This is a genomic window from Bradyrhizobium sp. AUGA SZCCT0182 (assembly GCF_018130185.1).
Classification (GTDB): domain Bacteria; phylum Pseudomonadota; class Alphaproteobacteria; order Rhizobiales; family Xanthobacteraceae; genus Bradyrhizobium.
Genome location: NZ_JAFCLY010000016.1, coordinates 57,672 through 115,342, shown reverse-complemented (window position 1 = coordinate 115,342; position 57,671 = coordinate 57,672). Strand labels below are relative to the sequence as shown.

Here is a 57,671-nt window from a genome sequence, read left to right as displayed (position 1 = left end):
CGATGGGACTGATGCTCAAGGCGATCCAGAACGAACTGGTCGCCGTCGACGACAGGACCTTCAAGTGGTCGCTGAAGGCGCCTTATCCGAAAATGCTGCTGGCGCTGGGCAAGAACAGCACGCCGATCGCCTTCATCATGCCGGAGCGCATCGCGCAGACCGATCCGTTCAAGCAAATCCCCGACTATATCGGCTCGGGCCCGATGAAATTCGCGAAAAGCGAGTGGGTGCCCGGCGCCAAGGCCGTGTTCGAGAAATTTGCCGATTACACGCCGCGGCAAGAGAAAGCGTCCTGGCTGGCCGGCGGCAAGCAGATGCTGATCGACCGCATCGAATGGGTGGTGATCCCGGATCCCGCTACGGCGGCCGCAGCACTTCAGAACGGCGAGGTCGATTGGTGGGAGAATCCGATCACCGATCTGGTGCCGTCGCTGAAGAAGAACCGCAACATCAACGTCGACATCGCCGATCCACTCGGCAACATCGGCTCGTTCCGGATGAACCATTTGCATCCGCCCTTCAACGACGTGAAGGCGCGGCGCGCCGTGCTCACCGCGCTGAGCCAGGAAGATTACATGCGCGCGTTGGTTGGAGATGACCCCGCGCTCTGGAAGCCGCTGCCGGGCTTCTTCACGCCGGATACGCCGCTCTACAGCGAGGCGGGCGGCGAGGTACTGAAGGGCAAGCGCGACCTCACAGTGGCCAAGAAGCTCTTGGCCGAGAGCGGTTATTCGGGACAGCCGGTCACTTGCCTGGTGGCGCAGGATCAACCGATCACTAAAGCGTTCGGCGATGTCACCGCCGATCTTCTGAAGCAGATGGGGATGAACGTTGATTTCATCGCAACCGACTGGGGCACGGTCGGTTCCCGCCGCGCCCAGAAGACGCCTCCGGGTCAGGGAGGCTGGCAAGTATTTCACACCTGGCACGCCGGCGCGGATTGCGTCAATCCGGCCGTCTACAATGCTGTTCGTGGCACTGGCGACAAGGCGTGGTTTGGCTGGCCCACGAGCGAGGCCGTGGAAAAGGAAGTCACGGCCTGGTTCGGCGCCAAGAATCTCGACGAGGAGAAGGCCGCGGTGGGGCGCCTCAACAAGGCGGCGCTCGAGGACGTCGTCTATGCGCCGACCGGCTTCTTCCTGAGCTATACGGCGTGGCGCAAGAATGTCTCCGGCATCGCGAAGGGGCCGCTACCGTTCTTCTGGGGCGTGTCGAAGACGGCATGATGGGACAGTGAAGCGACATGCTCTCGTATATCCTGCGCCGTATTCTCTCGACGTTGCCCGTAATGGGGATCGTCGCGCTGTTCGTCTTCAGCCTGCTTTACATCGCGCCGGGCGATCCGGCGGCGGTGATTGCAGGTGACCAGGCAAGCCCCGCCGACGTCGAGCGGATACGCCAAAGCCTCGGACTCGACCGGCCGTTTCTGGTCCAGTTCAGCAGCTGGCTATGGGATATCTTGCACGGGAATCTCGGCACCTCGATCTTCACCAATTTGCCGGTCGCCAAGATGATCGCGCAGCGGATCGAGCCGACATTCTCGCTGATGGCGATTACGCTGGTCCTGACTATCCTTGTCGCGGTTCCGCTCGGCGTGGTGGCGGCATGGAAGGCGGGAAGCTGGATCGACCGCACCATCATGGCCTTTGCCGTGTTCGCCTTCTCGCTCCCGGTCTTTGTGGTCGGATACGTGCTTGCCTATGTGTTCGCGCTGCAGTTCGAATGGCTTCCGGTGCAGGGCTATACGCCGCTATCCAATGGCGTCTGGCCATGGTTCCAGAATCTGATTCTGCCGGCACTTGCCCTCGGCTCCGTCTACATCGCGCTGATCGCGCGCATTACCCGGGCCTCGATGCTCGAGGTGTTGCAGCAGGATTATGTCCGCACCGCCCGCGCCAAAGGCCTTGACCAGCGCAGCATCCTGTTCATTCACGCGCTGAAGAACGCGGCCGTTCCCATCGTGACGGTGATCGGTATCGGTATCGCGCTTTTGATCGGCGGCGCTGTGGTGACCGAAAGCGTGTTCGCCATTCCGGGCCTTGGACGGCTCACGATCGACGCGATCCTGCGCCGCGACTATCCCGTCATCCAGGGCATCGTGTTGCTGTTCAGCTTCCTCTATGTGCTGGTCAACCTGATGGTCGACGTCACCTACACCCTGGTTGACCCGAGGATCCGCTATTGACCGTCCTGGAAACCAACACGCTACGGATACCACCGGGTCTTGTGGTCGCGCCGCAATTGCCGGATCTGCTGTCGCCGGTCAAGATTCGTCGCGGCGTCCTCGGTTTCCTGCGCAACCATCCGACGGTGGCGATCGGCGGTGCTTTGCTCGTCTGCCTCGTCCTGGTCGGAATCTTTGCGCCTTATCTCTGGACCGTCGATCCGACCGCGATCGCGCCCGCCAAACGCACGCGCTTGCCTTCCGCGGACTACTGGTTCGGAACTGACTTGCTCGGCCGCGACATCTATTCACGCGTGATCTACGGGGCGCGGGTCTCGCTCACGGTCGGTCTTTCGGTGGCGATACTGGCATCGCTGGCCGGTCTCGCCATCGGTCTTGTTTCCGGGTTCGTGCGATGGGCCGACGGCATCATCATGCGGTTCATGGACGGGCTGATGTCGATCCCGCCGATCCTGCTTGCGGTTGCGCTGATGGCGCTGACGCGCGCCAGCGTCGGCAATGTGATCCTGGCGATCACGGTAGCCGAGATCCCGCGCGTCTCGCGCCTGGTACGCAGCGTCGTGCTGTCGCTGCGTGAACAGCCCTACGTGGACGCCGCGACAGCTTCCGGCACGCGAACGCCGATGATCATCCTGCGCCACATCCTGCCCAACACGCTGGCGCCGATGCTGGTTCAGGCGACCTATATCTGCGCCAGCGCCATGATCGTGGAGTCCATATTGTCCTTCATCGGTGCCGGCACGCCGCCCACCATTCCCTCCTGGGGCAACATCATGGCCGAGGGCAGGGCGCTGTGGCAGGTCAAACCCTACATCGTATTCTTTCCCGCCGCGTTCCTGTCCGTCACCGTGCTTGCCGTCAATCTGCTCGGTGACGGCCTGCGCGATGCGCTCGATCCGCGCATGGCCAAGAGTCTTTGATCTGATGGCATTGCTCGAAGTCGAAAATCTGCAGACCCATTTCCGGACCCCCGAGGGCATCAACCGCGCCGTGGACGGTGTTTCCTTCCATGTCAATGAGGGCGAGACGCTGGCCATCGTCGGCGAATCCGGTTGCGGCAAGTCGGTCACCTCGATGTCGCTGATGCGGCTGATCCCCGAGCCTCCCGGCAAGATCGCGGGCTCGATTCGTTTCCAGGGCAAGGATCTGCTGCAACTCTCCGAGCGCGAAATGCGCGCCATCCGCGGCAACGACATTTCGATGATCTTCCAGGAGCCGATGACGAGCCTCAATCCGGTGCTGACGGTCGGTCGTCAGATCGGAGAAACGCTGCGCATGCATCAGGGGCTCGACAAGCAGGCCGCGGAGGCCCGCGCCGTCGACATGCTGAATCTGGTTGGCATCCCGGAGTCTGTACGGCGCGTGCGCGAATTTCCGCATCAGCTTTCCGGCGGCATGCGCCAGCGCGTGATGATCGCGATGGCGCTGGCCTGCAACCCAAAACTCCTGATCGCCGACGAGCCGACCACGGCGCTCGACGTCACGATCCAGGCGCAGATCCTGCAGTTGATGCTGGACCTCAAGCGCCGGGTCGGTGCGGCGATCATTCTGGTTACCCATGATCTCGGCGTGGTCGCCGAAATCGCCGAGCGCGTCATGGTGATGTATGCCGGCCGCAAGGTCGAGGAGGCGCCGGTGGCCGAACTGTTCCGCTCGCCGCGTCATCCCTATACGCAGGGCCTGCTCGGCGCGGTGCCCAAGCTCGGCTCTTCGTTGACAGGGGCCGCGCGGCGTCTCGCCGAAATCCCGGGCCAGGTGCCCAGCCTCAAAGGACGGATCGAGGGCTGTGTGTTCGCGGGGCGGTGCACACTGGCGACCGATCTCTGCCGGCAGGTCGCGCCAGGTCTTGAAGAGAAGGGCCCCCGCCATATCGCCGCCTGTCATTATGCCGCCAAGGAGGCGGCCGCGGCATGAACGCGCCACTGCTCCAAGTCCCGTTGCTGCAAGTCAACGATCTCAAGAAACATTTTCCGGTCCGCGGCGGTTTGTTCAGCCGCAGGTCCAAATGGGTCTATGCGGTGGACGGCGTGTCCTTTGAGGTCGCGCGTGGCGAGACGCTGTCGCTGGTCGGCGAGTCCGGTTGCGGCAAGTCGACGGTCGGCCGCGCGATCTTGCGCCTGTTCGACATCACGGCAGGCCAGGTGGTGCTCGATGGCCAGCGCATCGACGATGCGTCACCCGCAGCCTTGCGCAGCATGCGCCGCCGCGTGCAGGTGGTGTTCCAGGATCCGTTCTCCAGCCTCAATCCGCGCATGCGGGTGCGCGACATCCTGGCCGAGCCGATCCGTAATTTTGGCCTCGCCAAATCTTCCGCCGAACTCGAGACCAAGGTTGCAGCGCTGATGGACACCGTGCGCCTGCCGCGCGACGCGCTGGGCCGCCGGCCCCACGAATTCTCGGGCGGCCAGCGCCAGCGCATCGGTATCGCCCGGGCACTGGCGGCGGAGCCCGAACTGATCGTCTGCGACGAGGCGGTCTCGGCGCTCGACGTCTCGGTCAAGGCGCAGATCGTCAACCTGCTGCAGGATCTGCAGCGCGAGTTCGGCCTCGCGCTGCTCTTCATCAGCCACGATCTGGCGATCGTCGAGCACATGACGCACCGTGTCGCGGTGATGTATCTCGGCAAGATCGTCGAGATGGCGCCCAGGCAGCAGATCTTCACCGCGCCCAGGCATCCCTATACCAGGGCGTTGCTGTCGGCCGTGCCGGTGCCGGAGCCTGGGGCGATCCGTAACCCGATCATCCTGAAGGGCGACGTGCCGAGCCCGATCAATCCGCCGAGCGGTTGCCGATTCCACACCAGGTGTCCATACGTGTTCGATCGCTGCCGGACCGAGGAGCCGAAACTTCGCTTGGGTGGCGACGACCAGTGGGCCGCGTGTCATCTCGACGCACTGCCGGTCTAATTCCGCGGCGGAGTCCGCGAGGGCTCTAACCATCGAAGTCCGTTTGCCTGCGCTGATTTGACTGTCCCGCGATCCCCGCGCAGACTCGTGAGGCGGAGGCGGCTGGGCCTCGGTCGCATGGGTTATGTTCTCCGAAAGTCTTCATGAATCGTCTGGCAAATTTGAAGCGGTTGGGATTCTTCACGCGCCTTCTCGACGACGTTGGTCCGGCGGAACGATATCGCCTCGCGGCAGCGCAGATCGTCCACGCGGAAACAGCAGGTCTTGATTCCGCATGGATCGCTCAGCACCATTTTCATGAGAGTGAGGGCGGGCTGCCGGCGCCCTTTGCTTTTCTCGGCTTCGTCGCGGCACAGACATCCCGCATTCGTCTCGGCACCGGCATCGTTACCCTGCCGCTGGAAAATCCCGTACGGGTGGCGGAGGACGCCGCGGTCCTCGACCTGTTATCAAACGGCCGTTTTGAGCTTGGTGTCGGCACCGGCGGAAACCCGTCAGCCTTTGCAGCCTTTGGGCTGGACAGTGTGCAACGCGCGGAGATTTTCGCTGATAACCTCGACATCGTCCGTAACGCACTGGCCGGCGCGCCGCTGGCCGGCGGCGATACGCTCTATCCACCGAGGCCGCAACTGTGCGACCGGATCTGGCAGGCGACCTTTTCCGTCAGCGGCGGGACGAGGGCCGGCAAAGCGGGCGACGGCCTGCTGTTGTCGCGAACGCAGCCACGATCAAGGGAAGCTCCCCATGCGTCGCTTGCCGAGATTCAGCATCCCATCATCGATGCCTACCTCGACGCACTGCCGCCGGGGCGCGAGCCCCGGATCATGGCGTCACGCAGTGTCTTTGCCGCGGACGAACGTGAGGAGGCGCTGCGACTAGCCGACATCGGATTGCGGCGTGCGCGCGCGAGTTTCATCGCAGGCGGTCATGCCCCGCCGGGAGAGGCGTTGAGCGACATGATTACCGCATTCGATACCCATGTCGGGACGCCTGACGATGTCATCGCCTCGCTGCGCGCCGACAGCATTTTGGAGCGGGTGACCGATCTTGTCTTTCAGGTGCATTCGATCGATCCGCCGCATCCGTTCATTCTGCGATCGATCGAGTTGATCGCCGAAGCGGTCGCGCCGGCATTGGGATGGACGAAAGGGCCTGCTGCTGCGGGTCCAAACACAAAACTACGAAAACAACCCCATGCAAAGTAGAATGGGTCACGGTTCGCGGTACTCGGATACTTAGGTCCGAGGCATGAAATCAGCAAGGCAGCGCGCGTCCGTCAGGCATCAACCGCCACCTTCAATGCCTCGGCGCGGATCTCTTCCACCAGCCTTTCCTTCAGCTGGACGAATTCGGGCGCGGTCTTGATCTTGTAGGATCGTGGGTGGGGCAGATCGACCGCGATCTCGGCCTTGATGCGGCCGGGGCGGGCGCTCATGACGATGACGCGGCTGCCGAGGAAGATGGCCTCCTCGATGTCGTGGGTGACGAACAGCACGGTTTTCTGGTCGCGCTCCCAGATGCCGAGCAGCATTTCCTGCATCAGCACGCGGGTCTGATTATCGAGTGCGCCGAACGGCTCGTCGAGCAGCAGGATCTTGGGATCGTTGGCAAGCGCACGCGCGATCGCCGTGCGTTGCTGCATGCCGCCGGAGAGTTGCTTCGGCCAGTGATTTTCAAAGCCAGACAAGCCAACCCGTTGAATAAATCCATCGGCGATCTTGCCGCGTTCGGCCTCGGAAATTCCGCGCTCGCGCAGCCCGAACGCGATGTTTTCGCGCACCGTCAGCCACGGGAATAGCGTGTAGGATTGAAACACCATGCCGCGATCCGCGCCGGGGCCCGTTACCTCCTGCCCGTCGAGAATGACGCTGCCACTGGTCGGCCGGTCGAGCCCGGCGATGATACGTAGCAGCGTGGATTTTCCGCAGCCCGAGGGGCCAAGGATGGTGACGAAATCATTGTTGCCGACATCAAGATTGGTCGGTTCCAGCGCCCGTGTCGGCGCATTGCCCTGGCGCGCAGGGAAGGTCCGTGAGACCTGATCGATCTTCAGCGTGGTCACGCTAGTCTCCACGGAAACAGCCAGGCGTTGAAGGCCTTGAACAGGAAATCCGAGACGAGGCCGATCAGCCCGATGACGATGATGCCGAAGATGATCTGGCCGGTGTTGAGCAGCGCCTGGCTGTCGGTGATCATGTGGCCGATGCCTGACGATGAGCCGATCAGTTCGGCGACGATGACATAGGTCCATGCCCAACCCAAAACGAGCCGGAGAATTTCCGCGATCTCGGGAGCGGACGAAGGCAGCAGGACGCGGCGGATGATGCCGCTGTCGCCAGCACCAAGCGTGTAGGCGGCTTCAACGAGATCGCGCCTCGTGTTGCCGACGTTCACGGCGATCATCAGGATGATCTGGAACACCGAGCCGATAAAAATCACCAGCAGCTTTTGCAGTTCGCCGATACCGGCCCACAGAATCAACAGCGGGATGAAGGCCGAGGCGGGCAGATAACGGGCGAACGAAACGAACGGCTCGAGAAAAGCCTCGATCGGTTTGTAAGCGCCCATCAGAACGCCGAGCGGCACCGCGATGATGGCCGCCAGCACGAAGCCGCCGATCACCCGCCATATCGTCATGCCGATATCGTACAGGAAGCCGTGCTTCGTCAGCAGTTCCCAGCCTTCCTGCAGCATGGTCAGCGGGTTGGCGAGAAATGTTTTCGAAACATAGCCGCCAAACGTGGCCCATGCCCACAGGGCAACGAACAGGACGAAGAACGCGAAGCCATAGGCCACGCGCTGCTTCGACGTCACGGGATCCAGGGGTCGTATCACAGGACAAATTCCTCAAAGCGGTGCGCCGATAGCGGCAAGTCCCGCTTCCACAGAAGCGGGACCGGCGCGTCGCCGACCGGGAGTCTACTTGATGAAGCTCGCGTCAAAGAGGTCGTCGGTTTTCGGGATCGATTTGATGATACCGATCTCGAGCAGCAGTTCTCCAGCCTCCTTGGTGAAAGCCTGGAACTCGCCCGCGAAGAATTTCTGGTTCGCAGCCTTGTCCTGCCAGCGCAGATATTTTGCCGAATTGCCGAACTGCTCGCCGGACTGCTTCACGTCCGATCCCATGATCTCGTACGACTTGGCCTGGTCCTTTTCGATCAGTGCCACGGCCTCGAAATAGCTGTCAGCCAGTGCTTGCGCGGCCTTCGGATTGTCGGTCAGGAATTTCGGCGTGCAACCGAACGTGTCCATGATCATCGGATAGTCGAGCGTGGTGGCGATGATCTTGCCCTTGTCCGGGGCAGCACGCACCGTCGAGAGGTAAGGCTCATACGTCATGGCCGCATCGTTCTGGCCGGCCACGAACGCCTGGGCGGCGGCGGCGGGCTCCAGGTTCACCACGGTCACGTCCTTGACCGTGAGGCCGTTCTTCTTGAGCATCCAGGCCAGGGTGAAATAGGGAGCGGTGCCGGGCGCGGACGCTGCGACCGTCTTGCCCTTCAGGTCCTTGATCGCGGCGACGTCGTTTCGCGTGGCCATGCCATCGGCGCCGTAGCTCTTGTCGAGCTGGAAGATCTGCTTGGTCGCGACGCCATTGGCATTCCAGGAAATCCAGGTTTCCACCGTGGTTGCCGCGCACTGGATGTCACCTGACGCAATGGCCAGGTGCCGGTCCTTCTGCGGGATCTTCTTGATCGTCACGTCGAGGCCGTTCTTCTTGAAGATGCCGGCCTGGTTTGCGAGCGTGAGCGGTGCAAAGCCGGTCCACCCCGAGATGCCGATGCCGACCTTCACGTCCTGTGCGACGGCTGGTGCGGACACCAGGAGAGCTGCGGTTGCGGCAAGCACTCTAAAACTAAAACTAAGCATGGCTGTATCCCTTTTCTGGTTCATGGATTGCGTCTTGCTCGTCTGTGCAGCGTTGCTGCTTTGTAAGTTGCTGCTTTGTTTATTGCTGTTGCATAAATTGTGCCGGATCTTATGCGCATTGATATCCCTCTCAGCCGCCCTTGAAGCGGGCGACCAGTTTGTGGGAATCGCCTGGATAGAGCAGGCGCACTGCCGTCAGTGTCCGTGCACTGCGCCAGGTGTGCCGCTCTATCACGAGGCAGGGCGCACCGATCGCAATATCCAGTGCGGCTGCGGCTTTGTCGTCGGCCACGATAGCGCTGATCGAATGCTCTGCTTCCGTCCATGGGACATGGTGAAGCAACCACGTGCCGGGCGGTTCGATCGCAAAATTGGCCGTGGCGGCTTCGGGTACCGCGTCGAGATCGATCAGCCTGTCCTCGATCGCGAACGGCACGCCGTCGGCGCTGTGGCGACAGGCAATCGCGATCACCTTGCCGGTCTTTCGTACCCCAAGACGCGCGCGGTCGGCGGCGTTGGCGGCACGGCGCGAACACTGGATCAGCTGATAGAAGTAGCTGCGGCCGAGCGCGGTGATTTCCGCGCGGATATCAGGAATCGTCAGGACTGCTGACAGAAATTTGGGGCGGCGTACAAAGGTGCCGGCCCGCCGCCGCCGCTCGATGAGATCGGCTTGGGCCAGTTCCGACAACGCCTTGCTCACGGTCATCCGCGCGCAGCCATAGTGCGCCATGAGTTCGTGTTCGAACGGGATGCGGTGACCCGGCGGCCATTCACCGGTCAGGATGCGGCGTTCGATGTCGAGGCGTATCTGCTTGTACAGCGTCGGCTTGTCGGTTGCATGGGCCTTGTCGCGATCGATCGAGAGGCTCATGCGACGAGCCTTCGAACGGCGGCGTTGAAGGTCTCGCGCGCCTTCTGGCGAAGCCGGTGACGCCCGCCTTCAACGACCTTGCTGCCGCCTGCCCAGACACAGTCGATAGCCCCCGCATTGGCGGCGAAAATCCAGCCGTCGAGGACCGCATCCCGATGGCGCCCGGCGAGCGAGGGATGTGCGGTGTCGAGGGTGACGATATCGGCGCGCGCGCCTGCCTGGATTCCTGTGGTCGGCTGCGCGAGCGCCTGGGCGCCGCCGGCCAGCGCGGTGTCGAACAATGCGCGTCCGGTCGAGATGCCGGGACCGCCGGACAACACATTGCGTTCCCGGTGTTTGAGCCGCTGGCCATATTCGAGCTGGCGCAGTTCGTCGGCGACGCCGACGAGGACATTGGAATCGGTGCCGACGCCGAACCGGCCGCCTGCATCAAGGAATTCGCGCGCCGGAAAAATACCATCGCCGAGGCTTGCTTCGGTGATCGGGCAGAGGCCTGCGACGGCGCCGCTTTTGGCAAGCGCAGCGATCTCAGTCGCGGTGGTGTGCGTCGCATGGATCAGGCTCCAGCGCTGATCGATTGGGGCATGCTCGAGCAGCCACTCGACTGGCCGCCGGCCCGACCAGGCGATGCATTCCTCGACTTCCCTGGTCTGTTCGGCGGCGTGGATATGGACCGGCCCGCCTTCGGCCAACGGCACGATTGCCGCCAGTTCATCTGGCGTCACGGCGCGCAGGCTGTGCGGGGCGATGCCGACATTGGCCCCGAGCAATTCGCGGAGGGCCCACTTTGTAGCGTCAATCAGTTTGGCAAACTGGTCGACCGAACAGATGAAGCGGCGCTGGCCGGCATGGGGCGCGGCGCCACCAAAGGAGCCGTGCGCGTAGAAGCTCGGCAGCAGCGTTAGCCCGATGCCGGTGGCCTCGGCGGCTTGCGCAATTCGCGTCGCCATCTCGGCCGGATTGGCGTAGGGCGTGCCATCGTGGTCGTGATGGAGATAGTGGAATTCCCCGACGCGCGTAAAACCTTGCTCCAGCATCTCGACATAGAGCAGTGTCGCGACGGCTTTGGCATCGTCGGGGGTCATGCTCAGCGCGAAGCGATACATCGTCTCGCGCCATGTCCAGAAGGTATCAGCGGTATTACCGCGTGTTTCGGCAAGACCCGCCATGCCACGCTGGAACGCGTGACTATGCAGGCTGGCTATTCCCGGGATGGCCAGCTGATGTCGTTCATCTTCGGCTTCCGGCGCCGTGCCGACGATAACCTTGGTGATGAGCGCATTGGTCACAACCACTTGCACGTCATCGGCCCACCCGGACGGGAGCAGCGCTGACGCGAAATGCAGAGTGGACATGTTTTCCAAACCGGCTGGACAGAACACCGGCACGATAATATGTATAGACATATCGTCCCGTCAAGCTTCTGCCGTTGAGGGAATGCTGCATGGCCGAGCGCTTTGATCGAATTTGGCATAATGCCCGGCTCGCCACCGTTCGGGAGGATCTGCCCGATCTCGGCGTGATCGAGCAGGGCGTGATTGCCGCGCGGGATGGCCGCATCGTCTTTGCCGGCAGCGGTTCCGACTTTCCATCTGACGCCGATGCGGTCGAACGGATCGATTGCGCGGGGCGGTGGATCACGCCGGGACTGATCGATTGTCATACCCATCTGGTGTTCGGCGGAAACCGCGCCCACGAGTTCGAGCTGCGCCTGCAGGGCGCAAGCTACGAAGAGATCGCACGGGCGGGTGGCGGTATTGTCTCGACGGTCGCGGCGACGCGGGCCTCCAGCGAGGCCGACCTGGTTGCCGGTGCGCTGCCGAGGTTAGATGCGCTGATCGGCGAGGGCGTGACGACGGTCGAGATCAAATCCGGCTACGGGCTCAACACCGAAACCGAGATGCGACAGCTGTCAGCCGCACGTGCGCTGGGCCGCAGCCGGCCGGTCAGCATCCGAACCACGTTTCTTGGCGCGCACGCACTGCCGTCGGAAGCCAGTGGCGACAAGGATCGATACATCGAGCTTGTTTGCCGCGAGATGCTGCCGGCGGTGGCGCAGGCCAGGCTTGCCGACGCCGTCGACGCCTTCATGGAAGGTATCGCTTTCTCGGGCGATCAAACGGCGCGGGTGTTCCGTGCGGCAAGGGCGCTGGGACTGCCGGTCAAACTGCATGCGGATCAGTTGTCGAACCTCGGCGGAGCGGCCCTTGCTGCGGAATTTTCCGCTCTGTCCGCCGATCATCTGGAGCACACGGATGAAGCCGGCGCCGCGGCGATGGCGCAAGCGGGCACGGTGGCTGTCCTTCTGCCGGGCGCGTTCTATTTCATTCGCGAGACGACCAAGCCGCCGGTCGAACTGTTCCGTGCCCACAGCGTCAACATGGCGCTCGCGACCGACTGTAATCCCGGCAGTTCGCCGCTGACGTCGCTGCTGCTGGCCATGAATATGGGCGCGACGCTGTTCCGGATGAATGTTGCTGAATGCCTGGCCGGTGTGACGCGCGAAGGAGCTCGCGCGCTCGGCGTTCTCGGGGAGACCGGCACGCTCGAAGCCGGCAAATGGTGCGATCTCGCGATCTGGGATATCGAGCGGCCCGCCGAACTCGTCTACCGGATGGGCTTCAACCCGTTGCACGCAAGGGTGTGGAGGGGACAATGAGCGACCGCAACGCATCCATTGTCGTTTCGCCCGGACGGGTCAGCCTCGACGAGCTTGCGCAAGTGCTTGCGGGCGCGGCCGTCGCGCTCGATCCATCCTTCTTGCCGCGCGTCGAGGCGGCTTCGGCCATTGTTGCCAAGGCCGCGGACGCGGACATTCCGGCTTACGGCATCAATACCGGCTTTGGAAAACTGGCGTCGAAGCGAATCCCGCCCGGCCAGACCACTCTGCTGCAGCGAAATTTGATCGTGTCGCATTGCTGCGGGGTAGGGCTGCCAACGCCCGAACCGATCGTGCGTCTGATGATGGCGCTGAAGATCGTCTCGCTGGGGCGGGGCGCCTCGGGCGTTCGACGCGAAATCATCGAGCAATTGCAGGCGATGCTGGCGCGCGACGTTTTTCCGCTGGTGCCACAGCAGGGCTCAGTGGGCGCGTCCGGCGATCTGGCGCCGCTGGCGCATATGACGGCCGTCATGATCGGCGAAGGGCAGGCGCTCGTCGATGGCAAAATCGTGCCGGGCCTTGATGCGCTTGCCGCCGCCGGTCTCGCGCCGGTGACGCTCGGGCCGAAAGAAGGCCTCGCTTTGATCAACGGCACGCAGTTTTCGACCGCCTACGCCATTTCCGGACTGTTGCGTGCCTATAACCTGCTCTGCGCAACGCTGGTGACGGGCGCCTTGTCGGTCGATGCGGCGATGGCTTCGACGGCGCCGTTTCGCGCCGAGATCCAGCAGTTGCGAGGGCATGCCGGGCAAATCGCAGCTGGCGCAGCCTTGACCGCGTTGCTGGATGGCAGCGATATCCGCAACTCGCATCTGGAAGGCGACGAGCGCGTGCAGGATCCTTATTGCCTGCGCTGCCAGCCGCAAGTGGCCGGCGCCGTACTTGACCTGCTGACGCAAGCCGCCCGCACACTGACGATCGAGGCCAACGCGGTCACCGACAATCCGCTGGTGCTGGTAGAGACCGGAGAGATCGTCTCGGGTGGAAATTTTCACGCCGAGCCGGTCGCGTTCGCCGCTGACCAGATTGCGCTGGCCTTGTCGGAGATTGGCGCGATCAGTGAACGGCGCATCGCTACGCTGGTCGATCCTGCGCTGAACTTTGGTCTGCCGCCATTCCTCACCCCGGAGCCCGGCATCAATTCCGGCTTCATGATTGCCGAAGTGACGGCGGCCGCACTTTATGCCGAGAACAAGCAACGTGCCGCGGCCTGCTCGATCGATTCGACACCGACCAGCGCCAACCAGGAAGATCATGTGTCGATGGCCGCGCACGCCGCCCGCCGGTTGTCTGACATGGCGGATAATCTTGCGACCATTCTCGGCATCGAGCTGCTGGTGGCGGCGCAGGGCATCGGGCTGCGCGCGCCGCATACGACCAGCCCCGCACTTGCTGCGGTGATTGCTACGCTGCGCGAGCAAGTACCGGCGCTCGGTGGCGATCGCTATATGGCCGACGACATTGCGAAAGCAACGGCGCTGGTCGCAGCCGGCACATTGCCATCAGTTGCGATTTCGGTGCTCGAGAACAATCCGTTTCCAAACCTTGCCGAGAAAGGTCATTCGTCATGAACCGCCGACTGGACAACGACCGCATCATCCGATCGCCGCACGGGTCCGAGATCAGCGCCAAGAGCTGGCTCACCGAAGCGCCGCTCCGAATGCTGATGAACAATCTCGATCCTATGGTTGCCGAACGGCCGAGCGAACTCGTCGTCTATGGCGGCATTGGCCGTGCAGCCCGCGACTGGGACAGCTTTGATCGAATCGTTGCGTCACTGCGCAAGCTTGAAGGCGACCAGACGCTGGTCGTTCAATCGGGTAAGCCGGTTGGAATTTTCCGCACCCATGCCGATGCGCCGCGCGTACTGATCGCGAATTCGAACCTGGTACCGCACTGGGCGACGCTCGATCATTTCAACGAACTCGACAAGCAGGGCTTGATGATGTTCGGCCAGATGACGGCGGGATCGTGGATCTACATCGGTAGCCAGGGCATCGTGCAGGGCACGTACGAGACCTTCGTCGAGGTCGGGCGTCGGCACTATGGCGGTAGCCTCGCGGGCAAGTGGATCCTCACGGCGGGTCTTGGCGGCATGGGCGGCGCCCAACCGCTTGCCGCCACGATGGCCGGTGCGTCGATGCTCGCGGTTGAATGCCAGCCGAGCCGCATCGAGATGCGGTTGCGCACGGGTTACCTCGACAGGCAGGCAAGCACGCTCGATGAGGCGCTCGCGATCATGGCGGAGGCGGCGCAAAGCGGGAAACCGGTCTCGGTCGGCCTGCTCGGCAATGCCGCCGATATTTTTCCCGAACTGGTGCGCCGTGGTGTCAGGCCCGACATCGTCACCGACCAGACCAGCGCGCATGATCCGATCAACGGCTATCTGCCGAAGGGATGGACGCTTGCCGAGTGGGCGTCCAGGCGCGAGGCCGATCCGAAAGCGGTTGAGGCGGCGGCGAAGACTTCCATGGTCGGCCACGTCCAGGCCATGCTGGATTTCCATGCGCAGGGCATTCCCACGCTCGACTATGGCAACAACATCCGCCAGATGGCGAAGGACATGGGATTGAAGAACGCGTTCGATTTCCCAGGCTTCGTTCCGGCCTATATCCGCCCGCTGTTCTGCCGAGGCGTCGGGCCATTCCGGTGGGCGGCGCTATCGGGGGATCCCGAAGACATCTTCCGCACCGATGCCAAGGTCAAGGAGTTGATGCCTGACGATAAGCATCTGCACAACTGGCTCGATATGGCCCGAGCGCGGATCAAGTTCCAGGGACTGCCGGCGCGGATCTGCTGGGTCGGCCTTGGCGACCGCCACCGGCTGGGCCTGGCGTTCAATGAAATGGTGGCGCGGGGCGAGTTGAAGGCACCGATCGTGATCGGTCGCGATCATCTCGACAGCGGCTCGGTGGCCAGCCCGAACCGCGAAACCGAAGCGATGCGCGACGGCTCGGACGCAGTATCCGACTGGCCGCTGCTCAATGCGCTGCTCAATTGTGCCAGCGGGGCCACGTGGGTCTCGCTGCATCACGGCGGCGGCGTTGGTATCGGCTATTCGCAGCACGCCGGCATGGTGATCGTCGCAGACGGAACGCCGGAGGCCGCGCGCCGCCTCGAGCGGGTGCTTTGGAATGACCCCGCAACGGGGGTCATGCGGCATGCCGATGCGGGTTATGAGACCGCGATCGAGTGTGCCCGAGCCAACGGTCTCGATCTGCCCGGCTTGTCGTCGTAGCCGAAACCGTCAGCCTCACTGAGGCACGATGCCCGCTTCCTTGGTGAGTGTTGCCCATCGCTCGATATCGGTGGCGACGTGTTCGGCGAATGGCTTCGGCGGGAGCCACTGCGCTTCGAAGCCGATTTCGGCGAGGCGCTGGCGGACCGCGGGTTCAGCCAGGATTTCGCGCAGCGACTCCGCCAGCTTTTCGACCACCTCCGGCGGCGTGCCCTTGGGCGCGAACACCCCGGTCCATGCGGAGAGATTGCCGAAATCAAGTCCCTGCTCCTGGATGGTGGGCAATTCGGATAGCAGCGTCGTGCGGTCCTTCGTGATGGTCACAAGTGCGCGAAGTTGACCCGACCGCGCCAGGGGCAGGGTAGAAGTTACATCGTTGAACATCAGGGAAACGCGACCGGCGATGACGTCCGTTATGGCTTCCGGGCTGCTCTTGTACGGCACGGCCTGGATATCGATACCGGCGCGCCGTTTGAACATTTCACCGGCAAGCTGGCCCAGCGCATTTGAATAAGCAAACGACATCGAGCCGGGCTTCTGCTTTGCAAGCGCGATCAGTTCGCCGACGTTTTTGGCCTCGATCCCGGGATTGACGACGAGGATGTAGGGGAACAGGCCGACACGGGAGACGGGCGCGAAGTCGTCCTTGGGAGAATACTGGATGGACTTAAGCAGGCTGGGGTTGGCGGCATGCGTGGATGATCCGCCGAACATCAGCGTATAGCCGTCCGGCGCGGAACGCGCGGTCGCGACCGCACCGATCGCGCCGCTCGCGCCGGGGCGGTTCTCCACCACGATGGTCGTCTTGAGCATTTCGGAGAGCCGTTGGGTGACAATTCGGGCCACGCCATCCGTGCCGCTGCCCGCGCCGAACGGCACGATCACAGTGATCCGACGTGAGGGGTATGTTTCCGCCGTTGCGACGCCACACACGGCAAGAAGCGTTGCGAACGCCAGCACGGTACGGCGCATGGATCTGCTCCAAATGTCCACTGTCGATTCCCTCGGGCGATGAAAGCCGGTTGGCCGTGAAAAAATGCAACGGCGCGCAGTGTTTTGGCTGAAGACGTCGGTTGCGCCAGGTGTCCGGCGCGGCGCTCGAAACGCTTTTTTCGACCGACGATGCGGTTGCCCGCAGGTCGCCGTTCATACCGGTTCGCTGACGTAGTGTCTACAGTTGCCAGTTCATATCCACGATATGGAAACTGTTGACATGCTGTGGCGCCAACTGCGCAGCCCCTTGAGCACAGCCGCGACGAGGGGGCCGAAGGACACAAAATGGTCGACCGAAAGAAAGTCATACTAATATGACAATATGCTATACAAGGCTTGAGGGTTGTGGCATGGGAGATCGCGCCAGATTTGAGCTTGCCCGAAGAGGCAGGACGGTCCGCAACGATCAGGGAGCGAAACCAGCCATGACTCTGAAAGACCCGCCATGAGGTCCGACCGGGTCGTGATTGCGCCGGGCCGCGGTCATTTCAGCCAGGTGGAAGTGACCCGGACGATCGGGATCGACATCATTGTCGGCCGCTATCCGGAAGGCGCCAGTCTGCCGCGCGATGCGGAGCTGACTGCCATGTTCGACGTTTCGCGCACCGTATTGCGTGAAAGCGTCAAGACGTTGTCCGCCAAGGGATTGCTGACTTCCAAGGCGGGCGTCGGCACGCGGGTCAGGGAACGTTCGGCCTGGAACATGTTCGATTCCGATGTGCTCGGCTGGCACCTCGAAGCCGGGATCGACAAGCGGTTTCTTCGCGATCTCGCCGACATTCGCCTCGCCGTCGAGCCGCATGCCGCAGCTCTCGCCGCCGAGCGACGGGCGGATGATGCGATCGCTCACCTGCGCGACAGCATCGCCAGGATGCGCAGCTTCGCTTCTGATTCAATTGAATTTGCTGACGCCGATCTTCGGCTGCACCTCGACATCGCGACCAGTTCGGCCAACCCGTTCATGCGATCGATCGGCGCCGTGATCGAGGCGGCATTGCGCGCGTCGTTTCGGCTGAGCGCGCCGACCGAAGAGCAAGAGCGCGAAATCACCATCGCAGCCCACGAACGAATTGTCGACGCAATCGCCGAGCGGAATGCCGAGGCGGCTTCCGCGGCGATGAAGGAAGTCATCTTCAACGGCCTGCGCCGCCACGGCGCGGCTGGTTAAGGCGAACGCGGAGAATGGTCATGGCAGGTTCCACCGTCGCGCGGCCTTATAAAGGCGTATTTCCGGTCGTCCCCACGGTGTTCGACGGCGACGGCCGGCTCGATCTCGACGGCCAGAAACGTGCCGTCGATTGCATAATCGATGCCGGCTCGCAGGGACTGTGCATCCTCGCCAACTTCTCCGAGCAGTTCGTGCTGACCGATGCCGAGCGCGACACGGTGCTCGATGCCGTGTTGAAGCACGTCGCGGGACGCGTCCCCGTCATCGTCACGACCACGCATTTTGCTTCGCACATCTGTGCTGAACGTTCGCGGCGGGCCCAGCAGGCCGGCGCCGCGATGGTGATGGTGATGCCGCCTTATCATGGCGCGACCATCCGGGTCGGGGAAAACGCCATCTATGAGTTTTTCCGCACTGTTTCGGATGCGATCTCGATTCCGATCATGATCCAGGATGCGCCGGTCGCCGGTACGGCGCTGTCGGCGGCCTTTCTCGCCCGCATGGCGCGGGAGCTCGAGAACATCGCCTATTTCAAGATCGAGACGCCTCAGGCCGCCGCCAAGCTGCGCGAGTTGATCGCGCTCGGCGGCACGGCGATCGAGGGTCCCTGGGACGGCGAGGAGGCGATCACGCTGATGGCCGACCTCGATGCCGGTGCGACTGGCGCCATGACCGGTGGAGGTTATCCCGACGGCATTCGCCAGATCACTGATCCGTATTTCGCCGGCCGACGCGCCGAAGCGGTTGCGGCCTATGAACGCTGGCTGCCGCTGATCAACTATGAAAACCGCCAGTGCGGCCTGATCGCCTGCAAGGCGCTGATGAAGGAAGGCGGCGTCATCCGGCACGAAACCGTCCGGCTTCCGCTGCAGCCGCTGCATCCGGCCGTTCGGGCTGGGCTGATCGAAATCGCGCGCCCGCTGAATCCGCTAGTGCTGCGCTGGGGCAAGTGAGCCGCTGACATCGTTCCTCGAACGTCGAGAAGAATTGACGTGACCACCATTCGCATTGCCATCGTCGGCCTCGGCAAGATCGCTAGGGATCAGCATATCCCGGCGATATCAGACACCGACGGCATCGAACTTGCCGCGATCGCCAGCCGCAATGCTTCGATCGACGGGATCGTGCATTTTGCGACGCTTGACGAACTACTCGACGCCAGACTCGACATCGATGCCGTTGCGCTCTGCACGCCGCCCCAGGTGCGCCACGCGCAGGCGGCGGCTGCGCTGAAGGCCGGCAAGCATGTGCTGCTCGAGAAGCCGCCGGGCGCCACCGTCAGTGAACTCGATCCGCTGGTCGCTGCGGCCAGGAAAACCGGGCGAACGCTGTTTGCAACCTGGCATTCGCGTTTTGCGCCGGCCGTCGAACCCGGGCGCGCCTTCCTCGCCGGCCGCCAGATCAAATCGGTGGTCGTCGAATGGAAGGAGGATGTCAGGGTCTGGCATCCCGGTCAGGCCTGGATCTGGCAGCCGGGCGGACTTGGCGTGTTCGATCCCGGCATCAACGCGCTCTCGATCCTGACCCGCATCCTGCCGCGGCCGTTCTTTCTGACCGAGGCCGAGTTGTCCTTCCCGCGCAATCGCGCGGCGCCGATCGCGGCCGATCTCGTCTTTTCGGACGAGACGGGGATTCCGATCAGGGCGGAATTCGACTGGCGCCAGACCGGCCCCCAGACCTGGGACATCCGGGTCGAGACCGACGCCGGGCGGTTGACGCTCTCTTCCGGCGGCAGCCATCTCTCGCATGATGGCCATATCCTGGTTGACGAAAAGCAGGCGGAATATCGCGGCATCTATCGGCGCTTCGTCGAACTGATCGCAAGCGGTGTGTCCGATGTCGATCTGTCGCCGTTGATCCATGTCGCCGATGCCTTCATGCTCGGCCGGCGCCGCGACGTCGAACCATTCATCGAGGTGTGACGTGACGCAGTCAGGCCCATCACAGACGGCGAAGGTTGCTCGCGAGATATTCGGGCATCTTCCGGACGGCACCGCGATCGAAATGGTGCGGCTGCGCGGTGACAATGGTTTTGAGGTGCGTCTCATCACCTATGGCGCGGCGCTGCAGTCGATCTTCGCGCCTGACCGGGCCGGGTGCCTTGCCGATGTGGTCCTCGGCCGCGATGATCTTGCAGGCTATCTCGCGGTTCGGCGGTTCCTCGGCGCCACCGTCGGGCGCTATGCCAACCGGATCGCGGGCGGCACGTTCGAACTCGATGGCGAACGCTTTCAGCTGCCCACCAATGACGGAGCCAACGCGCTGCATGGCGGGTTATCAGGCTTCGATCGCAAACCATGGACCATCACGGCAATGGGTGAAGACCCGGCGCCGTTCGTCACGCTGTCCTATGTCAGTCCGGATGGCGAGGAAGGCTATCCCGGCACGCTGAAAACCGAGATCACCTATCGCATTTCCGGTGGCAGCGAGCTCGCGCTTGAATTCTCAGGGGTGACCGACAAGCCGACCATCGTCAATCTGACCAACCACAGTTTTTTCAATCTGGCGGGCGTCGATTCCAATGGCGGCGTGCTCGATCATCATCTGACGATCGCGGCGGACGCATATCTGCCGATCAGCGCCGTCGGGATTCCGTTGGGCGCGCCCGGCAAGGTCGATGCAACGCCGTTTGATTTTCGGAAATCCTGTCCTGTCGGCGCTCGCCTGCGCGATGCGGCCGAGCAGGTTCAGATCCGGCAAGGCTACGACCACAATTTCTGTCTTCCCGGCGGCGCGACCACGGAGCCGCGCTTTGCCGCCCGCGTGGAAGAGCCAAAGTCGGGCCGGGTTCTCGAACTATGGACCAACCAGCCGGGCGTCCAGTTCTATTCCGGCAATTTTCTCGACGGGTCCGTGACCGGCAAGTATGGCCGCGTTCACCGGCAGTATGACGCGCTCTGCCTCGAACCGCAGGTCTATCCCGACACGCCAAACCGTCCCGATTTTCCATCGGCGCGGCTCGATCCCGGGCAGACCTATCGTCATACGTCGCTGTATCGATTTTCCGTCAATCAAGTCGTTGAGGACTAGGGGAGCTCGCGTGGAAGAAGTCGGCACCAGCATCCTGAGCGATTGGCATTGCCATCTCGGCGAGGGCTGCACCTATGATGCGGCGACCGACACCGCATGGTGGTTCGATATCATCGAACGCAAATTGTTTCAGGCCGACCTTGCATCCGGCGCGGTCATTTCGCATGCGCTTCCGCTGATGGCCAGTGTGCTGGCATTCATCGATGACCAGCGCCAATTGCTTGCGACAGAACATGGTCTCTATGTCCGCGACATCGCGGATGGCCGCCTCACGCTTCATATGCCGCTCGAAGCGGACAATGCGGCAACCCGCTCCAACGATGGACGCGTTCATCCCTGCGGCGCGCTCTGGATCGGGACCATGGGCCGCACCGCAGAGAAGGGAGCCGGCGCGATCTATCGTTTTTACCGCGGCGAGCTGCGTCAGCTCTATGCCGGCATTACCATCCCGAACGCCATCTGCTTTTCGCCCGATGGCGCCACGGCCTATTTCACCGATACCAGCAAGGGCGTCCTTTACCGTGTCGCCGTCGATCCGGCGAATGCGCTGCCGACCGGAAATCCCGAGACACTCTATGATGCCAGCGGCGGGGTAGGCAGCCTGGATGGCGCCGTGGTCGATGCTGAAGGGTTGATCTGGAATGCGCGCTGGGGCGGATCCTGCATCGATGTCTACACCCCGGCAGGCGATCGGGTCCGCACCATCAGGATTCCGGCGAAGCAGCCGAGTTGCCCGGTCTTTGTCGGCCGGAATTTCGCTTCGCTGCTGGTCACCACGGCCTGGGAGGGCATGGACGAGCATGCCAGGGCTGCCGACCCGCACCACGGCCAAACCTTCGTTCTCGACGTCGGCGCACGGGGGCGACCGGAACCTCGCATCAGGCTCGGTTCGACATGACGGGTCGCTTAACAATACGGCGCATGAGCGCTGCATGTACTTGCGGAACCACAAGGTGTGACCGATCATCCGTTCACGTCTCTGCCGGCCTGACGTTCCCCAATGATGCGCCGATACGTTACCGGCGCCAAAAGCAAACCGCTGATAACGCGGCGATTAACGTTCAACACCTGGGAGTGAAACATGAAACTACTCAAATCTGCTCTATCGGCCATCCTGCTCGGCGCGGTCGCCCTTGCGGAACCCGCGCTCGCGCAAACCAAGCCCACTGTCGGCATCGCCATGCCCACCAAGGCTTCGGCGCGCTGGATCGATGACGGCAACAATATCGTCAAGGTGTTGAAGGAGCGCGGTTACAATACCGACCTGCAATACGCCGAAGACGATATTCCGAACCAGCTCTCCCAGATCGAGAACATGGTGACCAAGGGCGCCAAGGTACTGGTGATCGCTTCGATCGACGGCACCACCCTGTCCGATGTGCTCAAGCAGGCCAAGGACAAGGGCATCACCGTGATCGCCTATGACCGGCTGATCCGCGACACGCCCAACGTCGACTATTACGCGACGTTCGACAATTTCCAGGTCGGCGTGCAGCAGGCGCAGTCGATCGAGGGAGGGCTGAAGCTGAAGGAAGGCAAGGGCCCGTTCAACATCGAGCTGTTCGGCGGCTCACCCGACGACAACAACGCCTATTTCTTCTACAACGGCGCGATGTCTGTGCTGCAGCCCTATATCGACAGCGGCAAGCTCGTGGTCGTGAGCAAGCAGATGGGAATGGACAAGGTTTCGACGCTGCGCTGGGACGGCGCCACGGCGCAGGCCCGGATGGATAATCTGCTCAGCGCGTTCTACACCACCAAGCGGGTCGACGCGGTGCTTTCGCCCTATGACGGCCTTTCGATCGGCATCCTGTCGTCGCTCAAGGGCGTCGGCTACGGTAGCGGCAATATGCCGATGCCGATCGTGAGCGGTCAGGACGCCGAAGTGCCTTCCATCAAATCGATGCTGCGCGGCGAGCAATACTCCACGATCTTCAAGGATACCCGTGACCTTGCCAAGGTCACCGCCGACATGGTGGACGCGGCGTTGAGCGGCAAGACCGTAACTGTCAACGACACCACCACCTACAAGAATGGCGTCAAGGTCGTGCCGTCCTTCCTGCTCAAGCCTGTCGTCGTCGACAAGACCAATTGGGAAAAAATCCTGATCGACGGCGGTTATTACAAGAAGGCGCAAATCAACTGAGGCGAGCTGTAATGAAGCGGATGGCCGGGGAACATATGCCCCGGCCATCCATGCCTTCCCGCATCTTCCAGGGAACTTGAATGGCCACATTGCTTGAAATGCGCGGTATCAGCAAAGCCTTTGCCGGCGTGAAGGCGCTCGACGACGTCAATTTCACGGTAAGGCAGGGCGAGATACACGCGCTGGTGGGCGAGAACGGCGCCGGCAAGTCGACCTTGATGAAGGTGCTGAGCGGCGTCTATCCCCATGGCAGCTATGACGGCAGCATCGTCTATGACGGCGAGGAGCGCCACTTCCGCGACATCAACGATTCCGAGGCGCTCGGCATCATCATCATTCATCAGGAGCTTGCGTTGATCCCGCTGCTCTCGATCGCGGAGAATATCTTCATTGCCAGCCCGCCGTCGCGGTTCGGCGTGATCGATCGCGACGCGGTCTACCGCCGGTCGCAGCAGCTGCTGGCGAAAGTGGGGCTCAATGAGGCGCCGGACACGCTGGTCACCGACATCGGCGTCGGCAAGCAGCAACTGGTTGAGATCGCCAAGGCGCTGTCCAAGGAAGTGCGCCTTCTGATTCTCGACGAGCCGACCGCCAGCCTCAACGAAAGCGACAGCGCGGCGCTGCTGGACCTTCTGCTCGAGTTCCGCTCCCATGGCATGTCCGCGGTCCTGATCTCGCACAAGCTCAACGAGGTGGCTCGCGTCGCGGACCGCATTACGGTGCTGCGCGATGGCCGTACAGTCGATACGCTGGATTGTGAGCTAGGTGCGGTCGAGGAAGATCGTATCATCCGCAAGATGGTGGACCGAGATCTGGAGCATCGTTTCCCCAAGCGGGAGCCTGCGATAGGCGAGGTGGTGTTCAAGGTCGAGAACTGGTCGGTCTATCATCCCCAGCATGCCGATCGGCAGGTCATCAAGAATGTGGACTTCCAGGTTCGTCGTGGCGAGATCGTCGGCATCGCCGGTTTGATGGGCGCAGGCCGCACCGAATTCGCCATGAGCCTGTTCGGCCGCTCCTGGGGCCGCAACATCACGGGCCGCGCCTTGCTGCATGGTCGCGAGATCGACCTCTCGACCGTGAGCCGCGCCATCGACGCCGGTCTGGCCTACGTCACCGAGGACCGCAAGCAGCTCGGCCTGCTGCTCGCTGAAGACGTGCGCAAGAACATCACGCTTGCCAATCTCGATAGTGTCGCAGCCCGCCGCGTCATCGACGACATCAAGGAGTTGCAGGTGGCGAGCGAGTATCGCAACCGCATGCGCATCCGCTGTTCCGATGTCTATCAAACGTCCGGCAACCTGTCCGGCGGCAACCAGCAAAAGGTGGTGCTGTCGAAATGGTTGTTCACCGACCCGGAAATTCTGATCCTGGACGAGCCGACCCGAGGTATCGACATCGGCGCCAAATACGAGATCTATTGCATCATCAATGAGCTGGCCGATGCCGGCAAGGCGGTCATCGTGATCTCGTCGGAAATGCCGGAACTGCTCGGGATCTGTGACCGCATCTGCGTCATGAACGGTGGGGCCTTTGTCGGCGAGTTCGATCGCGCCGAGGCGACACAGGAAAAAATCATGCGGGTCATCGTGCGCAAGGGCGAACAACTGGTCGACAGAGACCTGGAACGAAAACTGGAAGAGAAGCTATTGGGAGAGGCGCATCCATGAGCGATAACACCGTGATGCTTCCCGAGGCGCGCAAGCATGCGGGCTTTCTCAAGGCCAATTTGCGCGAATACGGCATGTTGCTGTCGCTGTTCGCGATCATGCTGTTCTTCGAGGTCGTCACCGACGGCACGCTGCTGCGCCCGCTCAACCTCACCAATCTGGTGCTGCAGAACAGCTATATCGTGATCATGGCGCTCGGCATGCTGCTGGTCATCGTCACCGGGCACATCGATCTGTCGGTCGGATCGGTCGCGGGCTTCATCGGCGCGATCGCCGCGGTGCTGATGGTACGTTACGGCATGCATTTCATTCCAGCCGCGATCATTTGCCTCGCGCTCGGTGGGCTAATCGGCGCGGCGCAGGGCTATTGGGTAGCCTATTTCAAGATTCCGTCCTTCATCGTCACGCTGGCCGGCATGCTGGTGTTCAAGGGGCTGGCGCTGGCGGTGTTACAAGGTCAATCGGTTGGCCCGTTTTCACCGACCTTCCAGAAACTCTCCTCCGGCTTCATTCCTGAACTGTTTCCCGGCGCCGGCTCGCTCAACCCCACCTCACTCCTGATCGGCGCCGTGCTGGCGCTTGGCCTGGTATATGTCGGCGTCACCACCCGCGCCCGGCGCGCAAGCCACGGTGTCGAGGTCGAGCCGACCGGCTTCTTCGTGTTCAAGAACATCGTTCTGTTCGGCGTGATCGTCTATTTCACCTATCTGATCGCCTCGCATCGCGGACTGCCCAACGTGCTCGTGATCATGATCGCCCTGATCGCGCTCTACGGCTTCATCACCGCGCGCACCACGATCGGGCGGCAGATCTATGCGGTAGGGGGCAATGAGAAGGCCGCAAAACTATCAGGCATCAAGACCGAGCGGCTGACCTTCCTCACCTTCGTCAACATGGGTGTGCTGGCCGCGCTCGCCGGCCTGGTGTTCGCCGCAAGGCTCAACACCGCGACACCAAAGGCCGGGGTCGGCTTCGAGCTCGACGTGATCGCCGCCTGCTTCATCGGCGGGGCCTCGGCCTATGGCGGTGTCGGGCGAGTCGCCGGCGCCGTGATCGGCGCGCTGATCATGGGGGTGATGAACAATGGCATGTCGATCCTCGGCATCGGGATCGACTACCAGCAGGTGATCAAGGGCCTCGTGTTGCTGGGCGCGGTATGTCTTGACGTTTATAACCAGCGACGCTGAGGCGCGAAGCAATCCAATTCCTCAATCAGCCGGCGATCCGGCATGCGCGCGCGGCCGTAGTTGCGGCGCGGATACGTCTGCGATCGCTTCATTCTCGAAGGCGACGTGCCGGGACCAACGTCACAACCGGTGCTCCGAGGCCTCGGCAAATGCACGGCAGGTAGTCGTTGCGACATGAGCAGCGCGCCCCACACGGCACGGACATTGCTTGATTAAGCACCTGCTTGCGGGGGTGCGTTTCTCGGCTTCCGAAGCCTCGCAGACTCTCCTCACGAACCCAAAAAAAGGCATCCATGTTCAAATTGAAGGCTTTCATCGCTGCCACGTTTTCGCTCGCGCTCGGCGCGGCTCCGGCGATTACGCCGTCCTATGCTGGCGGCAATCTTGTCGCGGTGCTGGAAGCGGAAATCGCCACGCTCGATCCGCATTTTACGCCGGCCTATATCTCGCGGACCTTCGGGTTCATGGTGTTCGACACCCTGTTCGCAAAGGACACCAAGGGTGAGATCAAGCCGCAGATGGTGCAGGACTGGAAGGTTTCGCCTGATGGCCTAGTTTACACCTTCACGCTGCGTGACGGCCTGAAATGGCATGACGGCCAGCCAGTCACGGCAGCGGATTGCGTCGCATCGCTGCGCCGCTGGGGACAGCGCAACGCGCTTGGCCGGCGAATCTTCGCCATCGCCGCGTCGCTCGAGCCAAGTGATGCCAGGACTTTTGTGCTGACGCTGAAAGAGCCCTCCGGCCTCGTGATCGACGCGCTCGGCAATCCCGTCAGCCCTGTTGCCTTCATGATGCCGGAGCGGGTGGCCAAGACGCCGGCCGATCAACGCATCACCGAAATCGTCGGTTCCGGGCCGTTCGTCTACAGCAAGGCCGATCATCGCAGCGGCGACCGCATGATCTTGAAGAAGTTCGCCGATTATGTGCCGCGTTCCGAACCTGCCGACTTCCTGGCCGGCGGCAAGCGCGTCAACATCGACACGCTGGAAATTCGCGTCATTCCGGACGGATCCACCGCGGCGTCGGCGCTGCAGACCGGCGAAGTTGATTACATGCAATACGCGCCGTTCGACCTGCTGCCGGTTCTGGAAAAGAACGCCCGCGTGAAGGTCGTCAACTTCACCGGCGGCAACATGTTTGCCGGCGCCTATCGCCTGAACGCCACGCAGAAGCCGTTCGACGATCCGGCGATCCGGCGCGTACTGTGGAAGCTGGTCGATCAGCGCGAGGTGATGGACGGGTTGGGGCTCGATGCCAAATACGCCACACCTTGCGCAACATTCTTTACTTGCGGCACCACCTATGACAGCAAGGCCGGAACCGAAGCAGCCGCGAATCCTTCCGTCGAGGCGGCGCGCGCGGCGCTCAAGGCGACGAAATATGCCGGCGAGCCTGTGATCGTGATGCAGGCCAGCGACCTCGAGGCGCCGCGCATTTCGGCGCAGGTCCTTGCAGAGAAGTTGAAGCAGGCCGGCTTCAATGTCGATCTGCAGGTGATGGATTGGGCCTCGGTGCTTGCCCGTCGCACCAAGAAGGAAGGTTGGAGCGTTTATGGCGTTCACGCCGGCGGCTTCGATCTGGCGTCACCTTTGACCAACGTCATGGTGGCGTTCAACTGCGCCGACTTCACGGGCTGGCAGTGCGATCCGCGCATCACTCCGCTGCTGGACGCCTTTGCCAAGGCTCCCGCCGAGGAGGATCGCAAGAAGATTGCTTCCGAGATCCAGACCGTGATGTATGATCAGGCACCCGGCATTCCGTGGGGACAGTTCGCTCAGCCGGCCGCCTATCGCGCCAATCTGCGCGGTTTGATACCGTCCGCCATTCCGATCTTCTGGAGCATCGAGAAGTAACGCCATGTATGACGTCATTGTAGTCGGCGGCGGTTCTGCCGGCGCCGCGGTTGCCGCCCGGCTCTCCGAGGATGGCACCAGGCGCGTGCTGCTGCTGGAAGCTGGCCTCGACTGGCGCGCCGATGAGGCGCCCTGGGAGGTCCGGACGCCAAATCCGATTCCAATCATTCATATGCGCGAATATCAGGAGAAATGGCAGTGGCCTAACCTGCTGACGCGCCGGGTGGCGGGGCAGGAAGCGCGCTTCTATTGGCGCGGCAAGGGCCTCGGCGGCAGTTCGATGATGAACGGCCAGATCGCCATCCGCGGTGTGGCTGACGCGTTCGACGAATGGGCGGCTGGTGGCTGCACCGGCTGGTCCGCAAAAGAGGTCATGCCGCTGTTTTCGGTCATCGAGGATGATTTCGAGTTCGGCGACCGCGCAGGTCATGGCCGCGGCGGACCGTTGCCCGTCTATCGCGCGCCGCCGGAGAAATGGGGGCCGATCGATCGCGGGCTGCGCGACGCCGCGCTGGCATCGGGATATCCGTGGTGCGCCGATCTCAACGGACCGGATGGCGAGGGCGTCGCCTGCTATCCGATCAACAGCCGCGACAGCCGCCGTATCACCACCAATGAAGCCTATCTGGAGCCGGCGCGCGGGCGCGCCAATCTGGAAATCCGCGGGCATGCGCTGGTCGATCGGCTCCTGATCACGGACGGCCAGGCCACCGGCGTGCTGGTTCACATCGAAGGGCAGGGCAGCTCCGAGATCAAGGCGCGCGAGATCGTGCTGTGCGCCGGCGCCATCCATAGCCCGGCGATATTGCTACGTTCGGGCATCGGCCCGGCCGACGAACTGAAGGCGATGGGCATCGCGGTCGAGCGCGACCTGCCGGTCGGCAGGCACTTCTTCGACCATCCGCTGTTTCGTGCTACCATCAAGCTGCGTGACGAATTCCAGCCGACGGACCCTGATACGCGTCATACCAATTGCTGTGTGACGTATTCGTCCGGGCTGGCGGATGGCGGCAAGCGCGACATGATCTTGATCGCTTTCAACCATCGCGGCATCGGCAACCCCGGTGCGATCGGTGCGGGGCTGTTCAACGCCTATTCGCGCGGCAATCTGAAGCTGGCTTCGACCGACCCGTCGATCGATCCGATCGTCGAAGAAAACATGCTAGCCGATGACCGCGACCTGCTGCGCATGGTCGATGCGGTGAAGCGATTGGCCGTGCTCACCACCCGGCCGGCGCTGGCTGACATCGCCGAGTGGATCCGGCTGATTGATACCGACCTGACGCTGCCGCAGGCCGCGGCGTTGCCGAACGGGGAACTCGAAGCGCTGCTCCGCCGCGACACCGGCGACATCCAGCATGCGGCCGGTTCCTGCCGCATGGCTGGCTTCAACGACGCCAACGGCGTCGTGAATCCGGATGGCGCCGTGAAGGGCATCGCCGCACTGCGCGTGGCGGACGCCTCGATCATGCCGTCCGATTGCCGCGCCAACACCCATTTCACCACGGTGGTGATTGGCGAGGCGATTGCCCGCATGATGATGAAGACGGGCGTGTCGAACAACGCCGCCGCCATGGCGCTATAAGAATTGGCGCTATAAGAATTGACATTGTAAGAAGCGAGAGCCGCTCCTCTTCCAAATGGGAGGCGGATGCAGCTCGATAGATTGCCACGAAGGAAATGCCATGCCGGCCAGCACCGAAGCGCAGATCACCGAATGGATCGCGTCGCAAAAGCAAACCATGATCGATCTGCTGCGCGACGTCGTGAATATCGATTCCGGCTCTTATGACAAAGCGGGCGTCGATGCGGTGGGCGCACGATTCGAGCAGCATTTTGCGGCACACGGTATCGAGGCGTGGCGCGAACCTCATGACGTGTTCGGCGATGCCGTCCATGCGCTGGTGACGAAGCCGGGCAGCAACGAAAAGCCTGTCTTGTTGATGGGCCATCGCGACACGGTGTTTCCCAAGGGCGAGGTGGCGCGCCGGCCGTTCACCATCGACGGCGGCCGGGCGTATGGGCCGGGGGTCGCCGACATGAAGGCCGGTCTGGTGATCAACGCCTTTGTCGCCGCGGCATTCCACAAATTCGGCGGCGCGCCGTGCCCGATCAAGCTGCTGCTCACCGCCGACGAGGAGATCGCCTCACCATCGTCGCGTCCGGTGATCGAACGTGAAGGCCGAGCGGCGCGTGCGGTGTATAATTCCGAGCCCGGCCGGCCGACCGGCAACGTCGTCACCAGCCGCAAGGGCGGCGTGTTCATGCGCTTCGAGATATCAGGCAAGGCGGCGCATTCCGGCGGCAATTTTGCCGAAGGCATCAGCGCGATCGGCGAGCTCGCGCACAAGATCGTGCAGATCCACGCTTTGACCGACCTTGCAAAAGGCATCACCCTCAATGTCGGGTTGGTCGCCGGCGGCCAGTCGGTCAACACCACTGCGCCGTATGCCGAGGGCCAGATCGACATGCGCTACATCGATCCCGCCGATCGCGCCACGACGCTGGCGGCGATCGAGGCCATTATCGCCACGTCGACGGTGCCGGGCACGACGGCGAAGCTGCACATCAACGGCGAATTCCTGCCGGTGGTGCAGAGTGAGACGTCGAAAATCCTGTTTGATGGCTACCGCGCGGCGGCGAAGGATGCAGGCCTGCCCAACCTCGACGGCGAATTCGCCGGCGGTTGCGCCGATTCCGGCTTCACCGCCAGCGTCGGCACCCCGACGATTTGCGGTGTCGGCCCGGTTGGCGGCAAAGCCCATACCGCGCAGGAGTATCTCGAGCTCGACAGCATCGTTCCGCGCGCCCAGGCGCTCGCGCTGGCGATTATCAGGACCGGCGTCGATTAATCTGCCGCTTCCTTGGGCCGCGACCGCCATTGCACCGTGAGCGTCCATGAAGGTTCAACTCAGTTTCTGACGACGGTAGCAATCCTGAATTTCGACATCCTGGTTGGACCGTCAACGTCGCAAGCGACGATATGAGATGTCGAAACGACGGCGGCAGCCTCCGTGATCTGCTCATCGGCCGTCCACCGTTCTCCAAAGTAAAGGTCAAATTATAGATCGGCTTGCTGCCACATTGAGCAGGCGGCGATCTACATTAGTCGTCCTTATACGTGGAATTTTAACTTCCGATTTTACAATCGGATTTCTCCCTCGCTACGGTTGATCATCAACACGGTCGCGCAAACGAACGAGCCGGTTGGGGTGCAGGCTGGTCCACCAAACGCGAACGGAGAGAACGATGTTTGATGACGACAAGGACGTTGCGAAGGCCGGTTCGTCCAAACTTCCGGTAAAGAAGAAAGGTCTTTCGAGGCGGGCGCTTCTCAAAGCTGGTGCGGCTGTGGCGGGCGCAGCTGTCGGCTCCGACGCGTTTCGCGGCTTCCCGACGATCTGGGCGCAGGAGATCAAGGACATCGAGCCCCGGCATGTCGGCGTCTCCTACTCGGTGGTCAAGGCGATCGGCGATCAGGCGGCAAAGGACCTCGGTTTCAAGGTCACGATGCAGAACCTGGATACATCGGCTTCGATCAACCGCTTCATCAGCCAGCCGGACTCGGTGGATATCGCGGACCTCGAGGGATGGCAGGCCAAGCTCGCCGCCAAGCGCGGCGTGATCCAGGGCATCGAAGTCAAGAAGATCAAGGAGTTCGACAACATCCTGCCGATCTTCACCAAGGGCGAGATCGACGGCCACAAGATTCCGCGGCAGGGCATTTCCCCCTATGAGGCGATGTATATCGCCAAGCCGAATTCCACCGAATTGAACGACGGCGTGACGGAATGGGCGACCTTCCTGCCGCAGGTCTATAATGCGGACTCGATCGGCTATCGTCCCGATCTCGTTGGCCGTGAAATTACCGAGTGGAGGGACCTGATCGACCCGAAGTTCAAGGGCAAGGCCGCCATCCTCGACGTTCCCGCCATCGGCATCATGGACGCCGCCCTTTGTTTCGAGAGCGCCGGCCTGATCAAGTACGGCAACAAGGGCAACATGACCAAGGAGGAGATCGACTTTACCTGCAACAAGCTGATTGAACTGAAGAAGGCCGGGCAGTTCCGTGCGACCTGGACCACCTTCGACCAGTCGGTGCAGTTGATGGCGGCAGGTGAGGTGGTGATCCAGTCGATGTGGTCGCCGGCGGTCGCCGCCGTGCGCGTCAAGGAGATTCCCTGCGTTTATGCGCCGGTCAACGTCAAGAACGGCAAGGAAGGTTATCGCGGCTGGTGCAACGGCATGGGCCTGATGAAGCATCTGTCGGGCAAGAAGCTCGGCGCCGCCTACGACTATCTCAACTGGTATCTCTCGGGCTGGCAGGGTGGGTTTGTCGGACGCTACGGCTATTACAGCCCGGTGCCATCGACGGCCAAGAAGTTCCTGACCGCGGCCGAATGGGACTTCTGGTACGACGGCAAGCCCGCGCCCTCCGTCATCAACGATCCCTACGGCGTGCCGATGGAGAAGGCCGGCACCAAGCGGGACGGCGGTTCATTCCTCGACCGAGTCAAGAACATCTCCTGCTGGAATACGCTGATGGATGAGGCGGCCTACATGAACAAGCGCTGGAACGATTTCAAGGTCGCTTGAGGTGAACGGTCCTGCCGGCGCAGCCCGAGCGCCGGCAAACCTCAAATTGCCGTCCCGAAAGATCCGAAATGAAGTCCAGTCAGGCCAGGTGATGCGGCAACCAAATTTGAGCGCATGGCTTTACGTGACACCGCTGATGCTGGTGCTGGTGCCGTTTTTCCTGCTGCCGACGCTTGTCGTGCTGGTCGCGAGCTTCTTCGAGACCGACGGTTTTGGCGGGTTGTTGCCGACGTTCACGCTGGCAAACTACGCTGACGTACTCACATCGGCGCAGACCTTCCATCTCTATGTCGCGACGCTGAAGTTCGCGGTCCTGACCTGGCTGTTCACGCTGATCATCGGGTTCCTTGTCGCCTATTTCCTGGTCTTTCACGTCAAGAACCAGCTGCTCGCGATCGGCCTGTTTCTGATCTGCACGATTCCGTTCTGGACTTCGAATATCATCCGGATGATTTCCTGGATACCGTTGCTCGGAAAGGAAGGACTCGTCAATTCGGCGTTGCTTGGCGTCGGCCTGATCCGCGAACCGCTGGAAGTGCTGCTCTATTCCGGTCTCGCGGTCGTCATCGCCTATGTCCACCAGCTGACGATCTTCATGGTGGTGCCGATCTTCAATTCGCTGGCGCGCATCGACAAGCGGGTGGTGGAGGCGGCGCTCGACGCCGGCGCCAGCCGCCTCGACGTGATGCGCTACATCATCATCCCGATGTCGAAGAGCGGCATCGCGCTGGGATCGACCTTCGTGATTTCGATCGTGATGGGCGACTTCTTTGTGGTCAAGGTGATGTCCGGCGGCGGGTCGGCTTCCGTCGTCAGCGCATTCTACGAGAATGTCGGCGTGCTGCAGTATCCGATCGCCGCTGCCAGCGCGGTGCTGCTGACCGTGGTTCTGATTGCCGTCATCGCCCTGATCCTGCGCGTCGTCGATATTCGCCGGGAGATCACGCAATGACGGTCGCTCTCGGCGAGGCTGATATGGCAATGGTCAGAACCCGGCGTGTCGCCGGCGTCGCGCGCGGCGATCGCCGCCCGTGGACGTTCTACGCGCTCGCGGCTGTTTTCGCGCTTTATGTGGCTGCGCTCTACGGGCCGATGATCTGCATCTACATCCTGTCGTTCCAGGATATCCGCGGCGGGCTGGTGTTTCCGATGAAGGGCCATTCGCTGCATTGGTTCGTCGACCTGTTCACGCAGGTGCGCACCGGCGACGTCAAGGGATCGTTCGACCGTTCGATCAAGCTTGCCGCGCTGGTCACGGTGATTACGCTGGTCGTGTCGTTGATGGCCGGGCTGGCGTTCCGCCGCCGTTTCTTCGGCGACACCTTCGTGTTCTATTTGATGATCGGCAGTCTGGTGGCGCCCGGGCTGGTGCTCGGGCTCGGCATCGGTCTGTTGTTTCAGTGGCTCGGCATCAACGCGAGCTGGTACACCTCCGCGCTGGGTGCGCAGCTGTCGTGGACGCTGCCGTTCGGCGTGCTGGTGATGTTCGCCGTGATGTCCCGCTTCAACAGCGTGTGGGAGGAGGCGGCCCGCGATCTCGGCGCCACCCGCTGGCAGACCATCCGCCTGGTGGTGATCCCGGTGCTGGCGCCCGGCCTGGTTGCGGTCGCGTTGTTCGGCTTCACGCTGTCCTATGACGAGTTCGCCCGCACGCTGCAGACCGCGGGCTCGCTCAACACCCTGCCGCTCGAAATCTGGAGCATGACGCTCAACGTGACCTCGCCGTCGCTCTATGCGCTCGGCACCGTTACCACAATCGTGTCCTTTGCGATCATCGGCGGCTGCATCGCCGCCATTGTTTTCATCAACAAGCGCCGCGGCGTGCGCGCGGCAACGCACTGAGGAATTGGGAATGCGCGCAGGCGCCGGCGATATCGAATTGGCAGGTCTCTGCAAGAGTTACGATGGCGCGACCAACGTGGTCGATGGCGTCAACCTCAAAATTCCCGACGGCGCCTATTGCTGCTTTCTCGGGCCCTCCGGCTGCGGCAAGACCACGATCCTGCGGATGATTGCGGGTCACGAGGATCCGACCGCGGGCGAGATCGTGATCGGCGGCGAGAATGTCGCCGGAATGGCGCCGGTCGAGCGACGCACTGCGATGATGTTCCAGTCCTACGCGTTGTTTCCGCATCTGAACGTACGCGATAACATCGCCTTCGCGCTGCGGGTGCGCGGCCAATCCAGGGCCGAGCGCTACAAGGCTGCGGATCTGATGATGGAAAAGGTGCGGCTGACCGAACTGGCGGACCGGTTGCCGGCCAATCTGTCTGGTGGACAACAGCAGCGCGTCGCACTGGCGCGCGCGGCGATCACCGAACCGCGGGTGCTGTTGCTTGACGAGCCGTTGTCGGCGCTGGACGAGCAGCTTCGGGTGCAGATGCGCCAGGAACTGCGCCGGATGCAGCGCGAACTCGGCATCACCTTCATTCACGTTACCCATACCCAGCTCGAGGCGATCGCACTCGCTGACATCGTCGTGGTGATGGAGAAGGGCAAGATCAAGCAATCGGGGCCGGCGCGCGACGTCTACGCCTATCCGCGGGACCGCTACGTCGCGGAATTCCTGGGCGGCCAGAATGTGCTGTCCGGCAAGGTCGAGAAGATCGGCGATGGCCACGTCGTGCTGTCGCAGCCGAACCGCAGCGGGATCCAGGTCGGGCTGTGCGCCGATGCGCGGCTTTCCGTCGGCGACCGGATCGATCTGGCGGTGCGGCGCGACGATATCGAACTGATGCGGGTCGACGCCGGCGGTCTCGGCGATGGCGCGACGGCGCTGCCGAGCCGCGTCGTCGCCATCGAGTACCAGGGATCGTTCGTCAAGGTCATGCTCGACACGTTGCCTGACGAGGATTTTGTCGCCTACATCCCGGAGCGGACGTTCTTCCGCGATCCCTTCGATGTCGGCGATATGCTGCTTGCGACCTGGTCGGCGGGCCGCGCCCGCGTTCTTGCCTGATGTCAGCCCCAGCCCCCGGAGATGCCAGATGAAAATCAGTTTTGCGCTTAACGGCCGGCCCCGGACGGTCGATGTCGAGCCTGCGACGCTGGTCGCCGAATTGCTGCGCGAGAACCTCAACCTGACAGGGACCCATGTCGGATGCGACACCAGCCAGTGCGGCGCCTGCGTCGTGCTGTTCAACGGCGAGGCGGTGAAGAGCTGCACTCTGCTTGCACCGATGCTCGACGGCGGCACGCTGACGACGATCGAGGGATTGTCGGGGCCGGGCGGTTCGAACGCCCTGCATCCGATGCAGCAGGCGTTTCATGAAAATCACGGCCTGCAATGCGGCTTCTGCACGCCGGGCATGGTGATGACGGCGGTGGCGCTGACCGCGAAGAACCCGGCGCCGACGGAGGCTGAAGTCCGCCACGGCCTCGAAGGCAATATCTGCCGCTGCACTGGTTATCAGAACATCGTGGCATCGGTGCTGGCCGGTGCCGCCGCCATGAACGCACCTGCGATCGGAGAATAGCCATGTCCAACATTATCGGAATTGGCGCCGCGCCCCGTCGCAAGGAAGATTTCCGGTTTCTGACCGGCCGCGGCAACTACGTGGCCGACGTCAAGCGCGCTGACATGACGTTCGGCGTGTTCATTCGCTCCCAGCACGGCCACGCTGTCATCCGTGGCATCGACAGGACGGCGGCGCTGGCAATGCCGGGTGTCGAGGCCGTGCTCACCGGCGACGACGTCGCCGCCGACGGGCTCGGTTCGCTGCCGTGCGGCTGGGGCATTCACGGCTCGGACGGCCTGCCGATGAAGGAGCCGGCGTTTCCGATGCTGGCGCAGGGCAAGGTGCGCTTCGTCGGCGACATGGTCGCCTTCGTGATCGCCGATACGCTGGAACTCGCGCGCGCGGCGGCGGAAGCGGTGGTGATCGACTATGACGTGCTGCCGGCGGTCGTCGGCGTGCTCGAAGCCGTTCGCCCTGGCGCGCCGCAACTGTTCGACGACGTGCCGAACAATCTCTGCTGCGATTGGGAACTCGGCGACAAGGCCGCGGTTGCAACCGCGTTCAGGAAGGCCGCGCATGTCGCGCGCCTCAGCCTCGTCAACAATCGGCTGATCGGCAACCCGATGGAGCCGCGCGCGGCGATTGCCGAGTATAATGGCGGAACGGGCCACTACACGCTGTGGACGACCAGCCAGTTTCCGCACGTGGTGCGGTTCCTGATGAGCGCGCTGGTGCTCAAGATTCCCGAGCAGAAAATGCGCGTGGTGGCGCCTGATGTCGGCGGCGGGTTTGGCGTCAAGCAATTCCATTACGGCGAGGAGGCCGTGATCACCTGGGCGGCCAAACGCGTCGGCCATCCCGTCAAATGGGTAGCGGACCGTTCGGAAGGGTTTGTCTCGGACCGGCACGGAAGGGATCACGTCACCGAGGCTGAACTCGCGCTCGACGAGAACGGAAAATTCCTGGCGCTGAAGGTGGTCACGCTGGCCAATATGGGCGGCTATCTCTCCACCTTCGGCCCCAACATCCCGACCAACCTTTATGGTCCATTGCTCGGCGGCGTTTACACCACGCCCGCGATCTATTGCAACGTGAAGGTGGTCTTCACCAACACGGTGCCGGTCGACGCCTATCGCGGCGCCGGGCGTCCGGAAGCCACCTTCGTGGTCGAGCGTCTGGTGGATGTCGCGGCCAAGGAAATGGGCATCGATCGCGTCGAATTGCGCCGCCGCAACATCATCCCAAAGGAAGCCTATCCGTACCAGACGCCGGTTCTGGTCGAGTATGATTCCGGCGATCCGATGGGCTGCCTCGAAGGCGCTCTCGTGGCGGCGGATGTCGCCGGCTTTGCGGAACGCAAGACGGCGTCGGAACGCGACGGTAAGTTCCGCGGGCTGGGTTATTCGACCTATGTCGAAGCCTGTGGCCTTGCACCGTCACGCTTTGCCGGCCGGCTCGGCGCCCGCGGCGGTCTTTACGAAAGCGCCACCGTGCGTGTGCATCCGACCGGGCAGGTGACCGTGCTGATCGGGACCCACAATCACGGGCAGGGGCACGAGACCACCTTCGCGCAGATCGTGTCGGAAAAGCTCGGGGTCGCCTTCGACAATGTCGACATCGTGTTCGGCGATACCGACCGTGTGCAATTCGGCATGGGCACCTATGGCTCGCGTTCGCTGGTAGTCGGCGGCGCCGCGCTCTCGAAGGCCAGCGACAAGGTGGTCGTTAAGGGCAAGAAGATCGCCGCGCACCTGCTCGAGGCCAGTGAGCAGGATATCCAGTTCGAGGCGGGTGTCTTCTCGGTCGCCGGTACCGACCGCAGCAAGACTTTTCAGGAAATCGCGGGCGCCGCCTATGTGCCGCACGATTATCCGCTCGAAATCCTCGAACCCGGGCTGGAGGAGCAGGCCTATTACGATCCCGTCAATTTCACCTATCCCGGCGGCTGTCACATCGCCGAGGTCGAAATCGATCCCGAGACCGGCATCGTGACGCTGGAGAAATATACCGCGGTCGACGACGTCGGCACCGTCATCAACCCGATGATCGTCGAGGGCCAGCTGCATGGCGGCATCGTTCAAGGCGTTGGCCAGGCGCTCTATGAGAACGCCGTCTATGACGACGTCTCGGGGCAGCTGCTGTCAGGATCGTTCATGGACTACACCATGCCGCGCGCCGATCATCTGCCGAACATGACGATCAAGACCCATTCCACGCTGTGTACGCACACCCCGATGGGTGTGAAGGGCTGCGGCGAGGTCGGCACCATCGGGTCGCCCGCGGCCGTCATCAACTCCGTCGTCGATGCCTTGTCGCATCTTGGCGTGATGCATGTCGATATGCCGGCGACGCCGAACCGGATCTGGCGCGTCATTCAGAATGCCGCGATGCCGCAGGCCGCAGAGTAGGAGAAGTCGAAATGAGATCATTTGCATTTCACAGGCCGAGCACGCTTTACGAGATGTCGGCGCTGCTTGGCGGTGTGGCAGACAGCATGCCACTGGCCGGCGGGATGACATTGCTGCCGACCATCAAGCAGCGGCTGGCGGCGCCGGCCGCGCTGATCGACCTGTCGAAGATCCCGCAAATGTCGGGGATTTCGTTCAAGGACGATGTCCTGACGATCGGCGCGATGACCAGGCATGTCGATGTCGCGGAATCAGAACTGGTGCGCGGCAAGATCCCACTGTTGGCCAGTCTCGCCGCCGGTATCGGCGATCCCGCGGTTCGCAACCGCGGCACGATCGGCGGTTCGGTCGCCAACAACGATCCCTCGGCCGACTATCCGGCCGCGGTGCTCGCGCTGGATGCGATTGTGGTGACCGATCGCCGGGAGATCGCCGCCGACGCGTTCTTTCGCGGGCTGTTTGAAACGGCGCTCGAACCGGGAGAGATCATCACCGCGTTGCGCTTCCCGGTGCCGTCGGCCGGCGGCTATGCCAAGTTCAAATCCCCGGCGTCGCGCTATGCGGTCGTCGGCGTCTGCGCGGCGAAGAAGGCCGGAAAGGTCCGGGTCGCAGTGACCGGGGCGGGGCCTGGCGTGTTTCGCGTCGGAGCGATGGAAGCTGCGCTCGAAGGCTCGTTCACGCCGGGTGCAGTCGCCGCCATCAAGGTGAGTTCGGAAAACCTCAGCTCCGATATCCACGCGGATGCGGAATACCGCGCCCATCTCGTGACTGTGATGGCAAAGAAGGCCATAGCGGCCGCTCTCCAGACGTTGTGAGGTTGCCGTGAAAGCAGGAAAGGCCCGCGCCGACGGCGCCACTGAAGCCAATGCGTTGGCCAGGCTGTCAGCCGTCGAATTACTGGAGGGCTATCGCACCAGGCGGTTCACGCCGCGCGACGTCATCGAGGATGTGATTGCCGCACTGGAACTGACCAATGCATCCTGCAACGTGGTCGTGACCGCGACCTATGATCAGGCGCGCAAGGCGGCTGACGTGGCGACAGCTGCCTGGTCCGCGGGGCAGCCGGCAGGAAAACTGACCGGCGTGCCGGTCAGCATCAAGGACCTTGTCTATGTCGCCGGCGTGCGCGCGCTCGGAGGCGCGCCCGCCAACAGGGATCTGGTGCCGACCGTCGATGGCGCGGCCGTTGCGGCCTTGAAGGCGGCAGGTGCAATCGTGACTTGCAAGACCACGACTTGCGAATCCGGTTACAAGCTGACGGCCGACAGCCCGGTGTCCGGTATCACGCGCAACCCCTGGAACACGAAACGGACCAGTGGCGGATCGAGTGGCGGGGCCGCGGCCTCGGTCGCTGCCGGATGCGGGCCGCTCGCGATCGGCACCGACGGAGTCGGATCGATACGCGTGCCATCCTCCTTCTGCGGCGTGGTCGGCATCAAGCCGACCTTTGGGCTGGTTCCGAGGTCGCCGGGCTTCTCGCCGCCGTCATGGGCGTCGCTCGCACATACCGGACCGATTGCGCGTACGGTCGCCGACGCGGCCCTGCTTCTCGAAGTGATCGCCGCCCACGATCTGCGTGATGCCGCCAGCCTGCCGGTGCCGACGCGCAGCTTTGACGCCACAGCGGTAAAGCTCGACGGGATCAGGATCGGAAGCAGTGTCGACTTCGGCTATGCGGCGGTGGCGCCCGACATTCGCAAGGCCTTTCAGTCGGCGGTTGAGACGCTCGATTCGCTTGGAGCCAGCATCGTTCCGGATTGCGTTCATTTCGAACCTGATATGCTCGAACGAATATTGAAGCCGATCGCTTACACCGAGCAGGCCGCAGCCGTCGCGGCCAGCGACGCCAGCGCGCTCGCAGGCTCGGATGGCGACTACCGTGACGTCGTGGCGAAGGGCGCAGTGTATAGCGGCGTCCAATATGTCGAGGCCAGCTATCGCCGCAACAGCCTGCGCGGTTCGTTTTTGGAAATGTTTGGCAAGGTCGATGCGATCGTCACGCCGACGGTGGCCGTGACGGCATTTCCGGCCGGTGCACTTGGGGTCGATGAAGTCGACGGCGTTGCCGTCGACCGCCACCTAGGTTGGTCGCCGTTCTCTTGGCCGATAAATCTGACCGGGCTGCCGGCCGCCACGATTCCTTGCGGTTTCGACAGCGACGGGCTTCCGATTGGACTTCAGATTATCGCGCCGTGGCTCGAGGAGGGGCTCATCATCCGCATCGCCGCCGCCTTCGAGCGGGCGCGGCCCTGGGCCGAGTTTCGGCCCCAGATGAGCTGATCGGCTGGCGCTGCTGTCGCTTTCGGATAGCGGAAGCTCCTTGCCCAGCAGGAGCTCGTCTTCGAGATTGAGATAGTGTGCGAGATAGTCGTGCAGGGCGCTCGCGGCCTTTGATGTCGCGGTCGGGGACTTGTACAGCAGGAGATCGACTTTCGGTAGCGGCGGCAGCCCTTCCTTGTCGCCGATCTCGCGCATGTTGCGCACCAGTGCGGAGCGGCCGAGGACGGTGACCGCCATGCCGGCGAAAGCGGCGGCCTGCAAACCGCCGACGCTGGGACTGACGCAGGCAATGCGCCATCGGAGTCTTGATGCTTCCAGCCGTTCGATCGCATGGTCGCGAAAGATATTGCCCGGCGGCAGCAGCGCCAGGGGGATCGGCTTTTCGTTATGCGCCGTGGATTGCTCCCCGGTCATCCAGACTAACTGCTCCTGCCGCACCACCAGTCCGCCGGTGAAATCGTTCATGCGGGTCACCAGCGCGATATCGACTTCGCCGCGCTTCACGCATCCGACGAGTGGTGTCGAAAGAGAGCAGTTCAGCTCCAGCTGAACGCGCGGAAAGGCTTTGCGGAAAATCCTCAGGATCGAGGGGAGCATGAAGGCGGCATAGAGGTCCGGGGTGCCGAGCACCACGTGACCCTCGATGTCCGGAGAGGCGAGTTGCGACAACATTTCGTCGTGAAATCCGACGATCGATCGTGCGTAACTCAGGACCGTCTCGCCTTCCGCCGTCAAAAACAGCCGGCGGCCCTCGTGAATGAAAATCGCCTTTCCGGTGAGCTCCTCCAGCCGCTGTAGCTGAAGGGTAATCGCGGGTTGGGTACGACCAAGCCGCCGCGCCGTCTCGGTGATGCTGCCGGTTTCGACGACCGACATCAGCGAACGCAGCATGCGGATGTCCAGATTGATAAGGTTCATGGCGTTGCTCGCTGTGCAGGCAGGGCCGTTCTATGCAATTTTCGTGCTTGGGTGGGAAAATAAGGAGTCCTGGGCCGGTGCTGATAAAGAGCGGGGTGTGCTTACGACTGGCGCGGAGCGCCGCGTCCTGTTCTCGAAAGATTCGCGCGCCAGCGATCACGGATTAAGCAGCAAGCCAAAAAAGATAGCAGTCAGTGCGATTTAAGCTGGACGTCGGCAGGAAACGACCGGATTAAGGCTTGTCAACACGCGCGCCGAGTAGGGGACCGTGGGCTTCCTGTCGTCGCTGCCTGACGAACGAAGCTATTTCTTTCTGGCGGCATCTGTCAAAGCCGTTTGCTGCGGGGCGCGGCTAAGTTCGTTGCCGGCGGCGATGGCCTTGCGCAAGAGCCGCATGAGTGTCGCGGCCTCGGCATTGGACAGGCCAGCCAACAAGATCCGCTGTGCAGCCTCGACTGCCGGCTCTATCCCGTCGAGCGTCCGATGTCCTTCATCGGTGACCTGCAACGCGTGGGCGCGCCTGTCGGTGCGGCTAGCCAGCCGAACCAGCAAGCCTTTCTGCACCAGCCGATCCACAACGCCGGTGATGGTCGTCCTGTCATAGGCGATCAACCCGGCAAGCGTCGCCTGATCGATTCCCGGTTGCGTCCCGATGGTGGTGAGCGCTGCGTATTGAACTGGGGTGAGGTCATAGCCGGCTTCCTCGACCGCGGCATGGAAGACCGCCACCGCAATCTGTTGGAACCGGCGCGCCAGGTGCCCCGGCTTGTCGTCGTTCTCGGTCACCAAAACCCTCCAGGTTGCTCGCTTGACAAGTATACTGATAATAAGCATACTGATTAAATTCGGCAACGACTTTTTGGAGCCCCAGCAAGCTGACGGCCCGGAAGTCGCGTCAGGCGCGGGGAGGGTTTCGTGCAATTTCATCTGAACGGATTCGAACCCGGCGACCCCGAGATTCAAGACCCTGCACAACGGGTTGTTGCGTCAGGATCTGCCGGCGCCATTCCGGCGGAGGTCGACATCCTCATCGTCGGCTGCGGTCCGGCCGGGCTGACGCTGGCGGCTCAACTGTCCGCCTTTCCCGATATCAAGACCTGCATCGTTGAACAGAAGCCGGGCCCTTTGCTCCGCGGCCAGGCTGATGGCGTTGCCTGCCGCACGATGGAGATGTTCGAAGCCTACGGCTTCAGCGAGCGTGTGCTGAAGGAAGCCTGCTGGATCAACGAGACGACCTTTTGGAAGCCCGACGCTGCGCAGCCCGACAACATCGTCCGCAGCGGACGGGTGCAGGACACCGAAGACGGGCTGTCGGAGTTTCCGCATGTGGTCCTGAACCAGGCGCGGGTGCATGATTTCTACCTCGACGTCATGCGCAAATCGCCGTCGCGGCTCGAGCCGTATTATGCGCGGCGCCTGCTCGATCTTCAGATCGACCCTGCTGCCACCTCCGGCGACGATGCCGGTCCCCATCAGGTGACCGCGAGATTCGAACGGCTCGATTCCGCGCACGAAGGACAGATCGAGACCATCAAGGCGCGCTATGTGGTGGGCTGCGACGGCGCGCGCAGCACGGTGCGCGCGAGCATCGGGCGCACGCTGCGCGGCGACTCCGCCAACCATGCCTGGGGCGTCATGGACGTGCTGGCCGTCACCGACTTTCCGGACGTCCGCTTCAAGTCATTGATACAGTCCGCCAACCACGGCAGCATCATCATCATTCCGCGCGAAGGCGGTTATCTTTTCAGGCTGTACATCGAACTCGACAAGCTCGATGCCGGCGAGAGGATTTCCAATCGTAACATCACGGCCGACGACCTGATCGCGGCGGCGCGGCGCATTTTCAAGCCCTATTCGCTCGACGTGAAAGAGGTTCCGTGGTGGTCGGTCTATGAGATCGGCCAGCGCCTGTGCGACAAGTTCGATGACGTGCCGGAAGCGGACGTCGCGAAACGTCTGCCGCGTGTGTTCATCGCCGGCGACGCCTGCCACACCCACAGCCCGAAAGCGGGCCAGGGCATGAACGTATCCATGCAGGACGGTTTCAATCTCGGATGGAAGCTGGCGGCTGTCTTGCGGAAGCGATGCGCGCCCAGCCTCCTGCACAGCTATTCGGCCGAACGCCAGGCGATCGCCAAGGAACTGATTGATTTCGACCGCGAATGGGCCGCCTTGCTCGCGTCGAGCGAGGGGTTCGATCCGGCCGAGACGCAGGGATACTTTGTGAGTCACGGGCGCTACACCGCCGGAACCGCGGCCCGTTACCGGCCCTCGATCCTGACCGGCGAGCCAACCCATCAGCATCTGGCCAAGGGGCTGACGATCGGCATGCGCTTTCATTCCGCGCCGGTCATCCGTGTGGCCGACGCCAAGCCGGTTCACCTCGGCCACGCGGTCAGGGCGGACGGACGCTGGCGCATTTTTGCCTTTACCGGCGCGGAGGATCCTGCGGCGCCCAACTCCGGCATCCGGGCCCTGTGCGACTTCCTCGGCGAGGCGCAGGACTCTCCTGTGCGGAAATACACCCCTGATGGTGAGGACATCGACTCGGTGATCGATGTTCGCGCGGTTTTCCAGCAGCATCATCATGCGCTCGCTATCGAGGCGATGCCGTCCTTCCTGCTGCCGGGGAAGGGACGATATGGACTTCGCGACTACGAGAAAATGTTCTGCGCCGGCCTGACAGGCGGCAACGATATCTTCACGATGCGTGGCATCGATCGCGAACGGGGATGCATGGTGGTTGTGCGGCCAGACCAGTACGTGGCGCACGTTCTGCCGCTCGATGGCTATGGGCCGCTCACGACATTCTTCGATGGCTTCATGACCCAACCGGACTGAACGCAGCCAACGCCCGAATTGAAGTTTTGAGGACGTCTTCGTTGTGCATCTCGAGCTGTGTCTAGTCTAGCGGCGGCTGTTGAGCACGCTGCTTTTCTTATCTCGTCCTGAAACTGGTGCTTGCTCACCTGCCAAGGGGGACGCCTGGCAGCAAAGCTGCGATCGCAGTCTTCGTTCAATTCTATCCGGTAGTACCGTGCGGGCGTACCAGATTATCCATCCAGTCTTCGGCAATGTGGGGCAGCGAGAGGTCTGGCTTCTGGTCGAGGAGCAGTTCGAGCACGCGCGGTGGCGTGAGTGGCAGCTCCTGGACGCGCTTACCCGTTGCGTTAGCAACCGCGCATGCGATGGCCGCGCCGACATTGAGGATGGGCACTTCGCCGGCACCCTTGGTACCGAGCGGTCCGATTGACGGCGCACCCTCGTAGAGGCTGATTTCGACCGGCACGACATCGAGCGCCAGCGGCACGCGGTAGGTTTCGAATCCGTTCTGGTTGACGCGGCCGTTGGTGCCGATCGTGACCTCTTCGTGCAAGGAATAGCCCAGTCCCTGCACGACGCCGCCCTGGATCTGGCCCTGGATCGCGCGCGGGTTCAGTGCGCGGCCGACATCCTGGACGACGCGATAGCTGAGCACTTCGACATGCCCGGTCTCTCCGTCGACGGCGACCTCGCAATCATGGACAGCGAATACGGGGATGTCGATCGCGTCGATGAAGTGGCCGGCGACGCATCCCGGCATCGCCGGCACGCCGGCTCCGGTGAAGGCGCCGGTGCCGGAGACCGGTCCGATCTGGGCCTGGGCGCGGGTCGCGACCTCGGCGACCGTGCGGCCCGAACCGGGCGCGCCCGCGATCTCGATTCGTCCCTGCCGCATCACGAGGTCTTCCGGTGCCGCCTCGATCATGTCAGAGGCGACCTTGAGCAGCTTTGTGCGTACTTCCTGCGCGGCCGAAAGACTGGCTGCGCCGAGCGCGACCGTGGTGCGGCCGCCGCCGACGCCGACATCGTAGCCAGCCGCATCGGTGTCGGCGGCGCGCACGATCACGTTTTCTGGGTCAATGCCGAGCGTACTGGCGACGATCTGCGGAAGGCTCTGCATCATCGAGCCGGAGCCGATCTCGACGCCTGACGTCACGAGCGTGGCCGTGCCATCGGCATTCATGTTCACGGTTGCCGCCGAAGGACCGACAAAGACGAACCAGGTTCCAACCGTGGTGGCGCGGCCAAACAGCCGACCGTCGGCAAGCTTGCGGGGCGGGGCGGCCGCGTCGCGTAGCGTGTCCATCCGCGCGAGCATCGGGCCGAGCACGTCGCCCTCGAACACCTGCCCGGTGGCGCCGAGATCGCCATCGCCGAGCACGTTGCGGCGGCGGAAGGCGAGGGGATCCATGCCGATCCGGGCGGCGATCTCGTCGGTGTGCCGCTCCAACGCGAAGGTGTTGTAGACGCCGTTGCAGCAGCGGAACGCTCCGTTCGGAGCGGTGTTGGTGTAGACCGCACGCGAGACCAGCCTCACCGCGCCGAGCCGGTAGTTGCCGCCGAGCGTGTGCGCGGTCATGGTGGTCAGGAAGATCTGTTCTCCGCCATACGCCCCGCAGTCCATCAGGACGACGGCTTCGCGCCCGACGATCTCGCCTTCGCGTGTCACCGCCGAGCGAATGCGGATCTCGGCATTCTCGCGGAACAGGCAGGTCAGCATCTCCTCCTCCCGCGAGTTGACCAACCGGACCGGCCGGCCGCTGGCGCGGGCGAGCAGCGCGGCGAAGGGTTCGACGGCAAGATCGAATTTGAGGCCAAAGCCGCCGCCGACCGGTGGCACCGTGACGCGCACCTGCGATGCGGCGACACCGAGGAGCCGTGCGGTTGCGTTGCGGATGCCCCAGGGAACCTGGGTCGAGGTCTCGATATGGAAGCGTCCGTCTTCGTAGCTTGCGACCACCGCGCGCGGCTCGAAGGCGACATGGTTTTGGCGGCCGACGCGGAAGGCGCTCTCGATGATCTCAACGTCAGTCCGTGCGAAGGCGCCATCAACATCGCCGCGGACCACGGTCGCTTCCCAGGCGACGTTACCTTCGCGTGCCCCGCCTTCGAACAGGACTTCGTACGCGCGCCAGTCGGGATGAACGAGGGGCGCTTCAGGCGCAAGCGCCTCTGCCATGGTGAGCACGGCCGTCACGGGCGCGATCTCGACCTCGATCGCCGCGAGGGCCGCCTGGGCCTGGGCAAACGTGTCGGCGGCGATGGCGGCCAGCGGTTCGCCGTCGTAGCGGACCACGTCGCGAGCAAACAGCGGATGATCGGCGATGCCGATTCCGATCGTGCCGGGTGCGTCGGCGGCTGTCACCACCGCGCGCACGCCGGGCATGCGCGCGGCTTTGGCGGTGTCGAGGCGGACGATGCGTCCCGAGGGGACGTTGGCGCGTAGCACCGCGGCGTGCAACATGCCCGGTAGATAGCGATCGACGGTGTAGCGCGTGTGGCCGCGCAGCTTGTCGCCGGCATCGCGGCGTCGGAAATCCATGGTTGCGGAAACGTCGGCCATCGCTGGGCCTCCCATCATGTCGCGGTGAGCGCCCGCACGGCCGCTTCGACGATGCTCTCATATCCGGTGCACCGGCAGATGTTGCCGGTCAGCGCGGAGCGGACGTCGTCGCGCGTTGCGCCGGGCGTCGCCTTCATCAGATGCGTCAGGGTCACCACCATGCCGGGAAAACACATGCCGCATTGCACGGCGTCGCAAGCCTCGAGCGCCTGCTGAATCGGGTTCAATGTGCCATTTGCGGCGAGGCCTTCGACGGTGCGGACCTCGCAACCCTGCGCGAGCGCCGCGGGCATCAGACACGACAAAGTGGGCCTGTCGTCGACCAGCACCATACAGGCGCCGCAAAAGCCCTCGCGGCAGACCGGCTTGACGCCGGTCAGGTGAAACTCCTCGCGCAGGACGTCGACCAGCGGCGTGACGGGATCGGCGGTGAAGCCGCGACGATCGCCGTTGACGTTCAAGCTCAGGGCCATGTTCACCTCCATCATCATCGGCGCTCAGCTGCCAAGCGCGGCGACGGCAGCGCGACGCACAAGGCTTGGCAACACGCTCACGCGGTACCAAGCCGGCACCTCGACGCTGTCGCGGCCGGTGAATTCATCGGCCAGTTCGGCCGCGACCTTGGTAGCCTGTACCGGATCCAGCACGTGGCCGAGCAGCGCCGCTTCGAGGCGGACCCAGCGGCGCGCAGCCGGTTCGACCGAACCGACGGCGATCCGAACGGCCTGCACACGGTTTGCCGGATCGATCGCCACCGCGAGGCTGACGATGGCGACCGGGTAGTCGCCCGACTGGCGCAGTGGCAGGCGCGCATGCGCGGTCTTGCGCGCGTTCCGCGGCACGACGATCCGCGTGAGCAGCCGGCCGGGTGCGAGTGTCGATCGCATCCTGAGGAACTGTTCCAGATTGATCCGCTCACGATCGTTTCGGCTGGCAATTTCGACCTCGGCGTTGAGGCAGAGCAGCGCCGGCACACAATCCGCCGCGGCGAACGCCGTTGCCGAGAGGTTGCCCCCGATCGTCGCCATCGCGCGGATCGCCGGATTGGCGGCGCGGCCGGCCGCCGCTGTGAGCACGCCGAACTCGGGGAGACGGGCCAAAGCCAGAGCCAACGCCGCGTGTGTCACCGCGGCGCCAATCTCGATCGTGTCGGTGCCGATCTTGACCGCGCTCAGTTCGGGGATTTTCCCGATCGCGACATAGTGCGCCTTGAGCTGCTCGTGCCGGATCGGAGACCGCATGATCCAGGTGCCACCGGCAAAGGGAGCGCCAGCGGTGCCGTAGTCGCTCAGCGCATCGAGTGCTGCCGGCAGCGAGGGCGCGACGTAGAACGATCCCGCCGGACCGCTTTGCAGGAGGGGATTAGTCGTCATTGGCGCCGCTCCAGTCGCAGGCGATCGAGCAGCACGCCGATGATGACGATCGCGCCCAGCACGACCATCTGGACGTACCCGTCGATGCGGGTGAGATTCATGCCGTTGGAGAGGATTGTGACGAACAAGGCGCCGAGCACGGCGGTGCCGACCCCGCCGCGTCCGCCGGCGAGGCTCGTTCCGCCGACCACGGCGCCTGCAATCGCCTGCAGCGACAGCGAGCCGCCGAGATTAGGTTCGCCCGAGCCGGTGCGCGCCGTCATCATGATGGCGCCGAGGGCGGCGAGGGCCGAGCACAGCACATAGGTGAGAACCAGGATGCGCTTCACCGGCAAGCCCGCCACCGCTGCGGCGCGCGGGTTGGTGCCGATGATGTAGAGCGAGCGACCGAAGACGGTACGCGCCAGCATCAGTTGCAGCACGATGCCGATCGCGACGGTGATTGCGATGGCGGCGGGGACACCGAATATGTTGCCGCCGTAAAAGATCTGCGAGAAGGTGCTAGGTACGCCCTGCACGGGCCGTCCGGCCGACAGCGTCGTCGCGACGCCGATCGCGATATTGTAGCTGCCGAGGGTTGCGACAAAGGGGTTCACGCCGAGCAGCGCGATCACCACGCCATTGAACAGGCCGCACGCGATGCCAAGGCCGAAGCCGGCGCCAAGTCCGGCGAGCAGGACGGTGGTCGTGTCGTGGCCCGATGCCGTAGCGCCGGCCATCGCCAGCGCGGTGCCGACGCTGACCATCGATACTGTCGGACCAAGGGCAAGATCGAAGCCGCGTGTCAGGATGACCACGGTCTGCGCCATCGCGAAGAGTGCGAGATAGCTGGTCTGCTGGGCGATGTTGAGCAGATTGGCCGGGGAGAGCACCCGGCTGTCGACCGCGGCAAAGCCGAGCAGCAGCACGACTAGCGCGATCGGCAGCATCGCGCTCCAGAGCCATTCGGCCGGAAGCCATCTCGTTTGACCGGTGTCCTTGGCGGCGACCGACAATTCGAGGTCAGACACGGGACTTCCTCCGTCGGCTGAGTTCGTCCAGCGCCACCGCCGCTACCATGATGACGCCGAGGAATACCGGCTGCAGGCGGGAGTCGATGTGCAGGAGGTTGAGCGCGTTGCCGAGGATGGTCAGAAACAGCGCGCTGATAGCGACGATCTCGACCCGCCCGACGCCGCCGCGCAGGCTGACCCCGCCGATCACGGCGGCGGCGATCGACTGCAGCATCATGCGGTCGCCGCCAAAGCTGGCCTGGCCGGAGCCGACCTGCGCGGTCAGCAATATGCCGGCGAGGGCGGCGAGCACGCTGGAGAGGACATAGGTTCCGACGATATGGCGCTGGATCGACACACCGGACACCACGGCCGCATCGACGTTGCCACCGATCGCATAGACGTAGCGGCCGAACAAGGTTCGCCGCTGCGCGAACATCGTCACGAGAATGACGGCGAGTGCGAGGTAGACAGCGGTCGGCAGGCCGAGCACCTGGGCGCGCCCAAAACCTTTTACGAAAGCCTCGGGCATGCCGTAGACCGGGATGCCGCTGGTGATCATGAGGCCGACGCCGGCGGTCGCCGACATCGTGCCGAGCGTCACCACGAAGCCCGAGACCTTGAGCTTCGCCACGCAGAAGCCGTTGACGAGCCCGACCAGCAGTCCGCAGCCGAGCCCGGCCGCGACGCCGCTTGCGATGATGAGGGCGTTGTTGCCGGGAAACGCGACTGCCGCGGCCGCCATGGTCTTTGCGGTCACCACGCTGGCGAGCGCGACGACGGCGCCGACCGAGAGGTCAAAACCGCCCGCGATGATCACGAGCGCCTGGCCGCAAGCGACGATCGCGAGAAACGACGCGTTGCGCAGGATGTTGAGGATGTTGATGATGCCGTAGAACTGGGGATCGATCGCCGACATGCCGGCGACGAGCGCGACCAGCAGCGCTGGCAGCAATCCGATCCGTCCGGCGATCGATCGGCCAGAGCCGATGGAAGTCCGAGGTTGGGTGGCGGTGAGGGCCGTGCTCATGCCACCTCCGCCGCAAGATGATCGCGGAAGAAACTCGCAAGCACGTTTTGCTCGGTCTTCTCGGCGCCCTTCAGCTCGGCAGCGACCCGGCCATGGTGCATGACGTAGAGCCGGTTCGACAGCGCCAGCACCTCCGGCAATTCGGACGACACCACGATGACCGCAGCGCCGGCCTCGACGAGGCGCTTCATGAATTCGTAGACCTCGAGCTTGGCACCGACGTCGATACCGACGCTCGGCTCGTCGAACAGGAAGACGGTCAGCTCGCGCGTCAGCGCGCGCCCGAGCATCACCTTCTGGCGGTTGCCGCCGGACAGCGCGCCTGCGGCCCGCTCGATGTTGGGCGGCCTGAGCTGCAACTGCTCCATGATGCCGGCGATCGCGATGCGCTCCGCAGCCTGTCGCAGCACGCCGAAGCGGGCGAACGCGGGCAGGTCTAGTCCGGTCATCGAGGCGTTCTCGCGGATCGGGCGCGACAGCGCGAGCCCTTCGGCGATCCGGTTGGCGGGGAAGTAAGCGATGCCATGCTTCAGGCTGCGCCGCGGCGTGGGGAATTCGTAGCGCAAGCCATCGATCCGGACTACGCCCGAAGCCATCGGCTCCAGCCCGTAGATGGCGCGGATCAGCTCCGATTTGCCGCAGCCGACGAGGCCTGCAATGCCGGTGATCTCGCCCGCCCGGGCGTAGAAGTTCACGTCGCGAACGCTGCCGTCGGTCAAGGTGAGGTTTTCGACGTCGACCATGACCTTGTCCGGCTTGTGCGCGATCGTCGGAAACAGCAGGTCGATCTTGCGGCCGGTCATCAGTTCGACCAGTTCGCCGTCGGTCGACGTGGCGGCATCGAGGGTGCGGATATGGCGGCCGTCGCGCAGCACGGTGACGCGGTCGGCAAGCGCACGGATCTCGCGCATGCGGTGTGAAACATAGATCAGCCCGACATTCTGGCTCTTCAGCCGGGCAATCAGCTCGAACAGCCGTCCGGTCTCGCGCTCCGTCAGCGAGGCGGTCGGCTCGTCGAGGATGAGCAGACGCACCCGGCCGAGCAGCGCCTTGGCGATCTCCGTCATCTGCTGGTGCGCGCGCGAGAGATCGTCGACGCGCTGCGATGGATCAAGGTCGAAGCCGAGTTCGTCGATCAGCGCCCGGGCCCGCTTGCGCATCTCGCGCGCCCGCAACACGCCGCTGCTCGAGACTTCGCGGCCGAGGAACAGGTTCTCTTCCACCGTGAGGCTTGGAACCAGCGAGAATTCCTGGAACACCGGGCTGATGCCGATCGCGCGCGCCCGCTGCGGCGTGAGGTGGCGGATTTCCTCGCCGCCGAAATGGAATGTGCCTTCGTCGGGCGGAAACGTCCCTGACACCACATTGATCAGGGTCGATTTGCCGGCGCCGTTCTCGCCGAACAGCACATGCAGTTCGCCGGCACGGACATCGAGATCGACCCGGTCGAGGGCGCGGACGCCGGTGAATCGTTTTGAGATCCCCCGCAATGCGAGCAGGGGCCCGGTCTGCTTCAAGTCGATGTCGACATCCATCCCCGTCTCCGCAGGCGGCCGGTAAGCAGGCGGGAGCGCTTGTCTCCCGCCGGTGTGTTGCCGGAGCTTACTTGAGGCTTTACTTGGCCTTGACCGAGTAGACCGGCTTCCAGCTTCCGGGCGCCAGCACGAGGCCCATCTGCAGCTTCGGCACGGTGGTCTTGTCGACGGCCGAGGCCAACGGCTGAGCCAGACTCATCACGGGTTTCTTCTCGATCAAACGCACCGCCTGATCGACCGAGACGGCGCCTTCGCCGACCGGGTACTGGGTCGCAAAGGCGAGGACGTCGCCGCGGTTCAGTGCATCGAGCATGGCCTGGTTCTCGTAGGAGGACATGATCTTCATGTCGCTGCGGCCGGCTTCCGCGACCGCGCCGATCGCCGCTTCAGCGGTGGGTGCGGTGCCCCAGATCACGTTCATGCCCGGGTAGGCCTGCAGCGCGTCCTGAATCAACTGGAGTTGGACCGCAACGCCGGAGTCGCCGAACTTCTCGGCAAGGACCTTGGCGTTCGGATTCTTCGCCACCGCCTTCTTGAAACCTTCGTTGAAGGATTCCGCCCAGCCCGAGCCGGCGGGGCCCGGGAATGTCACGATGTTGAGCTTGGCGTCGGGCTTGGCCTGCGCCAGCAGGCCTTCGCCGGTCACCCCGCCCATGGCGACGAAGTCGACATAGATCGCGGCGGGCAGGGCGTTGGGCGGCAGCGGGTTGGCGACACCGACGACCGGCACGCCCTTGGCCTTGGCTTCCTCGAATTTCTTGCTGAGACCCGCACCGGAGATCGCGCCGACGATGATCGCGTCGGCGCCGCTCGCCATGCAATCGTCGAATTGCGAGAGCTGCTTCGGCAGGTTCTCATAGCCACCGGCCTCGTAGAGGGTCATGTTGACGTTCATTGTCTCGGCCTGCTTGACGATGCCGTAGGCGACCGCCACCCAAAAACTGTCCTTCATATGCGGGAACAGGACGCAGAGCTTGTAGGGTTTCTCGGCCTTCGGCAGCGGTGTGTACTCCGCCGGCTTCGGTGTGCCGGACGAGGCGTCGTAGACCTTCATCGGAAACCAGGGCGTCTCGGCCGCGGCGGGCGAGATCGCCGCAAGTGCGAGGCCCGCGGCGATGCAGAGCGTGGAGCGGATCGGCCGAAGCCGGTTGACGGGAAGGTACGTCGTACTGGTCATAGCTCTATCCTCATGGTTCGAATGAAAGGGCGAGGGCCGACGAGTTCGGCTCCCCATTTGCATGCGCGCGCCGCGCCGCCCGTGGGCGACGCGGTTGCCGGCGGGGATTAGTCCGCGGCCCAATTTGCGACCGAGCGTCGCTCGAATACCTCGCGGAACTGACGCGTGGATTCAGGAAGGAGAGCGCCGGTGCCCCAGTCGAGGATCACGGCGTGCTGGCGGATCACGTCGAGCGTATCGATCGCGCCGCTGCGAAAACGTTGCGCCACCACTTCCGGGTCGAGCCGCGCCTTGGCGACGCGCTCGGCCCTGATTTTGGCGCGGAGTGCATCGGTAGCGGCCCTGTCGATCTCATATTCGCAGAGCTCGGCGTCGATGGTCTGGACCACCACGCCATAGTCCTTGGCGGCGCGCTCGACCGAGACGTAGTCGTCCTTGATGTCCTCGATCACAAGACGCGGATCGCGCAGAAGCGGATCGCCGAACCCGCCGCCACCGGCGGTGGGGCGCGAGAACACGTCGCCTTCGCCGATCGGGACATCGGAGAAGATCGAACCCAGCCGTTCCTCGGCGGCGGCGCCGGCGCGATGCAGGGTCAGGCCATGCGGCATCGAAGGCAGGCCGCCTTCAATGCCCCAGACCACGGCGCGTTCGCGGTCGCAGATATAGGAGATCACCGTCTTCTCCGCCTGCAACATCCGTGAGGTCTTCACCACCCCTGCACCGCCGCGCCATTTGCCGGGGCCGGGCGAGTCCGTAAGGATTTCGCACTTGGTGGTCAGGATCGGATTGGCGCGCTCCTGGCCCTCGACAGGCTGCGACATCAGGCCGGTGCCGAAGCAGGCGGTCGTGACGTTGCTGCCGTCCTTGCCGTTGCGTCCGCCCCAGCCGCCCGGCAGCCAGTCGTAGAACATGAAGATCGGCTTGTCGGAGCTGCGGGCGTCGAGACCGCCGGTGAGCAAATATTCGAGATTGAAGGCGCAGGCGAGCGCGCGCTCCGGCATCAGCTTCGACCACATCTCGTAGATCGAGTTCATGATCTTCTCGAACGGCATCAGGAAGCCGGTGACTGCGATCGGCCATTTGGCATCGACGATCGAGCCCTCGGGCGCGATGATGTCGAAGCAACGGTAGAAGCCGGAGTTGAGCGGCAAGTCGGGAAAGAAGGTTTTCATGCCCGCCGCAACGGCCGAGAAGGTGGCGCCGAAGGCCGAATTGTAGATCGAGCCAATGGTCGGATGGCTGCCGGTGAAATCATAGATTGCACGGTCGCCCTTGATCGTCATCTTGATTCGGATCGGGATCATCCCTTCGCCACCGGCAGGGTCGCGATCGATGAAGTCGACCGTCTCCCATTCACCGTCCGGGAGGGCGGCGATGCGCTGGCGCGCCGAGCGCTCGACATAGTCCTGGACGGCGGCAAGTCCGGTCTCGACTGTGTCGCGGCCGTATTTGTTGACGAGGCGAAGGATTTCGCGCTCGCAGACTTGTGTTGCCTGGGCCTGCGCCTGGATGTCGCCAATGATCGAAGCCGGGTCGCGCGTGTTCGAGGCGATCAAGTGCGTGACGTCCCTGCGCAGGCCGGCCTTGTCAAACAGCCGTACCGGGGTGATGCGCAGCCCCTCGCGGAACATCTCGCGGGCGGCGACGTCGAACGATCCGGGCACGCTGCCGCCGACATCAGACCAGTGTCCGTTCGACTGGCTGAAGGCGATGATCTTGCCGTCGGCAAAGATCGGCCGGATCAGGCGTACGTCGGAGAAGTGCGTGCCGCCGGCATAGGGGTCATTGATCGCAAAGACGTCACCCTCATGCATGTCGCCTTCGAAGTGGCGCATGACGTCCTGGCAGGTGAAGTGCAGCGTTCCGACATGGACGGCGATGTCCTGATTGCCCTGGGCTGCACATTCGCCCTTGGCATCGTGCAGGGCGCTCGAGAAATCGCGGTTGTAGATGACGAAGGAATAGCAGGTCCGCAGCACCTGCTCGCCCATCTGGTCGACGCTGGTGATGAAGGAGTTCTTCAGGACTTCGAAGGTTACAGGGTCGAGCGCAAGATTGCCGGCCATCGGCTCACTCCTTCACGCGGATGATGATGTTGAGGTATTTGTCGACCTCCGCGCTGGCGCCGGGCGGCACCACGGTGGTCGCGTCGACTTGTTCGATGATCGCGGGACCCTGGAAGCTGAAGCCGCGGGGCAGGTCGTCGCGCTGAAAGACCGGTGTGTCGAGTCCGTTGCCATCGAACCATACCCGGCGCCGGTCGACCGGCTCCGGGATCGCTCCGGTGGGCCTGTGCACGGCGAACTCGGCCTTGGGGACGATGCCGACGGCCTTCAGGTTGAGACGGAAGAAGCTGACGGGAGAATCGTCGCGGCGGAAATTGTATTCGCGCTGATGCTCGGCGTGGAAGCTCTTGACGAGGTCGGCTATCGCGCCGATCGGACGCGGCGCGCTGACGGCGAGCGACCGCCACTGGCCGCGATACATCATATCGATCGACCGCTGCAGCACGATGTCCTGCTGGGCGACGCCTTCGTGGGTCAGTCGCGCCAGGGCTTCCTTCTCCAGCGCGGCGAACTGCGCCTCGATGTCGGCGGAATCGGCCTCGTCGGCGCCGACCATGCAGCTTTGCGAGAAGTCGTGCTGCATGTCGACCAGAAGGCATCCGAGCGCCGAGGTCACGCCGGGATTGGGCGGCACGATCACGACGGGGATCGCAAGTTCGCGGGCGACGTCGACGCCGTGCAGGGCGCCGGCGCCGCCAAAAGCGACGAGCGCGAAGTCGCGCGGATCGTAGCCGCGGCTGATCGAGATCAGCCTTACCGCGTCCGACATGTTGGCGTTGGCAACTTTGAGGATCGCGTCCGCCGCCTCGTGCAGGCCGAAACCGAACGGCTTTGCGACGCCATCCTCGACGGCCTTGCGCGCAAGCTCGGGGTCGAGCATCACCTTGCCGCCGGCCAGGCTGGTGCCGAGCCGACCCATCGTGACGTTGGCGTCGGTATTGGTCGGCTGCGCATTGCCATTGCCGTAACAGGCCGGGCCTGGATAGGCGCCGGCCGATTGCGGGCCGTTGCGCAAGGAACCGGCCGGATCGGTCCAGGCGAGCGATCCTCCGCCCGCGCCGATGGTGAGCACCTCGATGGACGCAAAGCGGATCGGGTAGCCGTATTCGATGTACCAGTCCTTGGTGATGCGTGACTGACCCTCATAGGCCAGCGAAACGTCGGTCGAGGTACCGCCCATGTCGAGGCCAATCGAATTGGGAAAGCCGCAGAGACCCGCGATGTAGCGGCTGGCAATCGCGCCGGCGGCAATGCCGGAACCTGCGAGGCGCGCGGCGAAATCCTTGACGCTCGCCGGCGTCATGACGCCGCCGCCGGTGTGCAGCAGCAGGAGATCGCGGGTGTAGCCTTCGTCGGCAAGGCGCTCGCCGAGGCGGCTCGTGTAGCTGACGACGACCGGACTGACGACGGCGTTGACGACCGTGGTCGAGAATCGCTCGTGCTCGAAGATTTCGGGGAGCACCTGCGAGGAGATCGACACCGGAATGTCCGGCATCTCCGCGAGCAGGATGTCGCGCATCGCGCGCTCATTCTCGCCATTGAGGTAGGCGTTCATGAAACAGACCGCGATCGCGGCCACGCCCCGGCGCTTCAGAATGCGCGCGACCTTGCGCGCGGCGTCAGTGTCGAGCCGCTGGATTACCTTGCCGGCCGCATCGACGCGTTCGGGTACGGTCAGCCGGTCGCGTCGCGGCACATAGGGTTTGACGACGTCCTTGTAGGTGTCCCAGAGGTCTTCCTTGTTGGCGCGCCGGATCTCGATGACGTCGCGGAAGCCTTCGGTCGTCACCACGGCGGTGCGCGGAAGGCGGCGCGTGATCAGTGCGTTGGTCGCAACCGTGGTGCCGTGCGAGAACAGCGCCACCCTGGACAGATCGATGCCGGCCTTGGAGACGCCGCCCATGATCCCCTCGATGGGATCCCGGGTCGTGGATGTTTTCTCGATGCGGATGAGGCCGGTGGCCTCGTCCATGATGCATATGTCGGTAAAGGTGCCGCCGACGTCGACGGCCACGCGAAGATTTTGCACGATACGGCTTCCTTTCCAACGCGTGCCGGGCGAGGTCGGGACGACGGTTCAGGCGCGCCGGATTGATGATCCGGCTGCCGCAGACGGCCCGTTCGACCGGCGGATTTCGAAGATGTCGCGAGGATTATAGGCAGGCCTTCGGTGAGGCTTCTTGACGCTGAGCGCAGGAAGATTTGTGCCAGAGAGCACGAACGGCTCAGCCGTCGCGTCTACTCCAGCCTGCCCAGGAAACAATCAAGGGTCGGATCAGGAAGAGTACTGGAGCCGTCATTGCTTCATGGATAGGCTGCGCGCGCCGCCGCCCGCGCCTCGCTCGGCGTGCAGCCAAACCGGCCGCGGTAGTTGCGGCTGAACTGCGCCTGGTCGCCGAATCCCCAATGATAGGCAATTTCGGAGATGCTCTTGCGGCAGTGCGGATCGCGCAGCATGGCATCGCACATCAGCAGGCGCTGGGCGCGGATATAGGTGCTCACGGTGACGCCTTCGCCTTCGAATATCTGGTGCAGATATCTGAGAGAAATGCCGCAACCGTCCGCCACCGTCTGCGGCGTCAGCCGCATGTCGTCGAGGTGTGTACGGATAAAATGCTCGCAGCGATGCAGATGCGCATTGCGGATCGTGGACGAGTGACCCGC

General features: G+C 63.4%; 47 protein-coding genes and 1 pseudogene (2 of these 48 cut by a window edge). 30 read left to right on the top strand and 18 right to left on the bottom strand.

The features are described 5' to 3' along the window. The 6 genes from JQ611_RS18680 to JQ611_RS18655 all read left to right on the top strand — a co-directional run. Positions 1 to 1,226 carry the 3' portion of an ABC transporter substrate-binding protein gene (locus tag JQ611_RS18680; protein WP_212466215.1) on the top strand. The gene continues 379 nt to the left of window position 1, outside the view, so 1,226 of the gene's 1,605 nt are visible here — the last part of the coding sequence; its start codon lies beyond the left edge, outside the window; the stop codon is at positions 1,224 to 1,226. 17 nt (positions 1,227 to 1,243) lie between these two features. Then, on the top strand, positions 1,244 to 2,185 hold the full coding sequence (locus JQ611_RS18675) for an ABC transporter permease (RefSeq protein ID WP_212263712.1): 942 nt from the start codon (positions 1,244 to 1,246) through the stop codon (positions 2,183 to 2,185). After that, entirely contained in the window at positions 2,182 to 3,105 is a 924-nt protein-coding gene (locus tag JQ611_RS18670) for an ABC transporter permease (RefSeq protein ID WP_212263713.1), read from the top strand. Before JQ611_RS18675 ends, JQ611_RS18670 begins: the two co-directional genes overlap by 4 nt. Before the next feature lie 4 nt (positions 3,106 to 3,109). Further along, entirely contained in the window at positions 3,110 to 4,099 is a 990-nt protein-coding gene (locus tag JQ611_RS18665; protein ID WP_212263714.1) for an ABC transporter ATP-binding protein, read from the top strand. Next, complete coding sequence (locus tag JQ611_RS18660; RefSeq protein WP_212466214.1) at positions 4,096 to 5,091, top strand: ABC transporter ATP-binding protein; 996 nt, start codon at positions 4,096 to 4,098, stop codon at positions 5,089 to 5,091. The genes JQ611_RS18665 and JQ611_RS18660 overlap by 4 nt, the downstream gene beginning before the upstream one ends. Positions 5,092 to 5,234: 143 nt before the next feature. Next, complete coding sequence (locus JQ611_RS18655; RefSeq protein ID WP_212466213.1) at positions 5,235 to 6,296, top strand: putative FMN-dependent luciferase-like monooxygenase; 1,062 nt, start codon at positions 5,235 to 5,237, stop codon at positions 6,294 to 6,296. A gap of 71 nt (positions 6,297 to 6,367) precedes the next feature. Here the strand turns inward: JQ611_RS18655 and JQ611_RS18650 are convergent, their stop codons facing one another. The 5 genes from JQ611_RS18650 to JQ611_RS18630 form a co-directional block, all read right to left on the bottom strand. After that, positions 6,368 to 7,153, bottom strand: coding sequence for an ABC transporter ATP-binding protein (locus JQ611_RS18650; protein WP_212388988.1), 786 nt, complete (start codon positions 7,151 to 7,153; stop codon positions 6,368 to 6,370). Continuing rightward, positions 7,150 to 7,923 (bottom strand): ABC transporter permease, encoded by a 774-nt coding sequence (locus tag JQ611_RS18645; RefSeq protein WP_212263784.1) that lies wholly within the window; start codon positions 7,921 to 7,923, stop codon positions 7,150 to 7,152. The genes JQ611_RS18650 and JQ611_RS18645 overlap by 4 nt, the downstream gene beginning before the upstream one ends. Positions 7,924 to 8,010: 87 nt before the next feature. Beyond that, positions 8,011 to 8,961: an ABC transporter substrate-binding protein gene (locus JQ611_RS18640; RefSeq protein WP_249133268.1), complete on the bottom strand. Its 951-nt coding sequence runs from the start codon at positions 8,959 to 8,961 to the stop codon at positions 8,011 to 8,013. 130 nt (positions 8,962 to 9,091) lie between these two features. Continuing rightward, a complete protein-coding gene (hutC, locus tag JQ611_RS18635; RefSeq protein ID WP_212388987.1) occupies positions 9,092 to 9,835 on the bottom strand; it encodes a histidine utilization repressor in 744 nt (247 codons plus the stop codon). Then, a complete protein-coding gene (locus JQ611_RS18630) occupies positions 9,832 to 11,190 on the bottom strand; it encodes a formimidoylglutamate deiminase (RefSeq protein ID WP_212466212.1) in 1,359 nt (452 codons plus the stop codon). Before JQ611_RS18630 ends, hutC begins: the two co-directional genes overlap by 4 nt. Before the next feature lie 89 nt (positions 11,191 to 11,279). Here JQ611_RS18630 and hutI point away from each other — a divergent pair, with 89 nt between their 5' ends. The 3 genes from hutI to hutU are packed head-to-tail and all read left to right on the top strand — an operon-like array spanning position 11,280 to position 15,735. Continuing rightward, a complete protein-coding gene (hutI, locus tag JQ611_RS18625; RefSeq protein ID WP_212466211.1) occupies positions 11,280 to 12,494 on the top strand; it encodes an imidazolonepropionase in 1,215 nt (404 codons plus the stop codon). Next, on the top strand, positions 12,491 to 14,068 hold the full coding sequence (gene hutH, locus JQ611_RS18620) for a histidine ammonia-lyase (RefSeq protein ID WP_212466210.1): 1,578 nt from the start codon (positions 12,491 to 12,493) through the stop codon (positions 14,066 to 14,068). Before hutI ends, hutH begins: the two co-directional genes overlap by 4 nt. Beyond that, complete coding sequence (gene hutU / locus JQ611_RS18615; RefSeq protein WP_212466209.1) at positions 14,065 to 15,735, top strand: urocanate hydratase; 1,671 nt, start codon at positions 14,065 to 14,067, stop codon at positions 15,733 to 15,735. The genes hutH and hutU overlap by 4 nt, the downstream gene beginning before the upstream one ends. A gap of 15 nt (positions 15,736 to 15,750) precedes the next feature. Here the strand turns inward: hutU and JQ611_RS18610 are convergent, their stop codons facing one another. Beyond that, entirely contained in the window at positions 15,751 to 16,707 is a 957-nt protein-coding gene (locus JQ611_RS18610; protein WP_212263723.1) for a tripartite tricarboxylate transporter substrate binding protein, read from the bottom strand. Positions 16,708 to 17,173: 466 nt separating this feature from the next. Between JQ611_RS18610 and JQ611_RS18605 the strand changes: the two genes are divergently transcribed. From JQ611_RS18605 to JQ611_RS18515, 19 genes are all read left to right on the top strand, one after another. Further along, positions 17,174 to 17,896: a FadR/GntR family transcriptional regulator gene (locus tag JQ611_RS18605; RefSeq protein ID WP_212263724.1), complete on the top strand. Its 723-nt coding sequence runs from the start codon at positions 17,174 to 17,176 to the stop codon at positions 17,894 to 17,896. 20 nt (positions 17,897 to 17,916) lie between these two features. Beyond that, positions 17,917 to 18,849, top strand: coding sequence for a dihydrodipicolinate synthase family protein (locus JQ611_RS18600; protein ID WP_212263725.1), 933 nt, complete (start codon positions 17,917 to 17,919; stop codon positions 18,847 to 18,849). A gap of 39 nt (positions 18,850 to 18,888) precedes the next feature. After that, on the top strand, positions 18,889 to 19,818 hold the full coding sequence (locus tag JQ611_RS18595) for a Gfo/Idh/MocA family protein (protein ID WP_212263726.1): 930 nt from the start codon (positions 18,889 to 18,891) through the stop codon (positions 19,816 to 19,818). An 82-nt stretch (positions 19,819 to 19,900) separates the two neighbouring features. After that, the gene (locus JQ611_RS18590; RefSeq protein WP_249133282.1) at positions 19,901 to 20,926 is read left to right on the top strand and encodes an aldose epimerase family protein; all 1,026 of its coding nucleotides are present in this window, start codon (positions 19,901 to 19,903) and stop codon (positions 20,924 to 20,926) included. 10 nt (positions 20,927 to 20,936) lie between these two features. Next, positions 20,937 to 21,824, top strand: coding sequence for an SMP-30/gluconolactonase/LRE family protein (locus tag JQ611_RS18585; RefSeq protein WP_212263728.1), 888 nt, complete (start codon positions 20,937 to 20,939; stop codon positions 21,822 to 21,824). 183 nt (positions 21,825 to 22,007) lie between these two features. Beyond that, positions 22,008 to 23,072, top strand: coding sequence for a multiple monosaccharide ABC transporter substrate-binding protein (chvE, locus tag JQ611_RS18580; protein WP_212263729.1), 1,065 nt, complete (start codon positions 22,008 to 22,010; stop codon positions 23,070 to 23,072). Positions 23,073 to 23,152: 80 nt separating this feature from the next. Then, positions 23,153 to 24,742 (top strand): multiple monosaccharide ABC transporter ATP-binding protein, encoded by a 1,590-nt coding sequence (gene mmsA, locus JQ611_RS18575; protein ID WP_212466208.1) that lies wholly within the window; start codon positions 23,153 to 23,155, stop codon positions 24,740 to 24,742. Then, positions 24,739 to 25,929 carry a multiple monosaccharide ABC transporter permease gene (gene mmsB, locus JQ611_RS18570; protein WP_212388977.1) on the top strand — a complete coding sequence of 397 codons (1,191 nt, stop codon included), beginning with the start codon at positions 24,739 to 24,741 and terminating at the stop codon, positions 25,927 to 25,929. Before mmsA ends, mmsB begins: the two co-directional genes overlap by 4 nt. Positions 25,930 to 26,222: 293 nt before the next feature. Then, complete coding sequence (locus JQ611_RS18565; RefSeq protein ID WP_212466207.1) at positions 26,223 to 27,785, top strand: ABC transporter substrate-binding protein; 1,563 nt, start codon at positions 26,223 to 26,225, stop codon at positions 27,783 to 27,785. 4 nt (positions 27,786 to 27,789) lie between these two features. Continuing rightward, on the top strand, positions 27,790 to 29,370 hold the full coding sequence (locus JQ611_RS18560) for a GMC family oxidoreductase (RefSeq protein WP_212466206.1): 1,581 nt from the start codon (positions 27,790 to 27,792) through the stop codon (positions 29,368 to 29,370). Between the two features lie 100 nt (positions 29,371 to 29,470). After that, the gene (locus tag JQ611_RS18555) at positions 29,471 to 30,637 is read left to right on the top strand and encodes a M20 family metallopeptidase (protein WP_249133267.1); all 1,167 of its coding nucleotides are present in this window, start codon (positions 29,471 to 29,473) and stop codon (positions 30,635 to 30,637) included. A 397-nt stretch (positions 30,638 to 31,034) separates the two neighbouring features. Next, positions 31,035 to 32,381: a PotD/PotF family extracellular solute-binding protein gene (locus tag JQ611_RS18550; protein WP_212466205.1), complete on the top strand. Its 1,347-nt coding sequence runs from the start codon at positions 31,035 to 31,037 to the stop codon at positions 32,379 to 32,381. A 91-nt stretch (positions 32,382 to 32,472) separates the two neighbouring features. After that, the gene (locus tag JQ611_RS18545) at positions 32,473 to 33,333 is read left to right on the top strand and encodes an ABC transporter permease (protein ID WP_212263734.1); all 861 of its coding nucleotides are present in this window, start codon (positions 32,473 to 32,475) and stop codon (positions 33,331 to 33,333) included. Between the two features lie 23 nt (positions 33,334 to 33,356). Then, positions 33,357 to 34,223, top strand: coding sequence for an ABC transporter permease (locus JQ611_RS18540; RefSeq protein WP_409411282.1), 867 nt, complete (start codon positions 33,357 to 33,359; stop codon positions 34,221 to 34,223). Between the two features lie 10 nt (positions 34,224 to 34,233). Further along, a complete protein-coding gene (locus JQ611_RS18535; RefSeq protein WP_212388971.1) occupies positions 34,234 to 35,340 on the top strand; it encodes an ABC transporter ATP-binding protein in 1,107 nt (368 codons plus the stop codon). A 28-nt stretch (positions 35,341 to 35,368) separates the two neighbouring features. After that, the gene (locus JQ611_RS18530; RefSeq protein ID WP_212466203.1) at positions 35,369 to 35,857 is read left to right on the top strand and encodes a (2Fe-2S)-binding protein; all 489 of its coding nucleotides are present in this window, start codon (positions 35,369 to 35,371) and stop codon (positions 35,855 to 35,857) included. A gap of 2 nt (positions 35,858 to 35,859) precedes the next feature. Continuing rightward, on the top strand, positions 35,860 to 38,247 hold the full coding sequence (locus JQ611_RS18525; RefSeq protein WP_212466202.1) for a xanthine dehydrogenase family protein molybdopterin-binding subunit: 2,388 nt from the start codon (positions 35,860 to 35,862) through the stop codon (positions 38,245 to 38,247). 11 nt (positions 38,248 to 38,258) lie between these two features. After that, positions 38,259 to 39,062: a xanthine dehydrogenase family protein subunit M gene (locus JQ611_RS18520; protein ID WP_212466201.1), complete on the top strand. Its 804-nt coding sequence runs from the start codon at positions 38,259 to 38,261 to the stop codon at positions 39,060 to 39,062. A 7-nt stretch (positions 39,063 to 39,069) separates the two neighbouring features. Continuing rightward, on the top strand, positions 39,070 to 40,527 hold the full coding sequence (locus JQ611_RS18515; RefSeq protein ID WP_312012026.1) for an amidase family protein: 1,458 nt from the start codon (positions 39,070 to 39,072) through the stop codon (positions 40,525 to 40,527). An 87-nt stretch (positions 40,528 to 40,614) separates the two neighbouring features. Here the strand turns inward: JQ611_RS18515 and JQ611_RS18510 are convergent. Then, positions 40,615 to 41,418 (bottom strand): annotated as a pseudogene (locus JQ611_RS18510) (LysR substrate-binding domain-containing protein); the annotation flags it as partial. Positions 41,419 to 41,443: 25 nt separating this feature from the next. Between JQ611_RS18510 and JQ611_RS18505 the strand changes: the two are divergent. Next, a complete protein-coding gene (locus JQ611_RS18505; RefSeq protein ID WP_212263740.1) occupies positions 41,444 to 41,650 on the top strand; it encodes a hypothetical protein in 207 nt (68 codons plus the stop codon). 98 nt (positions 41,651 to 41,748) lie between these two features. Here JQ611_RS18505 and JQ611_RS18500 read toward each other — a convergent pair whose 3' ends face one another. Next, complete coding sequence (locus JQ611_RS18500; protein ID WP_212263741.1) at positions 41,749 to 42,231, bottom strand: MarR family winged helix-turn-helix transcriptional regulator; 483 nt, start codon at positions 42,229 to 42,231, stop codon at positions 41,749 to 41,751. Positions 42,232 to 42,360: 129 nt separating this feature from the next. Here JQ611_RS18500 and JQ611_RS18495 point away from each other — a divergent pair, with 129 nt between their 5' ends. Further along, on the top strand, positions 42,361 to 44,286 hold the full coding sequence (locus JQ611_RS18495; protein WP_212466200.1) for an FAD-binding monooxygenase: 1,926 nt from the start codon (positions 42,361 to 42,363) through the stop codon (positions 44,284 to 44,286). A gap of 181 nt (positions 44,287 to 44,467) precedes the next feature. On the opposite strand, the gene JQ611_RS18490 is transcribed toward JQ611_RS18495, so the two are convergent. The 10 genes from JQ611_RS18490 to JQ611_RS18445 all read right to left on the bottom strand — a co-directional run. After that, positions 44,468 to 46,831 (bottom strand): xanthine dehydrogenase family protein molybdopterin-binding subunit, encoded by a 2,364-nt coding sequence (locus JQ611_RS18490; protein ID WP_212466199.1) that lies wholly within the window; start codon positions 46,829 to 46,831, stop codon positions 44,468 to 44,470. A 14-nt stretch (positions 46,832 to 46,845) separates the two neighbouring features. Further along, on the bottom strand, positions 46,846 to 47,304 hold the full coding sequence (locus tag JQ611_RS18485) for a (2Fe-2S)-binding protein (protein ID WP_212412691.1): 459 nt from the start codon (positions 47,302 to 47,304) through the stop codon (positions 46,846 to 46,848). A 24-nt stretch (positions 47,305 to 47,328) separates the two neighbouring features. After that, positions 47,329 to 48,204, bottom strand: a complete 876-nt coding sequence (locus tag JQ611_RS18480; RefSeq protein WP_212466198.1) for a xanthine dehydrogenase family protein subunit M — start codon at positions 48,202 to 48,204, stop codon at positions 47,329 to 47,331. After that, positions 48,201 to 49,214 (bottom strand): ABC transporter permease, encoded by a 1,014-nt coding sequence (locus tag JQ611_RS18475; RefSeq protein ID WP_212466197.1) that lies wholly within the window; start codon positions 49,212 to 49,214, stop codon positions 48,201 to 48,203. The genes JQ611_RS18480 and JQ611_RS18475 overlap by 4 nt, the downstream gene beginning before the upstream one ends. Next, on the bottom strand, positions 49,207 to 50,226 hold the full coding sequence (locus JQ611_RS18470) for an ABC transporter permease (protein ID WP_212466196.1): 1,020 nt from the start codon (positions 50,224 to 50,226) through the stop codon (positions 49,207 to 49,209). Before JQ611_RS18470 ends, JQ611_RS18475 begins: the two co-directional genes overlap by 8 nt. Continuing rightward, complete coding sequence (locus tag JQ611_RS18465) at positions 50,223 to 51,761, bottom strand: sugar ABC transporter ATP-binding protein (RefSeq protein ID WP_212466195.1); 1,539 nt, start codon at positions 51,759 to 51,761, stop codon at positions 50,223 to 50,225. The genes JQ611_RS18470 and JQ611_RS18465 overlap by 4 nt, the downstream gene beginning before the upstream one ends. Before the next feature lie 79 nt (positions 51,762 to 51,840). After that, positions 51,841 to 52,938: a TMAO reductase system periplasmic protein TorT gene (gene torT, locus JQ611_RS18460; RefSeq protein ID WP_212263749.1), complete on the bottom strand. Its 1,098-nt coding sequence runs from the start codon at positions 52,936 to 52,938 to the stop codon at positions 51,841 to 51,843. A gap of 107 nt (positions 52,939 to 53,045) precedes the next feature. After that, positions 53,046 to 55,007 (bottom strand): hydantoinase B/oxoprolinase family protein, encoded by a 1,962-nt coding sequence (locus tag JQ611_RS18455; protein ID WP_212466194.1) that lies wholly within the window; start codon positions 55,005 to 55,007, stop codon positions 53,046 to 53,048. 4 nt (positions 55,008 to 55,011) lie between these two features. Further along, the gene (locus tag JQ611_RS18450; protein ID WP_212466193.1) at positions 55,012 to 57,036 is read right to left on the bottom strand and encodes a hydantoinase/oxoprolinase family protein; all 2,025 of its coding nucleotides are present in this window, start codon (positions 57,034 to 57,036) and stop codon (positions 55,012 to 55,014) included. Positions 57,037 to 57,311: 275 nt separating this feature from the next. Beyond that, positions 57,312 to 57,671, bottom strand: partial view of a helix-turn-helix domain-containing protein gene (locus JQ611_RS18445; RefSeq protein WP_212412684.1) — the end only. Its footprint extends 600 nt past the window's final position; 360 of the gene's 960 nt are visible here — the last part of the coding sequence; the start codon falls outside the window, past its right edge; it ends in the stop codon at positions 57,312 to 57,314.

Bases quoted from the DNA above. Each gene is read 5' to 3' on its own strand.
- JQ611_RS18560 (WP_212466206.1), top strand. From the start codon at position 27,790: ATGTATGACGTCATTGTAGTCGGCGGCGGTTCTGCCGGCGCCGCGGTT.
- hutH (WP_212466210.1), top strand. From the start codon at position 12,491: ATGAGCGACCGCAACGCATCCATTGTCGTTTCGCCCGGACGGGTCAGC.
- JQ611_RS18520 (WP_212466201.1), top strand. From the start codon at position 38,259: ATGAGATCATTTGCATTTCACAGGCCGAGCACGCTTTACGAGATGTCG.
- JQ611_RS18665 (WP_212263714.1), top strand. From the start codon at position 3,110: ATGGCATTGCTCGAAGTCGAAAATCTGCAGACCCATTTCCGGACCCCC.
- JQ611_RS18555 (WP_249133267.1), top strand. From the start codon at position 29,471: ATGCCGGCCAGCACCGAAGCGCAGATCACCGAATGGATCGCGTCGCAA.
- JQ611_RS18480 (WP_212466198.1), bottom strand. From the start codon at position 48,204: ATGACGACTAATCCCCTCCTGCAAAGCGGTCCGGCGGGATCGTTCTAC.
- mmsA (WP_212466208.1), top strand. From the start codon at position 23,153: ATGGCCACATTGCTTGAAATGCGCGGTATCAGCAAAGCCTTTGCCGGC.
- JQ611_RS18505 (WP_212263740.1), top strand. From the start codon at position 41,444: ATGGCGTTGCTCGCTGTGCAGGCAGGGCCGTTCTATGCAATTTTCGTG.
- torT (WP_212263749.1), bottom strand. From the start codon at position 52,938: ATGACCAGTACGACGTACCTTCCCGTCAACCGGCTTCGGCCGATCCGC.
- JQ611_RS18565 (WP_212466207.1), top strand. From the start codon at position 26,223: ATGTTCAAATTGAAGGCTTTCATCGCTGCCACGTTTTCGCTCGCGCTC.
- hutC (WP_212388987.1), bottom strand. From the start codon at position 9,835: ATGAGCCTCTCGATCGATCGCGACAAGGCCCATGCAACCGACAAGCCG.
- JQ611_RS18545 (WP_212263734.1), top strand. From the start codon at position 32,473: ATGCGGCAACCAAATTTGAGCGCATGGCTTTACGTGACACCGCTGATG.
- JQ611_RS18540 (WP_409411282.1), top strand. From the start codon at position 33,357: ATGGCAATGGTCAGAACCCGGCGTGTCGCCGGCGTCGCGCGCGGCGAT.
- hutI (WP_212466211.1), top strand. From the start codon at position 11,280: ATGGCCGAGCGCTTTGATCGAATTTGGCATAATGCCCGGCTCGCCACC.
- JQ611_RS18610 (WP_212263723.1), bottom strand. From the start codon at position 16,707: ATGCGCCGTACCGTGCTGGCGTTCGCAACGCTTCTTGCCGTGTGTGGC.
- JQ611_RS18530 (WP_212466203.1), top strand. From the start codon at position 35,369: ATGAAAATCAGTTTTGCGCTTAACGGCCGGCCCCGGACGGTCGATGTC.
- JQ611_RS18490 (WP_212466199.1), bottom strand. From the start codon at position 46,831: ATGGCCGACGTTTCCGCAACCATGGATTTCCGACGCCGCGATGCCGGC.
- JQ611_RS18550 (WP_212466205.1), top strand. From the start codon at position 31,035: ATGTTTGATGACGACAAGGACGTTGCGAAGGCCGGTTCGTCCAAACTT.
- JQ611_RS18525 (WP_212466202.1), top strand. From the start codon at position 35,860: ATGTCCAACATTATCGGAATTGGCGCCGCGCCCCGTCGCAAGGAAGAT.
- JQ611_RS18590 (WP_249133282.1), top strand. From the start codon at position 19,901: ATGGTGCGGCTGCGCGGTGACAATGGTTTTGAGGTGCGTCTCATCACC.
- JQ611_RS18655 (WP_212466213.1), top strand. From the start codon at position 5,235: ATGAATCGTCTGGCAAATTTGAAGCGGTTGGGATTCTTCACGCGCCTT.
- JQ611_RS18630 (WP_212466212.1), bottom strand. From the start codon at position 11,190: ATGTCCACTCTGCATTTCGCGTCAGCGCTGCTCCCGTCCGGGTGGGCC.
- JQ611_RS18660 (WP_212466214.1), top strand. From the start codon at position 4,096: ATGAACGCGCCACTGCTCCAAGTCCCGTTGCTGCAAGTCAACGATCTC.
- JQ611_RS18605 (WP_212263724.1), top strand. From the start codon at position 17,174: ATGAGGTCCGACCGGGTCGTGATTGCGCCGGGCCGCGGTCATTTCAGC.
- JQ611_RS18600 (WP_212263725.1), top strand. From the start codon at position 17,917: ATGGCAGGTTCCACCGTCGCGCGGCCTTATAAAGGCGTATTTCCGGTC.
- JQ611_RS18470 (WP_212466196.1), bottom strand. From the start codon at position 50,226: ATGAGCACGGCCCTCACCGCCACCCAACCTCGGACTTCCATCGGCTCT.
- JQ611_RS18640 (WP_249133268.1), bottom strand. From the start codon at position 8,961: ATGCTTAGTTTTAGTTTTAGAGTGCTTGCCGCAACCGCAGCTCTCCTG.
- JQ611_RS18465 (WP_212466195.1), bottom strand. From the start codon at position 51,761: ATGGATGTCGACATCGACTTGAAGCAGACCGGGCCCCTGCTCGCATTG.
- hutU (WP_212466209.1), top strand. From the start codon at position 14,065: ATGAACCGCCGACTGGACAACGACCGCATCATCCGATCGCCGCACGGG.
- chvE (WP_212263729.1), top strand. From the start codon at position 22,008: ATGAAACTACTCAAATCTGCTCTATCGGCCATCCTGCTCGGCGCGGTC.
- mmsB (WP_212388977.1), top strand. From the start codon at position 24,739: ATGAGCGATAACACCGTGATGCTTCCCGAGGCGCGCAAGCATGCGGGC.
- JQ611_RS18675 (WP_212263712.1), top strand. From the start codon at position 1,244: ATGCTCTCGTATATCCTGCGCCGTATTCTCTCGACGTTGCCCGTAATG.
- JQ611_RS18485 (WP_212412691.1), bottom strand. From the start codon at position 47,304: ATGGCCCTGAGCTTGAACGTCAACGGCGATCGTCGCGGCTTCACCGCC.
- JQ611_RS18455 (WP_212466194.1), bottom strand. From the start codon at position 55,007: ATGGCCGGCAATCTTGCGCTCGACCCTGTAACCTTCGAAGTCCTGAAG.
- JQ611_RS18535 (WP_212388971.1), top strand. From the start codon at position 34,234: ATGCGCGCAGGCGCCGGCGATATCGAATTGGCAGGTCTCTGCAAGAGT.